This is a genomic window from Actinopolymorpha alba DSM 45243 (assembly GCF_000373925.1).
GTDB classification, from domain to species: Bacteria; Actinomycetota; Actinomycetes; order Propionibacteriales; family Actinopolymorphaceae; genus Actinopolymorpha; species Actinopolymorpha alba.
Window position 1 is genome coordinate 57,672 of record NZ_KB892707.1, and the last position, 57,452, is coordinate 115,123.

Consider the following 57,452-nt stretch of genomic DNA (forward strand, 5'->3'; position numbering starts at 1 on the left):
GCGGATTCTGCACGCTGACGTACCTCTCCTTCGCACCGCACGGCGTGCGGGAGGCGTTCGTCACGGGCGGTCTGCCACCGTTGTCGGGCACCGCTGACGACGTTTACGCGCTGACCTACGTCCGCACGCTGGAAAAGAACGCGGCCTACTTCGCCCGGCATCCGGACGACCAGGAGTTGTGCGCGCGGATCGTGGCGCGGTTGACCCGTGATGACGTGCGGCTGCCGACGGGTGAGCGGCTCAGCCCGCGGCGGTTCCAGACCACCGGTATGCGCCTGGGGATGCGGTCCGACTTCGACGTGCTGCACTACCTGCTCGAGGAGGCGTTCGTGGACGGGCCGGGTGGTCCTGAGTTGTCAGACACCTTCCTGGCTGGCATCTCGAGCGCTGTGAGCTTCGCGACGAATCCGTTGTACGCCGTGCTGCACGAGCCGATCTACTGCCAGGGCAGCGCGTCAGCGTGGTCGGCGGAACGACTGTATGGCGAGCGGCCGGAGTTCGCGCTGGGGGAGGGCCGGCCGTTCCTCTTCACCGGCGAGATGATCTATCCACACTTCTTCGCCGAGGATCCCGCGCTGGCCCCGTTGCGCGACGTCGCGAACCTCCTTGCGGACAAGGACGACTGGCCGGTGCTCTACGACGCCGACCAGCTCGCCCGCAACGACGTTCCCACCTACGCGGCGATCTACTACGACGACATGTACGTCGCGCGGGAGCTCTCACTCGAGACGGCGGCGGCGGTCAACCGGCTGACACCCTGGATCACCAACGAGCACGAGCATGACGGCCTGCGGGTGGGCGACGTACTCAACCATCTATTCGCCCTCGCCAAGGAGACGCCATGACGAACGGGACGCTGGGTGTGGTGACGATCGGCCAGTCACCACGGATCGACATGGTGCCGGAGATGCTGCCGTGGTTGCGGTCAGCGGTGGCAGGGACGGAGGTGGAGATCGTCGAGCGCGGCGCACTCGACGGGCTGTCACCTGACGAGATCGCCGCCCTGGCGCCTTCTGGCACCGCCAACCATGTCTTGACGACCCGCCTCGCGGATGGGTCAGCAGTGGTCCTCGACCACGACCCGATGATGGCTCGCGTCCAGGTGGCGATCCGGTGGCTGGAGGATCCCGCGCAAGCCGGGGTTGACGCGACGCTCGTCGTGTGTACGGGCGAGTTTCCGGCGCTGGACCACCAACGTCCGTTGCTGTTGGCCGAACGCCTCTTCGTCGCCGGTGTGCGGGGCCTGTGTGGTGCCGAGCCGGACGGGGTGCTCGGCGTGATCTGCCCGCTGCCGGAGCAGGAGGGCATGAGCCTTGGGAAATGGTCCGGGGTTGCCGGGCGCGTCGAGGTGGTCGCCGCCTCGCCGTATGTCGAGGGTGCCCGCGATGCGGTCGCGGCGGCGGCTCGGCAGCTTGCGAGCAGGGGCGTGCGCTGGATCCTTCTGGACTGCATGGGCTACACCGAGGAGATGCGCGCGGCGGCGCGAGCGGTCAGCGACGTACCCGTGCTACTGGCCCGGTCCGTCGTCGCCCGGCTTGCGGGGGAGGCCGCCGCATGAGCGAGCGAATAGTCCAATACAGCCTGTGGGGTGCCTCATGAGCGAGCGAATAGTCCGACCGCCGTTCGTGGGGATCATTCGGGTCGTCAGCAGCTCGGACCGGAGGTTCGTCGAAACTCACGGGAAGTGGATCGAGGAACGGTACGCGCTGCGGACGCTGTCCCGCTGCATTCCCGACCAGCCACACGGTGTGTACGACGAGGAGTCCGAGGCGCGTGCCGTCCCCAAGATCGTCGGCGTGGCAAGCGGTCTCGTCGCCGACGGCGCCGGCTGCCTGCTGATCAGCTGCGCGGCTGACCCCGCGCTGGCCGAGGTCAGGGCGGCGGTCAAGGTGCCTGTTGTGGGTGCGGGATCGGCCGGCGCCGCGACGGCGCTCGCGTTGGGCGGGAAGGTCGGCGTTCTGGGAATCACCGCCGACGCGCCGGCAGCGGTGCGCGAGGTCCTCGGCGAGCGGTTCGTCACCGCGGCGCGGCCCGACGGCGTCCGGCGGACGACCGACCTGCTCGAACCCGGCGCCGACGACCGCGCTGTCAAGGCGGCCTGGACACTCGTCGACGCTGGCGCTGACGTCGTCCTCTTCGCCTGCACAGGCTTCACCACGATCGGGCTGGGCGCCCGGATCAGGTCCGAACTCGGTGTACCCGTCGTCGACGCGGTGCTCGCCGCCGGCCTGGTCGCGTCGTACGCCCTCGGACGCGACGCCCACCCCACCACCGTCACGAAAGGAACGACCACGCCATGAGTTGGCGCCACGTCATTGATGCTTATGACCTCCTCGACGACCCTTCGGTCAAGGGCAACGCCGTCGCCGACTTCCTTCGCGCGGCGGGTGCGCGCGACGTCCACGTTGAGACGGTGACGGGCGAGAAGGGGAGTACCGACTTCGTGCGCGTGGTCGTCCCGGGATCGGCCGGTCGGCAGGCAGGCGGTACGGCGCCGACCCTGTCCATCATCGGGCGGCTTGGAGGTCTGGGCGCGCGGCCGGAGCAGATCGGGTTCGTCTCCGACGGGGACGGTGCGCTCGTGGCGGTGGCGACAGCGGCGAAGCTCGCGTCGATGCGCGACCGTGGCGACGTCCTCGCCGGCGACGTGGTCATCGCCACCCACATCTGCCCTGACGCGCCGACCAGGCCGCACGATCCGGTGCCGTTCATGGATTCGCCGGTCGGTATCGCGGAGATGAACGCGCAGGAGGTCGACCCGGCCGCCGACGCGGTGCTCTCGGTCGACACCACCAAGGGCAACCGGATCTGCAACCACCTCGGCTTCGCCATCTCGCCCACCGTGAAGGAAGGCTGGATCCTGCGTACCAGCGAGGATCTGCTGGCCGTACAGCAACGGGTGACCGGACGCCTGCCGGTGGTGTTGCCGCTGGCGATGCAGGACATCACGCCGTACGGCAACGACGTTCACCATGTCAACTCCATCTTGCAGCCGGCCACGGCGACCACGGCTCCGGTGGTCGGTGTCGCGCTGACGACGGAGACGGCGGTGGCGGGTTCGGCGACGGGTGCCACGGACCTGCCCAGCGTCGACGCGGCGGTGCGGTTCTGTATCGAGGTGGCGAAGGACTTCGGGCGCGGGGCCTGCGCGTTCTACAACGAGGAGGAGTTCGCCCGGCTCGTCGCGATGTACGGCCCGATGACCAAACTCCAGACGCTCGGCGACTGAGGGCCTTTCACGTTCGCGCAAAATCAGGTGAGGGCGCGGCGGGAGTGCGGGAGAATCCGGCCCGTGGCAGATGAGCTGGTCCATGCTGTCCTCGCACCTCCCGACCTGCGCCGGTTCCGGGAGCTCACGGGTGTCGGAAACGCCAACCTGGACGTGAGTTTTGCCGGCTGGTCGAAGCTGGCGGTGCTGAGCGATGATCGCGCGTTCCTGTTTCCCCGCCGTGGTCGCGACGCGGCGCTGCTCCGTGGCGCACGGACCTGCGAGATCCTGTCCGCGTTGGGTGTCAGTTGTGTGCCGCGGGTGCTCGGGCAGTGGCCGGACGGCGCGGTCTCGGCCGGTCCGTTCGTCGCCTTCGAACGCCGGCCAGGCGCCAGCTGGCAGCGGGTCGATGAGCGCGCCGGTCTTGACGAGGTCGAGCGGATGCTGGCCAGCCTGGGCGGAGTGATCGCGACCTGGCATCGGATCGACGTCGCGCTGCTGCCTCCTGAGCTACTTCGCGGTGCGCACGGCGCCACGAAGCAGGGATGGCTGAGCTCCTTCCTCGACCCAGACCGGGCGGACGGTGCCGTCGACGCGGTGGTGCGCCTTCTGGACGCGAAGCCTTCCTGGTCGGCGATCTGGCGGGCGACCATACGGTCCTTGTCGACCATGACGCCTGTGCTTGTCCACGGCGACGTGTGCGAGAACCAACTCCTTGTCGACGCCCACGGTCAGGTGAACACTGTGCTCGACTGGGACACGGCGGGAATGGGCCATCCGCTCCACGATTTCGACTTCGGTGAGTGGGGATTCGGCATCTTCTCGTGGGAGCCGGACTTCGCGAGGCTTCGCCGGGCGATGTGGGACGCCTATGTCGCGGGACGTCGCGAGGCAGAGCTGCCTACCGCGGGGGAGGTGCACCTGCTCTTCACGCTGGCGGAGTTGGCGTACTTCGAAGAACAAAACCGTCAGGGAATGAACGACGCATGGGGTGCCGCCAGGCTTGCCCGTTGCCGCGCCGCCATCGGGCCCGCGACTGACGGGGTCGCCGCCGCGGGCAGCACGCCTGGATCCAGGTGACGGAAGGAAAGGTCTCCATTGCCTTCGCACAAAGACGCCGGGCGCGTCACCGCACGCCCCAGCCCCGACAACCAGCCCCTACCCCAGCGGCAGCGGTCAGCCCTCAATCCCAACCCTGCCAGCCGTCACTCACCCGGTAGGTCGTACCGGGGGGTGAGGTCGAGGAGGTACGACACGTCGTCGCCCGGCGGGAGTTCGCGGGGTTCCTCGCCACGAACGAAGAGCCTGGCACCGTTGCGGCCGTCAAGGCGTGCTTGCCTGTCGGCGACGCGGAGCCAACTGCCCTCGCGCAGGCCGAGCACCGTCACGTCGTTGTCCTCGAGGAATTCTTGCAGGCGTTGCTCGCGGCTCTCGCCCATGTGGGTGCTGCCCGGGTCGGGGTCGAGATAGTGCGGGTTGATCTGGAACGGCACGAACCCGAAGCTGTCGAACGTCGAAGGCTGCACGATCGGCATGTCGTTGGTGGTCCGCACGGACGGGCTTGCCATGTTGGTGCCCGCGCTCGAGCCAATGTACCGCAGGTCGCCCGCCCGCACGCGGTCGCCGATCAGCTCCAGCAGACCCGTGGCCTGAAGGGTCTTGAGGAGCCGGAACGAGTTGCCCCCTCCCACGAAGACCGCGCGTACGTCCGCGATGACCGTGCGCGGGTCGGCGGCGGTGTGGACCCCGATGACCTCGATGCCACGCGGAGCAAGCGCGCCGGCCACCGTCGCGGTGTAGCCGTCATGGTCACGAAGTGCGTAGGGGACGAAGGCGATCCGGTCGCACCCGGCGAGGAAGTCGCTGATCTCGTCGAGCGCGTGCTCGAGGAAACCCTGGCCGTGATTGCGGGAGTTTGACAGCAGCAGCAGGTCCATGGTGCCCGAACGTACAAGACCCATCGAGGCCGGCTGGTACGGACGGCCCGGGTTTCAGCCCGCTCGTCCCGGGCACGCGTCAACAAGGACCAGACGTTTCGGAGTCCCCGGATCGACCATGACCCGCGACGACAGCAAGCTGGCGAGCTACCGGAGTCGCCGGTCCTTCGCTCAGACACCGGAGCCTCGTGGTCGCGCGGCCCGCCCGCGACGCGGAGCGAAGCGCAAGCGCCCCCGCTTCGTCGTTCAGGAACACCACGCGCGCCGCCTGCACTGGGATCTCCGGCTCGAACATGAGGGCGTTCTGGTGTCCTGGGCGCTGCCGCGCGGGTTCCCCGACGATCCGCGGGAGAAGCGGCTGGCCGTCCACACCGAGGATCATCCGATTGAGTATCTCGACTTCGAGGGCAGTATTCCGGCGGGGGAGTACGGCGCCGGAACCATGACGATCTGGGACACCGGCGAGTACGACGCGGAGAAGTTCACCGACACAGAGGTCGTCGTACACCTTCACGGCCACCGGGTGAATGGGCGTTTCGCGCTCTTCCAGACCCGTGACAAGGACTGGCTGCTGCGTTTGGTTCCGGTCCCACGCGGGCTTCGCCCGTCTGAGCCCACCCCCGCCTCACACCGGATGGGTCCGCCCGAGCCGGGCCGTGATCAGATGCCCACGGATCTAGAGCCGATGCTGGCGACGCTCTCCAAACTGCCCGCGGATCAGGACGAATGGGGCTATGAGATCAAGTGGGACGGAGTTCGCGCCCTCGCCTATGGGCAGCCCGGACGGCTTCGCCTCGTCAGCCGGAACCTCCTCGACATCTCGGCGCAGTATCCGGAGGTCCGTGGCCTCACCCGCACTCTGGGCGCTCGTCAGGTCATCCTTGACGGCGAGCTCGTCGCCCTGGACGCGCGGGGCCGGCCGAGCTTCCAGGCTCTACAGCGGCGCATGCACCTGACCTCGGAGGCTGAGATCCGCCGGCGCCAGCGCGAGGTACCCGTCACGTACATCATCTTCGACCTGCTGTTCCTCGACGGCCGTCTCCTGTTCGGGATGTCGTACGAGGAACGACGCCGTGAGCTGGAGGCGCTCGGGCTGTCCGGCTCGCACTGGCACACACCCGGCTACCAGCGCGGGGACGGTGTGGCGTTCCTCCAGGCCAGCAGGGAACAGCAGCTGGAGGGGATCGTCGCCAAGCGGCTGAACAGCGGTTATCAGCCCGGCCGGCGTTCCCGTGACTGGTTGAAGATCAAGAACGTCCAGCGGCAGGAGTTCGTCATCGGTGGCTGGATCCCGGGTGCGGGGCGCCGCTCCGGCGAACTCGGTGCCCTGCTCATGGGCTACTACGCCACCGGCAACGGCGGTGAGCTCCGACTCCGCTTCGCGGGCAAGGTCGGCACCGGCTTCGACACCGCGGAACTACGCCGGCTGAAGGAGTTGCTGGAGCCGCTCCGCATCGACGCGAGCCCGTTCTCCGGGCGCCAGCCCGAGCGGGGAGCCACCTTCGTCGAGCCGCGGCTCGTCTGCGAGGTGGCGTTCTCGGAATGGACGAAGGCGGGCACGCTACGCCATCCGTCGTACCAAGGACTACGCGACGACAAGCAGGCCATCCAGGTGGTGAGGGAGGTGCCGGCGCCACCGCCCGATGAGACCGAGGCGCCCTCGGCCGGCTCACCGCCGGGCGTTCGGCGGTCTTAGCACCGCGAACGGGTCCGTGATGCGGATATCCCTGCAGGTGAAGCGAAACAATGCCGCGGGACGCCCGCCAGTCGGCCCTGGGGAGACGGTCTGTCCGGTCGGTGTGAGCTGTCCGCGCCGGGAGAGGACCCGCTGCAGGTTGGTCGCCGACACCCGGTGTCCGAGTGCCGCGGAATAGATCTCGCGCAAGGCCGAGACGGTGAACGCCGGGGGTGCCAGCGCGAACCCCAGGTTGGTGTAGGAGAGCTTGTTACGCAGCCGGTCGCGGGCGCGAAGGATGATCGCCTCGTGGTCGAACGCGGTCTCGGGGAGCGCGTCGATGGAGAACCAGCGGGTGTCCGCGGGCACCACGGGGTCGTTGTCGCTGGGCACCAGGCCGACGAACGCGGTCGCGATGACCCGCGGGCCGGGCACCCGGTCGGGCCCGCTGAAGACGGCGAGCTGCTCGACGTGGGAGAGGTGGCGTACGTCGACCTTCTCGGCCAGCTGGCGGCGTACGGACGTCTCGACGTCCTCGTCGGCGCCGAGCTGGCCGCCGGGCAGTGCCCAGTGTCCGGCCTGCGGCTCGCGGGCCCGTTGCCACAGCAGGACCTGAAGTGACCGAGACCGGACCTGGAGCACCGCCGCCAGCACCTCATGCCCCAGTCGGTTCACGCGGTGATAGTATCTCGGGAGTTTTCGATCCTAAGGCGAAAACCCTCCGGGAGGGTCTTATGACCGCTGTCACTTCAGCGGACCGCACGGCTGGCGCCTACGACGGTGTGGTGCCGGACCGTGCGTGGCAGGAAGAAGTACGCCGGCTCGCCAAGGAGCGCGACGCCGTCCTGCTCGCGCACAACTACCAGATTCCCGAGATCCAGGACATCGCCGACCACACGGGTGACTCCCTGGCGCTGAGCCGCATCGCCGCGGCCAGCGACGCCTCCACGATCGTCTTCTGCGGCGTCCACTTCATGGCCGAGACCGCGAAGATCCTGAGTCCTGACAAGACCGTGCTCATCCCCGACGCACGGGCCGGCTGCTCGCTCGCCGACTCCATCACCGCCGACCAGCTGCGGGCCTGGAAGGCCGAGCACCCGGGCGCGGTGGTTGTGTCGTACGTCAACACCACCGCCGAGGTGAAGGCCGAGACCGACATCTGCTGTACGTCGTCCAACGCGGTCGAGGTGGTGCGTTCCATTCCGGCCGACCGCGAGGTGCTGTTCTGCCCCGACATGTTCCTGGGCGCGCACGTCAAGCGGGAGACCGGGCGTGACAACCTGCACATCTGGGCGGGGGAGTGCCACGTCCACGCCGGCATCAACGGCACCGAGCTCGCCGAGCGTGCCGCGGCCAACCCGGACGCCGAGCTGTTCATCCACCCCGAATGCGGCTGCGCGACCTCCGCGCTCTACCTGGCGGGCGAGGGCGCGGTCCCCGCTGAGCGGGTGAAGATCCTCTCGACCGGCGGCATGCTCGACGCCGCCAAGCGGACGACGTCGCGGTCGGTGCTGGTCGCGACCGAGGTGGGCATGCTGCACCAGCTCCGCAAGGCCTCGCCGGGCGTCGACTTCCGCGCCGTCAACGAGCGGGCGTCCTGCCGGTACATGAAGATGATCACCCCGGCGGCCCTGCTGCGCAGCCTGCGTGAAGGAGCCGACGAGGTGCACGTCGACCCCGCGATCGCGGACCGGGCGCGCGGCGCCGTCCAGCGGATGGTGGAGATCGGCCAACCCGGCGGCGGCGAATGAGTAGCCCTTGGGAGGCTGCCGCGGACCTGGTGGTCGTCGGCACCGGCGTGGCCGGTCTCACCGCCGCGCTGGAAGCGTCGCGTCGTGGGCTACGGGTGCTCGTGGTCACCAAGGCCGGTGCCCGGGACGGCAACACCCGGTGGGCGCAAGGCGGGGTTGCGGTCGTGCTGCCCGGCGAGCACGACGACGGCGACTCAGTACGCCGGCACATCGACGACACCCTGGTCGCGGGTGCTGGTCTGTGCGAGGCCGACGCGGTCGCGACGGTGCTTGCCGACGGGCCCGGCGCGGTGACGGCTCTGCGGCGGGTGGGTGCCCGCTTCGACACGCTCGCCGACGGCCTGCTCGCCCGTACCCGCGAAGGCGGGCACAGCGCGTTCCGGGTCGTCCATGCGGGCGGCGACGCCACTGGAGCCGAGGTCGAACGCACCCTGCTGGCGAGCGCGCGCAACCGCGAGTTGACGGTGCTCGAACGCCAGGCGGCCGTCCGGATCCTGCGTACCCCCGAAGGTGCCGCGGCCGGACTCGTGGTCCTCGACGACGACGGCACCTTCGGAATCCTGCGGGCACCCGCCGTCCTGCTGGCCACGGGTGGACTCGGCCACCTCTACCAGTCGACGACGAACCCCGATGTCGCGACGGGTGACGGGATCGCTCTTGCCCTGCGGGCGGGGGCGACGGTCGCCGACCTGGAGTTCGTGCAGTTCCACCCGACGGTGCTCTACACCGGTCATGATGCGACCGGACGCCGGCCGCTGGTGACCGAGGCGGTTCGCGGTGAGGGCGCGGTCCTGGTCGACGGTGCGGGTGCCCCGGTGATGGCCGGCGTTCACCCGCTGGGTGACCTGGCCCCGCGCGACGTGGTGTCGGCGGCGATCATCCGCCGGTTGGCGGACGCGCCCGGTGGCGTGGACGATCACGTCTTCCTGGACGCGACCCACCTCGGTGGGCAGATGTTCCAGGCGCGCTTCCCGACGGTGTACGCCGCCTGCGCAGCGGCCGGCATCGACCCGGCGACGCAGCCCATCCCGGTCGCCCCGGCGGCCCATTTCGGCTGTGGCGGCGTCGTGACCACGGTCGACGGTCGTACCCGCGTACCCGGCCTTTACGCCGCCGGCGAGGTGGCCCGGACCGGCCTGCACGGCGCCAACCGGCTGGCCTCCAACAGCCTGTTGGAAGGGCTGGTCGTCGGCGCGCGGGCGGCCCGGGCCGCGTTGGCCGACCACGCGGCCGGTGTGCTCGCCGATCCGCGCCGGGCCGAGGTCGAGGACGCGGATGCCTCCTCGTCGCTGAGCGTTGCCGTTGCCGAACGCCCAACCCTGCAACGGATGATGAGCCGGTATGCCGCGATCGGGCGGGACGCCGACGGGCTCGGGGTCCTCGCCGACACCCTGGCTGAGGCCTCGACGGTTCGGCCGGTGCGTACCCGCGAGGATGTCGAGAACGCCGCACTCGACCTGACCGCGCGGGCCCTTGTCACGGCGGCGCAGGAACGCCTGGAGTCGCGCGGTTGCCACGTACGCCACGACTACCCCGTGCCCGACGACCTTCAGTGGCGGCGAAGCCTTGTTGTCGAGCTTGATGAGTCCGGACAGGTCGCGCCAGCGCGGGTGCTGGCTCTGGGAGGTGTGGCATGAGCGAGCGCAGCGAACTGTTGCCCGCGGTGGCGGCTGGCCTGGAGCGGGCGGGGCTCGAGGTCGACGACGTGCTGCGAGTTGTCAAGACCGCGTTGACGGAGGACCTGCGGTACGGCCCGGACGCCACGACAGAAGCGACCGTGCCGGCCGATGCGACCGCCGAGGCCGATCTCACCCCCCGCGCGCAAGGCGTCCTTGCGGGTGGGCTGCTGGTGGGTGTCGTTCTCGACCTGGTGGCTCCGGGTGCGGTGGAGGTGGTGTCCCGTCTGGAGGACGGGACCCGCCTGTCCGCCGGCGAGCCGGCACTCGTCCTGCGTGGACCCGTGCGCGCGCTGCTCACCGCCGAGCGGACCGCGCTCAACCTGGTCTGCCACCTCTCCGGCGTGGCGACCGCCACCGCGGCCTGGGTGGACGCCGTGGCAGGAACGCACTGCGCGATCCGCGACACCCGCAAGACGCTGCCTGGGCTGCGGTTACTGGAGAAGTACGCCGTCCGCTGCGGTGGCGGCGTCAACCACCGGCTCGGTCTCGGCGACGCGGTGCTCATCAAGGACAACCACGTGGTCGCGGCCGGTTCGGTGTCTGCGGCACTCGCGGCGGTCCGGGCCCGGGCGCTGGAACTCCCGTGCGAGGTGGAGGTCACGACACTGGCCGAGTTGGACGCCGTCCTGGAGGCGAAGGCCGAACTCGTGCTGCTCGACAACTTCAGCGTGGAGGAGTGCGCGGAGGCGGTCCGGCGTACCCGCGCGGCTGGGACCGGCACGTTGCTGGAGGCGTCCGGCGGGCTCTCCCTGGACGTGGCGCGGGCGTACGCCTCGACCGGTGTGGACTATCTGGCGGTGGGGGCGTTGACCCATTCGGCGCCCGCACTGGATCTCGGCCTCGACCTCCGCTGAGGTGTTGGCCGCGGTCTGGCTGGACCTGCTGAGGCTCGGCCCGCCTAGCCCCTGATCTCTCAGCATCTGATACGGCCAGGTGTACGACATGTGAGACAGCCGTAACCTCACGCGGCATCTCCCTACGAGGCGTGCCGAATTCACCGTGCATGGTGAGGATTTGGCGCGTGGGGTCCCAGCTGTCTCACATTTCGTACACCTAAGCCATCCGGATCCTGGGACGGCAGGCATGCTTCAAGGGAGGCTTAGTCAGATGCCCGCCCGGTCCGCCGTGTCTCGGCTTCTTCGCCGAACCCCTCCGCCAAGTCATCGCAACGTCGCGAGCGATCCCGCATAGTGAGCAATTCTCAAACCCGATCAAGATCATTTCGGGGAAGTGGCCCACCTTTCGCGCGAAGCGTGGGCCACTTCCCCGAAATGATCACGAACCAGTCTCCAGGCTGTCCGGTCCGTGAGACATGAGGCTGCGCCTTCAAGGATCATGAAGGATTTTGGTCATATAGCGACGAAAAGTCTTCCTCATCCTGGCGCTACTTCGGGCCTCACCAGGGCCTGCGGACGTCTTTGCATAGGGCGTCCTCGAGGCCGAGTGCGCCAGCGGACCGGACCTACGTCGAGGCGGGTTTCAGCAGCGGAAAGATCTGGCACTCGCGGATGCTCTTGTCCATGAAGAACGCGAACACCCGCTCGCTCATCCCGAACCCGCACGCCGGCGGCATGGCGTACTCCAGCGCCTCGACGAACTCGTCGTCGGCCATCTGCGCCTCGCTGTCGCCGGCCTCCCGCAAGGCCTGCTGCTCGGCGAACCGCTCCGCCTGGTCGACCGGATCGTTGAGCTCGGAGTAGCCGTTCCCCAACTCGCTTCCGGCGATGACGACGTGGAAGCGTTCGACGATCCCAGGCCGGTCGGCGTTCCGCTTGGCCAGCGGCGACACCTCCAGCGGCTCGTTGACCAGGAACCCCGGCCCGGTGAGCTGCCGCCGGCAGTGCTTCCACAGCGCGTCCATGGCCCGGGCGTGGTTGAGACCGTCCTTGTCGTACGGCACCTCAAGCTCGTCGAGCTTCGCCACCAGCTCAGCGGTGCTGGCCTCGAGCACGTTGACACCCGTCAGCTCCGCGACGGTCTCGACGTAGTCGTAGCGCTGCCATTCCGCGCCGAGGTCGACGACGTACTCGCGACCGTTGCGGTGGAGGGTGAACTGCAGAGTCCCGAACGTCTCGGAAATAGTGTGGATGAAGAGTTCCTGGACCAGCTGCATGCCCCACTCGTAGTTGGCGTACGCCCAGTAGAACTCCATCTGGTCGTAGTCGTTGAGGTGTTCGCGGCTTTGGTTCTCGTTGCGGAACTGCCGGCCGATCTCGAACACCTTCTCCAACCCGCCAACCAGCAGGCGCTTCTGCCACAGCTCGCCCATCGAGATCCGTAGGCAGACGTCGGTGCCGAGGTAGTTGTGGTGCGTCACGAAAGGACGCGCGTCGGCCCCGCCGGTGGTGTGTTCGAGCGCGGGGGTCTGCACCTCGACGAAGGCGCGGTCTTCGAGGAACCTCCGGATGGAACGCCAGAAGCGCGCCTTCTTGTAGATCATCTCCTGCACCTCCCGGTGCAGGAGGATGTCGAGGTAGCGCTTACGGAGAAGGACGTCCTCGTTGTTGAGGCCGGCGTGCTTGTCGGGAAGGGGCCGCAGCGACTTCGACAGCAGCGTCACGCGCCGCGCGTTGACCGAACGCTCGCCGGTCCGGGTCTCCATGCGTTCACCCTCGATGGCGACGAAGTCGCCGAGGTCGAGGTTGCGGACCCAGAACTTGAAGCCCACCTCGGGCGAGGCTGATTCGGGCGCGGCTGCCTGGTCGAGTTCCTTGCGGGAAAGGACGAACTGGATGTCGCCGCTCTCGTCGTGCAGCCGACCGAAGGCGATGTTGCCCATGACGCGGAACAGCATGATCCGGCCGGCGATCGTGACAGCCGCGCCGTCGGGCAGCTTGAGCGCGTCGGCGGCGGCCGTCTTGTCGACCGGTCCGGAGGGGTACGGCTCGATACCCGCCTCGCGCAGCTTGTGGATCTTGTCGATCCGCTGCGTCCGGATGGTCTCGAGCAAACTGGCGTCCTCTGTCGCCGCCAAGGACTCCTCTTCGGCTGCCACGCTGTGTGCTCCGTACTCCTCGGGTCGCCGCGACCGTCGCGCGGCGGGCAGGACAATCCAACCCCCGGATGGTATCCGCCCGCGGGTGGTCGCCTGGTCGCACGGGGTTCCAGGAGAGGAGCCGTGCGTGAAAGGAGCTGTGCGTCAGAGGAGCCGAGGGCGCCGGTGCCGGCTCAGGAGCGTGCAAGGTCGATCGCCGCGTCCCGGAGTCGCTCAGCCGATCCGGGCGCGAAGGCCGAGGACATGCCGTAGTAGCGGTGGGCGTCCTCCACTTCATACCCACCGAAGGCGTACTCCTCCCGGGTCGGGAAGTAGCCAGGACAGCCGTCGGCGTACCCGATCACCACCGTCGGCCCCGGCAGCGCCGAGCGGATCGCCAGCGCGGTCGCCGCGAACGGCTCGCCGGGCAGGGCCACCAGGCGGACACCGACCCAGTCGAGGACCGAGACCCGGCCGACCCACGGTGTGCCGTCGGCGAGCGCGAGCGCTACCTGGCGTTGACGGACGCCCGTCGGCCCGGTGGTCGGGACGGGCCGGGTTTCGAGCGCCGCCTGGGCGATCGCCGTGCCGATCCGCTCGCAGGCCGGAAAGGTCCGGTTGGTGCTGGCGCCGAGGGTCATCGAGGCGCTCGCGGAATGCCCCGTGTTGGCGTCGCCACAGCAGCCGGTGAGAAAGATCGCGACCGCATCCGGGTGCGTGCGTTCGAGTTCCCGGCGTACGACGCCCGGATAGTCGGCGGTCCACAGCGTGTTGTCGGCGCCGAGCACCACGGGATGGCAGGCGTACGACGTGACGATCGCAATCGTGCGACCGGTTTCATCCCGGAACGTCAGGACCGGCAGCCTCGGGTCGGTGGGTCCGTCGGGGCGGCGCCGATTGCGGGCGACGCCGGGGTCGCGGCCGATCCCGAATGACACCGTCGCCGGCCGGGCGTGGGCGTACGCCTGGCGAGCGGCGTGAACGCAGGCTTGCTCCAGGCTCCGGAGGTACGCCGGATCGACCGGACCGCCCAGCCGGCCGGGCACAACCGCGGGGCCGCCGTGGGTGTGGGTGGCGGCCACGACCACACCGTCCACCTGGGGTTCGCTGGCGAGGACGGCCCGCCGGATCCGTTCGCAGCTGTCCTCGTGGAGCCCGCAGGTGTCAGCCGTGACCACGATCGCGTCGCCGACGCGGAGCGCGCGTGCGCTGAGCCGGTCATGGGTGCCGGTGGCGGGCGAGGTGCGGGCGGCGAAGCCGGACATCGCGAGTCCTGCCGGCGGGGTGATGTCGACGACGGCCGCGCCGACGGGCGCCGAATCGGTCATCCGACCACCCGCGTTCCGGCCACCACCACCTGCTCGATCGTCAAGGTGGGCTTGCCGGGTGACCAGCGGAACCGCACGAGGTCGGCGGTCGCGCCGACCCTGAGCTCACCGCGCCCGCCACAGAACCTCCCGGGCGAGCCGCTCGCCAGCGCCACCGCTTCGGCGAGCGAGAACGGCCCGAGGTTGGCGACGTGCGCGACCCCGTCGCTGATCGGTCGGGCCGCGCCCGCGAGAAACGGCGTGCCCCGGTGGGAGAGTCTGCCGTCCTCGGAGAGTTCGACCTCTCCACCCACCGGCGTTTGGTAGATCCCGGGCGGTGACCCCGCGAGGGCGGTGGCGTCGGAGACGAGGAACGACCGGTTGAGCCCTTTGGCGCGCAGCATCGCTACGAGGGTGTCGGCTGGCAGGTGGTGGCCGTCAGCGATGAAGCCGGCGGACAGCCGGTCCTGCGCTAGCTGCGCCCAGATGTAGTGGGGATGGCGCGGCAGGACGGCGTGAGCACCGTTTCCCAGATGCGTGCTGAGACTGGCGCCCGCTTCGGCGGCGGTTCTGATCTGATCAGGCGTGGCGTGCGTGTGGCCGACGGCAACCCGAACGCCGTGGGAGACCAGCGCCGCGATGTACGGCGTGCTGTCGGGGAAGTGGGGTGACATCGTCACCAGGCCGACCAGCCCGGCACTGGATTCCTGCCAGCGAAGGAACTCCGCGACGTCCGGGGCACGCAGGTGTTCGGGCGGGTGCACACCACGCGGACCGTCCTCGGCTGACAGATGTGGGCCTTCCACATGTACGTAGGGGATCGCGTGGCGGACCAGCGGATCCGCGGCGCGAGCCCGTGCGATCCGGCGCAGGCAGGCCACGATGTGCGCCTCCGGCGCGGTGATCACCGTGGGAACGACGGTCGTGACGCCGACGCTCCACAGCGCCCGGACCAGCTTCGTGATGGTGTCGGTGTCGGCTTCGCTGTCTGAGGCGTTGACGTCGAAGCCGGCGAATCCGTTGACCTGCAGGTCGATCAGGCCGGGGGCAAGCCAGGTGTCAAGATCGCCTTGCGGTGTGGATGGATCCGGGTCGCCGTGCGGTGCGGGTTCAGCCAGGCGTACCTCGGCGATCAGCCCATCGCGTACGCGTACGACGAGCCGCTCGCCGGTCGCTGGGTCCTTTCCGGAGACGTCGAACGCGCCAGATTCAGTCGAGCTCACTGGCCGAATCCTGGTCGAGGTAGATGGTGCGGGCGGGGTGGGTACGCAGTGCCGTTGCCGGGCACGCTTCGGAGATCTCGTCCCGTAGGGCCCGCCGCACAGCCGGCGCCTTCGCGCGGCCCGGCACCATGCAGAACAACCGGCCCGCGTCCAGCAAGCGAGGAACCGTCAGCGTCAGTGCCGTCGGCGGGACGTCGTCGAATGTCGCGAAGCAGCCGTCGTCAACCTGCTGTTGGCGGCAGGTGTCGTCGAGCTCGACGACCTTGACCGCCAGCGGGTCTTCGAAGTCGGCCACCGGCGGATCGTTGAACGCTATGTGACCGTTGACTCCGATGCCCATGCAAACAACGTCGATCGGTGCTTCGGCGAGTAGGGCGGCGTACTCAGCCGCCCGCGCCTCGGCGTCGCCGTCGGTCCGCATCAGGTGGACATCCTTCAGCGGCACCTGGTCGAAGAAGGCGGTGCGGAGCCAGGTCGAGAATCTCTGTGGCGCGCCCTCGGGGAGCCCGAGGTAGTCGTCCATGTGGAACGCCGTGACCCTCGTCCAGTCGATGTCCGGCTCTCCCGCCAACGCCGCAAGGGTTTCCTGCTGACTCGGCGCCGCCGCGAACACCACGCGCGCCGTACCCCCATGGCTCAGGCGCTCCCGGACCTCGGCGGCGATGTCAGCCGCCGCGGCGATGCCGAGGCTCGCGCGGTCGGGGAAGATACGAACGGTCGGATCGGGCACTGTCACAGGGCATTCCTTTCGGCGACGTCGAGTTCGACCAGCAGGAGCAGGGAACGCGCGATGTGGAACGGATCCTTCACCGGAAGGGCGACCGTCTGGTCCAGCGGCGAACCATCCCGCTGGCGGATCTGGATCCACTCCCGCCCCGGCCCGGCCGGGAAGGTCTCGAAGGTGTAGGCGGACAGGCGGTCGTACCACCATGCCAGCTCAGCCGCGGCGGGATTACCGGTGGCGGGTTTGCCGGTGGCGGGGTTGCCGGTGGCGGGACTTTCTGTGCCGGCGTTCCGGCGGGACAGCAGCGCCGTCGTGTACATCGCTTCGGCGTGCGGCCACCACAGCTTGGTGTCCCAGGTGTCGCGGACCAGGCGTTCGTAGGCGTCGTCGAGGAGTCGCCCGGTCGGCTGTCCACCCGCCAGGTCGACGTACCTGAACAACCCGCCGTACTCGTCGTCCCAGCCGATCTCGAGTGCGCGCAGGGCGGCCTGAGGAAGCCAACTGGCCGGCACATCGACCGCGCCGCCGTTCTGAGTCGCCCCGTGGAGCGCGCCGTGGAGCGCCCGGTCGACGCCGGGCACCACGTCGGCGGCATGGACGAGAAACCACAGGCATTCCAGTGCGTGTCCGGGGGTACGGTGGCGGGCCAGGAGCGTGTCGTCCAGGCCGTCAACGCGGGGTTGCAGCTCCACCAGGTCGCTGCCGGTACGGAAAGCGTCGGAGATCGCTCTGGCGGCCCGGACCGCGATGTCGGCGCTACGCGCACTGCCGGTCGCACGGTGCACCTCGGCGGCCGTACCCACCAGGATCATCGGCAGCGCGAAGGCGGCGAAGCTGGCGTGCACGGGATAGGGATCCGTCCGCACCTGACCCGCCTGGATGCGTACGTCGGCCGAGTCGAGCAGCGCGTCAGCAAGGGCGCCGCTGTCGGCATCATTGTCGACCCTGGCCAGCGCGGCTAGCCCGAGTGCGACGAAGCAGTCGGCGAACACGCTGGTGTGCAAGCCGGATCCGGGCGTCGGCGGGAACGGACTGCCGCGCTGGTCGGTGACGTACGCCGTCGTCAGATCGGGAAGCACCGCGTGCTGGCGGACGAACGCGGCGGCGCCGCGCGCCAACTGGAGCAGGCGATCAGCGTCAAGGTCACCTTGCGCTGGGAGGGCGCCGGTGCCGACCGCCTCCGCGAGCCGGGCCGTCAACCAGATCCAGCGTCCCTGCGACCAGGTGTACTTGTCGGTCGAAATGAGGTGGGCGCCGCGGTTGTCCCAACAGGTGAAGACGCCGCCATGCTCGAGGTCGGGACCATGACGCAGCCACCAGGAGAGAACGTCGTCGACCAGATGCGACCGCAGGTCCATATCCTCAGCCATGGCGGGCCGCCTCCGTCCGGGTTCCGGTGTCGTCTGGCCCGACGTCGGTGGCGAGCTCCGCCACCAGAGCGTCGGAGTCCTGGTTGCGCCACGGACGGACGAACCCGGTGAGGACGAAGACCAGCAACGCGCACGCCACCGGCCCCGCGACCGTGAACGTCGGTCCCAGATTGCCACCGAGCCTGGCGATCGCGTCGGCGAACGCGTACTTCACGAGGACGAACACCACCAGACCCGTTGCCCACGAGGCGATCGCGGCGCTCGGCCCGCACCGCCGGAACGCGGGCAACATCCCAAGCAGCATGGGAATCGCGATCGGCCCGACCAGTGCGCCAAACCACAAGATGATGAGGCCGAGCACGCCACCGAAGGAGTCCGCGGCGAGCGCGATGCCCATGGAGAGGGCGATGAAACAGAACACACTGAACCGCCCGGCGGCGAGTTCGGCGCGGCCGGTCATCTGCCGGGCGCCCTTCCAGATCGCCGGGAGGATGTCGCGGAGCACCACGGCCGAGATCGCGTTCGCGTCAGAGGAGGTCATGGCCATTGTGTGCGCGAACATCCCGGCGAGGACCAGACCCACCAGACCTTCGGGCAGAAGCTGCAACGTGACCAGGGCGTACGACTGCGAGGGATCGGCCAGGTCCGGCAGCAGCAACGGCGCCGCCCACATCGGAAAGAACAACACCAGCGGCCAGATGAGATAGAGCCCGGCCGACAGGAGTGCGGCCCGGCGCGCCGACCGCGCGTCGGGTGCGGCGATGAACCGCTGCGCGAGGTTCCAGGTGCCGCCGTTGTACGAAAGTGTCGCGATCAACATGTACGCCAGGACGAACGCGACCGTGTAGTCGCCGTTGAACGCACGGGAATGGTCCGCGGGTAGCTGGTCCCAGATTCCCCAGACGGCGGGTATTCCACCGAGCTTCGCGAGTACGGCAACGAACAGCGTCGCCCCGGCGACCAGCTGGATCAGGAACTGCCCGAAGTCGGTGAGAGCATCCGCCCACAGGCCGCCGATCGTCGAGTAGATCAGCGTGACTCCGCCCGTCAGGAGAATGCCCCAGATCAGCGGCACTCCGGCGAAGATGTCGAGCAGGATTGCGGTCGCGGCCCACTTCGCGCCGACGTCGAAGACCTTGAGTGCGGTGCCGCTCCACGCAAGGAGCTGTTGCGTCGGCACGTTGTAGCGAGTCGAGAGGTACTCTAGTGGCGAGATGATCCCGAACCGTTGACGTAGCCGGGGCCAGCGGGGTGCGAACACCGCGGCACCCACGAGCATCGCGACGGTGATGGCCACCGCCCACCACACGTAGAGCGTGAAGCCGAACTCGTAGGCGACCGCGGCGTACCCCACGAAGACGGCCGCGCTGTAGCCCGACATGTGGTGCGAGATTCCAGACAGCCACCAGGGCAGCCGTCCACCGGCGACGAAGAAGTCGCGCGCGTCGCGGATCCGTGCCTTGGCCCAGACTCCGATGCCGACCATGACAACGAAGTAGGCCGCGAGTACGAGCCAGCCGAATGTGCCCATCTGCCCTCCCAGAGGCCCGAGTCTTGTGTGCAACCGCTTGCAGGTCAACCGTTGGGTGGTCGCGGTTCCCGATCTGGTCATGACCTTGGCGCCGAGTGGCGGGTGGGCGGGTTTCGGGGCCTTGTCGTTCTGGTTAAACCTGGCGATGGGGCGTTCGGGGAGGGGTGGAGTCGCCAGCCTCGGGACGTCGCGAGCCGCGTCCGTTGCCGGGTCAGCAGTGGAGAGCTCCTGGTCCGTGCACGCAACCGGTTGCAGGCCCTGGCCTGAGAATCGTCCAGCTCACCGTGAGGCACCGCTGTGTGAGGCCCCAAATGATCACGTATACGTGGTCAATGCATGCCTTGCATGGCACCGACACCATGGGAAGCAGGCAATGACCACGTATACGTGATCATTTGGGGGCTCAACCACGAGACCGGACGGGTCGGCGCGTGAGCGCGATCTAAGCTGCGTGTATGCCAGAGACCGAGGCGCCGCGCGGCACACCCACCATTCGCGAGGTCGCCGACGCCGCTGGCGTGTCCCGGGCCACGGTGTCGAGGGCGTTCAGCCGACCCGAACTCCTGAAGCCGTCGACGGTCGAGCACGTGCAGGCGATTGCCGGACGCCTCGGCTACACCCCGAACGTCGCCGCGAGGGCCCTGTCCACCGGACGTTACGCGACCCTTGCCCTCGTCGTACCCGACATCGCCAACCCGTTCTTTCCGCCCCTGGTCCGCGGTGCGCAGCAGGCCGCCGACCAGGCTGGGTACTGCGTTTTCCTCGGTGACTCCGACGAAAGTCCCGCACGCGAGGACGTCCTGCTGGGAAGGTTCGCCGGCCAGGTCGAGGGCATCGTCTCGGCGTCCTCCCGGCTGGCGGCCCAGGTCGTACGCCGGCACGCCGACCGCCGCCCCGTGGTGCTCGTGAACCGCGACATCAAAGGGATTCCGAGGGTGCTCATCGACACCGCGAGCGGGATCACGGCCGCCGTCGCTCATCTCGCCGAGCTGGGCCACCGCCGGATCGCCTACGTGAGCGGCCCGCAGACCTCCTGGTCCAACCAACAACGCCGCCGCGCGATTCAGCGGGCCAGTTCGGCCAGCGGGCTCGAGTTGGTCACCGTCGCGGCCCGCCGGCCGACATACGACAGCGGCGTCGCCCGCGTGCTCGACCTGCTGGCGAGCGGTGTCACGGGCGTGGTGGCGTTCGACGACGTGGTGGCGCAGGGCATCCTGGCCGGTCTCGCGACCGCCGGTGTCAGCGTCCCCGATCAGCTCAGTGTCATCGGATGTGACGACGTGGTCGCCGCGACCACCTCGCCGCCGCTCACCACCGTCTCAGCGCGTACGGACGAGGCCGGAAGGTTCGCCGTCGAACTTCTCCTGCGGGTGCTCGGGAGTTCGGACGTACGCGACGCCCGCTACGTCCTCGACACCCGGCTCATCGTCCGCGCGACCACCGGGCCGGCAGCCAAGATTGCTTCACGATCAGCGAACAGAACCACCTCAGGGGGAGGCCGGGCGATGCAGGCCGGCCGGAAGATCTTTGGCAGCTGACCGGTCGAGCAGCCACAGCGTCCGCTGTTGCCCGTGCGCACCGGTCGCCGGGATCTGGACGGGCCCCGCGCCGGACAGCGCCAACCGGACCGCCCGGGCCTTCTCCTCGCCGGCAACCAGGAACCACACCTCGCGCGCGGCGTTGATCGCGGGGAACGTCAGACTGGTCCGAATCGGCGGCGGCTTCGGCGATCCGTGTACGCCGACCACCGTGCGCTCTTCTTCGTACACGGCCGGATGCTCGGGGAAGAGCGATGCGACGTGGCCGTCCGGACCGACACCGAGCATGAGGATGTCGAACGCCGGAACCGGCCCGTGGTCCTCGGGACGAACGGCCTTGGCGAGTTCCGCTGCGTAGCGTTCGGCGGCTGCCTCGACGTTGTCGCCGTCCGGACCATCGCTGGCGGCCATCGGGTGCATGCGCGCGGGGTCGGTGGGTACGTGGTCGAGAAGTGCTGCCCGCGCACCGGTTTCGTTGCGTTCCGGGTCACCGGCTGGGAGGAACCGCTCGTCACCCCACCAGACGTCAAGGTGCCGCCAGTCGATCGCGTCCCGGGCGGGGGACTCCGCGAGCGCGGCGAGTACTCCGGTCCCCACCCCGCCTCCAGTGAGGACGACCGAGGCGCTGCCTCGGCTCGCCTGGACGTCGACCAGACGGGTCACCAGGCGGGCCGCGACGGCCTGGGCCAGCAGGTCCTTGTTGGCGTGAACAACGATTTCGGGCGCGCTCATGCCCGTCCTCGCTTCGCTGCGGTCGCGCATGAGGCACTAATGGCGCTGTGTTGACTGATTCGCTCGCTGCGCTCGCTCATGCCCGTCCTCGCTTCGCTGCGGGCTTGCGGGCGCTGGATCGGCCAGCCGACCCGGCCGCGGCCTTGGTGGCTTTGCCTGAGCTCTTGACGCTCGATCTCCCGCCCGGCTCCGCGGTCGACTTCGTGGTGGAACCGCCGGTCGAGCTCGCGGCCGCCTTGGCGGTCGTGGTCTCGGCGGAAGTACTACGCGTGGGCGTCCGGGCCCGGCGTTGCCCGGACTCCCGCTCCAGCTTGCGAAGGAGTTCCTCCACCGTCTGCGCGTAGACGTCGTCCGGGTCGAGCCGGCGTAGCTCCTCAGCCAGGAGTTCGGAGGTGTCGCGGCGTTTCAGCGCGACGTTCCGCTCGGGTTGGCCGGGGATGGAGTACCTCGCGAGCAGGCCGTCGGGGCGGGTGATCGCGATGTCGCCCGATTCGGTGTGCAGCCTGGTCGCGGTGATGCCGGGGCCCTTGCTGGCCTTGACCGTGGCGGGGATGCGCAGCTTTCGGGACAGCCAGGCGGCGATCAGGTCGGCGCTGGCGTTCGCGCGTTCGGCTTCGACTGTCGCACTCTGCACGGGTACGGGGTACTGATCGAGCGCGGCGGCCAGCAGGGCCCGCCACGGAGTGGTCCGGGTCCAGGACAGGTCGGTGTCACCTGGGGCGTACCGGTGGCAGTGCGACTGCAGGGCAGTGAGGGGGCGCCGGTCGGACGCCGCGTCGGTGACCCGGCGCTGCGAGAGCTGTCCGAGCGGGTCCGCGGAGGGTTCGTCGGGTGCCTTGCCGGGCCACCAGGCCACGACCGGCGACTCGGGCAGCAGCAACGGCATCACGACCGACTCGGCGTGCTTGGAGAGTTCGCCGTACAACCGCAGGAGGACGCTCTCACCGCCACCGCCCTCGCCGCCGACACGGACTTCCGCGTCGAGTCTCGGGGCGCCCCGACCCGCTCGGGGAATCACGCCGAGGATGCGGGACGGATGCTCCTTCGCCGCCTGCATGGCGGCCTTGAGCGCGTCGTAGTGGGTGCTTTCGTCGGCGACGACGATGAGGGTGAGCACCATGCCCATGGCCGGGCTGCCCGCGCTGCGGCGCGCCCTGACCAGTGCGGCCGCGATCTCACTCGCGGTCGTGTCAGACAGGTCGATGATCACGGACGCCTCCAGGTCCGGCCGTCCCGGGCGAGCATCTCGTTGGCCGAGGCTGGCCCCCAGGTGCCGGCGGGGTACTGATCGGGCTTGTCATGCTCGGCCCAGTAGTTGACGATCGGGTCGAGGATCTGCCAGGACAGCTCGACCTCCTCATGCCGCGGAAACAGCGGCGGCTCGCCGAGCAGCACGTCGAGGATCAGGCGTTCGTACGCCTCCGGCGACGATTCGGTGAAGGCCCCGCCGTAGGCGAAGTCCATCGTCACGTCGCGGATCTCCATCTGGCTGCCCGGCACCTTCGAACCAAACCGCAGGGTGATGCCCTCGTCGGGCTGGATGCGCATCACCAGGGTGTTGTGGCCGAGTTCCTCGGTGGCCGTCTCGGCGAACGGCAGGTGCGGCGCCCGCTTGAAAACCACGCCCACCTCGGTGACCCGCCGGGCCAGCCGCTTGCCGGTACGCAGGTAGAACGGCACGCCGGCCCAGCGCCGGGTGTCGATCTCGAGCTTGATCGCGGCGTACGTCTCGGTGCGCGAGTCGGCGGGGATGCCTTCCTCCCCGAGGTAGCCGGGGACCTTCACGCCGCCGGCCCAGCCCTCGGCGTACTGTCCCCGCGCCGTGTGCAGGTCGAGCCGGCGGGGGAGTTGCACCGCGGCGAGGACCTTCTGCTTCTCGATCCGCAGGCTCTTGGCGTCGAAGCTCACCGGCTCCTCCATGGCGTTGAGCGCGAGGAGCTGGAGCAGGTGGTTCTGGATCACGTCGCGGGCCGCGCCGATGCCGTCGTAGTAGCCCGCGCGCCCTTCGATGCCGATGTCCTCGGCCATCGTGATCTGCACGTGGTCGACGTAGTTGGCGTTCCACACGGGTTCGTACAACTGGTTGGCGAACCGCAGCGCCAGGATGTTCTGGACGGTCTCCTTGCCGAGGTAGTGGTCGATGCGGAAGACCGCCTCGGGCGGGAAGACCTCCGACACGATGCGGTTGAGCTCGCGCGCGCTCTGGAGGTCGTGGCCGAACGGCTTCTCGACCACGACCCGGCGCCAGTGTCGCGGACTCTGGTCGGCCAGCCCGTGCTCCTTGAGCTGGCGGATCGTCACGGGGAACATCCGCGGCGGCACCGAGAGGTAGAACGCGTGGTTGCCGTTCGTGCCGCGTTCGCGGTCGAGGTCCTCGATCGTGGCGCGGAGACGTTCGAACGACGCATCGTCGCCGAGCTCCCCGGGCACGAACCGGCAGCCTTCCTTGAGCTGCTTCCAGACCTCCTCCCGGAACGGCGTCCGCGCGTGCTCCTTCACCGCGTCGTGGACGATCTGCTCGAAGTCTTGGTTCGCCCAGTCCCGCCGGGCGAAACCCACCAGCGCGAAGCCGGGTGGGAGCAGGCCGCGGTTGGCGAGGTCGTAGACCGCTGGGAGAAGCTTCTTGCGGGCCAGGTCGCCGGTGACGCCGAAGATGATGAGGCCGCACGGACCGGCGATGCGGGGCAGCCGGCGGTCCTGAGGATCGCGGAGGGAGTTGCTGTCAGGAGCGGGTACGCCGGCTACCGCGACCGAGCCGTAGGGGCGCCCGTGTGTCGGCGCGAGGCCCGCGTCATCCGCGTCTCTCTGACGCGTGTCGGGACTTGCTGTGTCGGTCATGAGTTCGCCTTTCCGGCTGACTCGAGAAGCTGGCGTATCCCGGCTGGCCGGTCGGTGAGGTGCAGCCGGACTACTGGCCTGCCGGTTTTGACGAGGACCCGCGCGTCGCCCGCGGCCTGGGCGCGCTGGAGTTGGCCGAAGGTGTACGGCCGGTCGGGGACCGCGAGGTCCTCACGTACGTCCCCGGTGATCTGGACGAACGCACCGTCCCGGTGCCCGCCCTTGTGGTACTGCCCCGTCGAGTGGAGGAACCGCGGTCCCCAGCCGAAGGTCGTCTGGACGCCGCTGCCGGCGGCCACCAGGTCGCGGAGCTTCGCCACGTCGGCGTCGGCATCGCGGTCGAGGTACGCCTGCACCGCGAGGTAGCCGGTCGGCCGGACCAGCTGCCGCAGCGACCCGAAGAGGTGGTCGAGCGAGCGCGCACCGCCCAGCGTGTCGGGCTCGGCGTACACCTCCACGGCGCCCTCAGCCCACGCACGCGGCAGGCCGTCACCGGTGCCGGGGGAGTCCAGCAGCGACCGCGCCTGGCGCTTGGCCTCCTCGACGTCGGGCTGGTCGAAGGGGTTGATCCCGATCACCCGGCCGGCGACCGCGACCGCCGTCTCCCACAGGAAGAACATCGCGCCGAGTGGGCCGTCGGTGATGATCTGGCCCTCGACCGGGTGCTCGGGGGTTCCGATCGCGACCGGGGTGGCATCAGGACCAGCGGTCGCCCAGCCCGGCGTCTGCGCGGTGGATCTCCCGACGTCGACCGGCAGCAGGCCGAGCCCGCGCTTCCCGGTGGACTCGGCGATCAATTGCTCCGCCCACGCCGCGAAGCCCCTGATCGACGTCGCGCCCTCGGCGAGGACGACCTTCTCGCGACCGAGCTGATGCGCGGCACCGAGCGCGGCGCCCAACGCCAGAGCGGGGTTGCTGGGAGACGACGCGGCCAGGTCGGCGGCGACCGCCTCGGCCTCGTCAAGAAGGTCGGCGGTGTCGACGCCAGCGAGTCCCGCCGGCACCAGCCCGAACGCCGTCAACGCGCTGTAGCGACCGCCGACGTCCGGGTCGGCGTGGAACACCTTGCGGTATCCCTCGCTCTCCGCGATCTTGGCGAGGGGTGAGCCCGGATCGGTGACGACGACCATCCGGCTCGGTCCGTCGATGCCCGCCTCGGCGAACGCCTGGAGGTAGGCGCGCCGCTGGCTGTCGGTCTCGACGGTCGTGCCGGACTTGCTGGAGACGACCAGGACGGTGCGTTCGAGCCGGTCGGCGAGCGCCCGCCGGACCACGCCCGGGTCAGTCGAGTCGAGCACGGTCAGCTCCACACGCGCCGTGGCCGCGATGACCTCAGGAGCAAGCGACGACCCGCCCATGCCGGCGAGGACCACGTGGTCGAGACCCTCCTGGCGGAAGTCTGCGCGTAGCGCGTCGATCTCCGCCAGGAGCGGCCGCGAGGTCTGGGGCAGGTCGACCCAGCCGAGCCGGACCGCCGCCTCAGACTCCGCGTCCGGGCCCCAGAGCGACGTGTCCTTGCGGGCCAGGGCCGGCGCCACGTCGTCCTTGACCAACTGGTCGAGGACCGCTCCGCCGTCCGGCTGGTCGACCTCGACGCGGAGGTCTCCCGTCACTGGCGTGCTCCCTCCAGAGCGTTGCCCACGGTGTCCAGGACTTCCTTCCAGCTGGCCGCGAACTTCTCCACGCCCTCGTCCTCGAGCACCCGCACCACGTCGTCGTAGCTGATGCCGAGCGCGTCCAGGTCGTTGATCACCTCACGCGCCTCGGCGTACCGTCCCCGGACGGTGTCCCCGTGGACCTCGCCGTGGTCGTCGAACGCGTTGATCGTCGCCTCGGGCATGGTGTTGACGACGCCGGCCGTCACCAGCTCGGTGACGTAGATGGTGTCGGGAAGGCTCGGGTCCTTGGTCGAGGTGGATGCCCACAGCGGCCGCTGCGGCTTGGCCCCGGCGGCCTCGAGGGCCTGCCAGCGGTCTCCAGCACCGCCGCCTTCCTGGGGACGACCCCAGACCCCGAAAACTTCTTCGTACGCCTCGAACGCCAACCGCGCGTTGGCGATCGCCGCCTTGCCGCGCAGTCCCTTCCCCTGGTCGGAGCCGAGCTTGTCGAGGCGCTTGTCGACCTCGGTGTCGACCCGGCTGACGAAGAACGACGCCACACTCCCGATCGTCGCGAGGTCGTGGCCGTTGGCCTTCGCCTGCTCCAGGCCGGTGAGGAAGGCGTCCATGACCTCGCGGTAACGCTGGATCGCGAAGATCAGGGTGACGTTGACGCTGATGCCCTCGGCGAGGGCGGCCGTGATCGCGGGCAGGCCCTCGCGGGTCGCCGGGATCTTGATGAAGAGGTTCGGCCGGTCGACGAGCCACCACAGAGCGCGGGCCTCGGCGATCGTCCGCTCGGTGTCGCGGGCCAGCCGGGGGTCGACCTCGATCGAGACCCGACCGTCCACGCCGCCGCTCGCGTCGTACGCCGGCCGGAGCACGTCGCATGCCCAGCGGATGTCGTACGTCGTGAGCGCCCGGACAGCCTCCTCGACGTCGACGCCTCGGATCGCGAGGTCCCGTGTCTGCTCGGCGTACTCATCGGCGTCGGCGAGCGCCTTGGAGAAGATCGTGGGATTGCTGGTCACGCCGACGACGTGCTTGTCGTGGACGAGTTCGGCGAGGTTGCCCGAGCTCAGCCGCTGGCGGGAAACGTCGTCGATCCAGATGGCGACGCCCGCCTCGGCGAGAGCCTGGAGTCGGTCGGTCATGTCGTCTCCTTCAACGTCGAGGTAGGAGTGGCGACGCAGCACCTAGCCGCGGGCGGCCGCGATGCTCTCCCTCGCGGCCTCCGCCACCGCGTCCTCCGTTATTCCGAACTCCCGGAAGATGGTCTTGTAATCCGCCGACGCGCCGAAATGTTCGAGCGAGATGGTGCGACCTGCGTCACCCACGAAGCGGTGCCACGGCTGCGCGACGCCCGCCTCGACACTGACCCGGGCCCGGACCGTCGGCGGCAGCACCGTGTCGCGGTAGGCCTGGTCCTCCGCGTCGAACCACTCCACGCAGGGCATCGAGACCACGCGGGCGCCGATGCCTTCCTCCGCGAGCTTCGCGCGGGCGGCGACGGCGAGCTGCACCTCCGAACCGGTTGCGATGAGGATCACGTCCGGCAGCTGGCCGCCGGGTGCGTCGACCAGGGTGTAGCCACCCCGACCCACCTCGTCGGCCGAGGCGAACCCACTGCCTTCGGAACGATCGAACGTCGGGAGGTTCTGGCGGGTGAGGGCCAACGCCTTCGGGCCGTTCGCGCGTTCGAGGGTGTACCGCCAGGCGGCGGCCGCCTCGTTGGCGTCGGCCGGGCGGACGACGTCCAGGCCAGGGATCGCCCGGAGTGCCGCGAGGTGCTCGACCGGCTGGTGGGTCGGGCCGTCCTCGCCGAGACCGATGGAGTCGTGGGTCCAGACGTAGGTCACCGGCAGCTTCATGAGGGCGGCGAGCCGGACGGCCGGGCGCATGTAGTCGCTGAACACGAGGAACGTGCCGCCGTAGGGGCGGGTGCCGTCGTGCAGGGCGATGCCATTGAGGATCGCGCCCATGCCGTGCTCACGGATGCCGAAGTGCAGGACCCGGCCGTACAAGTCGCCGCTGAACTCCTTGGTGGCGTACTCCGGCGGGATGAAGGACGGCTGGCCATCAGGCGTGGTGTTGTTGGACTCAGCGAGGTCGGCTGAGCCTCCCCACAGCTCCGGCAGCACTGGCGCCAGCGCACTGATCACCGCGCCGGAGGCCTTGCGGGTGGCGACGTCCTTGCCCGCGGAGAAGGAGGGGATCGCGGTCTCCCAGCCGTCGGGCAGCCGCCGGACCCGCATCCGGTCGAACAACTCGGCCCGCTCGGGGCTGGCGGCGCGCCAGTCCTGGTAGGCCGCCTCCCACTCCTCGTGCACCTTCGCCCCGCGTTCGCGCAGCTCCCGCACGTGGGAGAGGACGTCGTCGGCGACGTCGAACGCCTTGTCAGGATCGAAGCCGAGGACCCGCTTGGTGGCAGCCACCTCCTCTGCGCCGAGCGCCGAGCCGTGTGCCTTGCCGGTGTTCTGAGCGTTGGGGGCTGGCCAGGCGATGATCGTCTTGAGGACGATGAGCGACGGGCGGTCAGTCTCGGCGATCGCGCGCTGGTAGGCCTGCCACAGGGCCTCGACGTCCTCGACGTACTTGTCAGAACGCCGCCACTCCACCGTCTGCACGTGCCAGCCGTACGCCTCGTAGCGGGCGCCGACGTTCTCGGAGAGGGAGATGTTGGTGTCGTCCTCGATCGAGATCTGGTTGGCGTCGTACAACATGATCAGGTTGCCGAGCTTCTGGTGCCCGGCAAGCGCGCTGGCCTCGTGGCTGATGCCCTCTTCGATGTCGCCGTCGCTGGCGACGACGTAGATGTGGTGGTCAAACGGGCTGGTGCCGGGCGCGGCGTCGGGGTCGAACAACCCGCGTTCGCGGCGGGCGGCCATCGCCATGCCGACCGCGTTGCCGATGCCCTGGCCGAGCGGGCCGGTGGTGGTCTCGACGCCCGGGGTGTGGCCGTGCTCGGGGTGGCCCGGCGTGCGGCTGCCCCACTGGCGGAAGTGCTGGAGGTCCTCGAGATCGAGCAGGCCGGCGTAGAACAGCTGGATGTAGAGCGTCAGGCTCGAGTGCCCACAGGACAGGACGAACCGGTCGCGGCCGGCCCAGTCCGGGTCAGCCGGGTCATAGCGCATGAGGCGTTGGTAGAGCAGGTACGCCGCCGGCGCCAGACTCATCGCGGTGCCGGGATGGCCGTTCCCGGTGTTCTCCACCGCGTCCATGGCAAGCACTCGGATGGTGTCCACTGCCCGCTTGTCGAGGTCGTTCCACTGGAGGGGGAGAGACACGTCGTTCATGCTCTCGCTACTCTCGCTCATGCGTTCGATCGGCTCCTGTCGCAAGAGATGAGGTCGGCACCGCTTTGGAGCCTACTCAGCTTCCGTGGTGGCCGGTCAGTGACGCCCCTCCTCGGCGAGTCCGGCGCGAGTCCAGCCGGCGACTCCTTCGGCCCCGCCGCCCGTCTCGGTGGTCGTGACCACCTAGACTGGCGGCCGTTCCTCTTGGCCGGACCGTCCGGCTGACGCTCTGGCTTTCGAGGTTTTCGTGGCGGCTGTCGACTCCGGGCCCTCCGTGGGCGAGACGGGTGTCGGTGCTCCTTCCAGTCAGTCGAGTTGGCGTGACGTGGTGGCGGCCTATGTCGCACTCACCAAACCCCGGATCATCGAACTCCTGCTGGTCACGACTGTTCCAGTGATGTTCCTCGCCAAGGGGGGCGTGCCTTCCCTCGGCCTGGTGCTCGCGACGGTGGTCGGTGGGATCCTCGCTGCCGGCAGCGCCAACACCCTCAACTGCGTTCTCGACCGCGACATCGACGAGGTGATGCGGCGCACCCGCCGCCGGCCGTTGCCACGGCACTCGGTGGGCCCAGGTAGCGCGCTCGTCTTCGGACTCGTCCTCGGCCTGGTCGCCACGCTGTGGCTCGGGTTGCTCGTCAACTGGCTGTCGGCGCTCCTCGCGCTCGCCGCCAACGCGTTCTACATCTTCGTCTACACGCTGGTCCTCAAGCGGCGTACGTCCCAGAACATCGTGTGGGGCGGTATCGCCGGATGCTTCCCGGTCGTGATCGGGTGGACCGCGGTGCGGGACTCCCTCGACTGGGCGCCGTTCGCGCTGGTGCTGGTGGTCTTCTTCTGGACGCCGCCGCACACCTGGACGCTGGCGATGCGCTACCGCGACGACTACGCCGCGGCCGGGGTTCCGATGCTTCCGGTGGTCGCGACCGAGCGTGCGGTGGCCTGGCAGGTGGTCGCCTACTCCGCCGCCACCGTCGTCGCGTCGCTGGCGCTGTGGCCGATGGCCGGCACCGGGTGGCTCTACCCAGTGGCCGCCGCCGCGCTGGGCGCCGTCGTGATGGTGGAGGCGTTCGCTCTCGTCCGCCGGGTCGCCCGGGGCAAGATCGGGCTCGACCTACGGCCGATGCGCTTCTTCCACTGGTCCAACCTCTACCTCGCGCTCCTCTTCGTCGCGGTCGCGCTCGACCCGCTGCTGCTCCGCTGACCGTGTCGTCGTGGGTGGGCCGTTGTCGGTCTGGTCAGTGGACAGGTGGTTCAGACTGCGGTGCCAGATCAGTACGCTGGCGCGTGTGTAGCTCGTCGCGCAGAGCGTGCGACGACGTCTGGCCTTCTCGGAGGTTTCGCCGCAGATGACGGGTTCTGAGCAGCTCGACTGGCTTCCGATCCACCTCGACTGGCCGAACTGCCTCAACGCCCGTGACGTCGGCGGCATGCCGACGGCGGACGGCGGCACGATCCGAACGGGCGCGCTGGTCAGAACCGACCACCACGGCAAACTCAACGCTGACGGGATCGCGGCACTCGAGGCGTACGGCGTGAGCCGGATCATCGACCTGCGCCGGGAGCGGGAGTGCGAGCGGAAGCCGAGCCCGTTCGCCTCCACGGACCACTACCAGAACATCCCGGTCCAGAACCCCGCCGATTCCGACAACGAGACGCTCACGCTCGCCGAGATCTACATGACGATGCTGGACACGCGGCCGAAGCTGTTCGCCTCCGCCGTGGCCGCGATCGCCGACGCCCCCGCTGGTGCCGTTGTGGTGCACTGCGCCGGTGGCAAGGACCGCACCGGCATGGTCGTCGCGATGGCGCTCTACCTCGCGGGCGTCTCGCCGGCGATGATCGCGTACGACTACTCCCTCACGGAGCAGCGGCTGGTGGACGAGAGCGCCGAGTACCTGCTCGGCGTCACCGACCCCGAGCAGCGCGAGATCGTCCGTCGCCTGCAGCCCACACCCGCGACCAACATGCTGGCCACCCTCGATCACCTGCAGAACCGCCACGGCGGCGTGAGTGCCTACCTTCAGGCGGGCGGACTCGCGCAGGAGCAGGTTGACGCGCTGCGGGAGCGGCTCCGCGACTCCTGAAGTGTGTGCGCCGGGTCCACCCAATCAGGGAACCCACCAGATCAGCTCACTCAGGCTGCGGCGCGGTCGTCGAGTGGGCGGCGGCGCAGTGCGGTGTCGGTCAGCGAGCGCGGGGGAAAGAGCGCGTTGGGGTTGTATCGGTTGGTCCCGGGCGGCACGATTTCGTCGATCCGGTCGAGGGTCGCATTGTCCAGGGTGAGCGCGGCGCCCTTGAGTAGATCCTCCAGTTGTTGCATGGTCCGCGGTCCGATGATCGCCGAGGTGACGGCGGGGTGGGCCACGGTGAAGGCTACGGCCAGCTGTGGGAGGGTGCAGCCGATGCTTGTCGCGAGTTCGACAAGCTGTTCGACGATGTCGAGCTTGGCGGCATTTTCAGCGACCGTGGGATCGAATTGCGCCGGCCGAAGTGCGGCACGGCCGGTTGACAGGTCGATGGGCTGGTCCTTGCGGTACCTGCCGGTGAGGAACCCGAAGGCGAGTGGGCTCCAGACCAGTACCCCCATTCCGTAGCGCTGGCAGACGGGCAGGAGCGAGGACTCGATCCCGCGGGCCAGAATCGAGTAGGGCGGCTGCTCGGTGCGGAAGCGTCCGAGGCCGCGACGCTCGGAGACGTTGTGTGCCTCGACGATCTCCTCAGCCGGGAACGTTGAGCAACCGAAGGCGCGGATCTTTCCCTGGTGCACGAGGTCGCTGAGCACCGAGAGCGTCTCCTCGATGTCGGTAGAGTGGTCGGGGCGGTGGACCTGGTAGAGGTCGATCCAGTCGGTGTTCAGGCGCTTGAGGCTGCCCTCGACCGCCTTGAGGATCCAACGCCGTGAGTTGCCACTGCGGTTGCGGCCCTCGCCCATTTGGAAGTGCGCTTTGGTGGCGAGGACGACGTCGTTACGGCGCCCCCGCAGCGCCTTTCCCACGATTTCCTCGGACTCACCCTGTCCATACATGTCGGCGGTGTCGACGAAGTTGATCCCCTGGTCGAGCGCGGCGTGGATGATGCGGGCACAGTCGTCGTGGTCGGAGTTGCAGCCAGCCTGGAACATCATGGTCCCGAGGCAATGGACACTGACCTCGATACCGGTTCCGCCGAGGGTGCGATAGCGCATGGTGATACTCCCTTATTGATTCAACCGATCACACAAAGCGACAGAAGCGTCGATCGCACGGGGACTCTAGGATCTAGAGTCGGCTCTAGGTCAACCCGCTACCCTGCACGCCATGGCTGAGGTCACAACAAGTCTGAGCATCGGACAGGTCGCCGAACGCACCGGCTTGAGCGTTCACGCCCTGCGCTTCTACGAGCACGAGGGCCTCTTCGTCAACCCCGTGCAACGCGGATCTGGCGGGCGGCGCATCTACAGCCAGGATGACGTGGACTGGCTCACCGTCTGCATCATTCTCCGAGCCTCAGGCATGCCCCTGCCCGCGCTCCGCCGATACGCCGACCTCGTCAGAAAGGGAGCCGGAAACGAGGAAGAACGGCTCACGGTCCTGCGCGAGCACCAAGCGCACGTCACCACCCAGATCGGCAGGCTCACCGAATGCCTGGATCTGATCACGTTCAAGGTCGGCGTGTATGAGGACCTCCTCGATCAGGGCGGCGCCGCTGACCACCAATGTCACGCTTCATCCCCTTCGACAGACGAAGAACAACCACCAATATCATCTGCCAGTTCATAGAGATGATTCGTGATCATGAAGGTCTTCGGGACGTAGAGCCCTTTCTGGCTTCATGTTTCACCGAACCCGGCTAGGCGGTGATCCTGAGCCGTCGCCTACGCACGCCTCGCCTTCTTACGCCGAGAGTGCGGCCTCGATCTCCGCGAGCTGCTCGCTGGTCAGCGTGACGCGACCGGCCGCGGCGTTCGACTCCAGTTGCGCGACGGTGGAGCTGCTTGGGATCTGCGGTCCCATGCCGGGCAGCGTGAGGAGGTACGCCAGTGCGAGTTGGCTCACCTCGATCTCCCACGCCTCGGCCAGCTTCACCAACCGGCGTACCACCGCGAGCTTCTCGGGCGTCGCTGCCGCGGCCAGCCGGCCCTCGTCGTGGAGGCGGTCACCCGCGCCCGCCTTCGCCGGGTCGAGGTACCTCGTGGTCAGCAGTCCACCAGCGAGCGGGCTGTAGGGGACGTAGGCGACCCCCTGCGCCGCGCAGAGCTCCAGGGCGCCCACGAACCGTTCCGGCTCGCGGTTCACCGGGTCGAACTGGTTTTGTACGGCGACCGGACGGCAGCGCCGCGACAATGTCTCCTGGACCTTCAGGTAATCCGCGAGCTGGTCCCGCGTGAAGTTGGAGACGGCGAAGTAGCGGACGACGCCCTGGCGTACCAGATCTTCGATCGTCTCCAGGCTCTCCTCGATCGGCACGCCCGGGTCGAAGCGGTGGAAGTACAGCACGTCCACGTAGTCGAGCTGCAGACGGGCGAGCGAGGCACGCAACGCGTCCACGATGTTGGTCCGCGACAGCCCGGAGTGGTTGGGCGTCGCGCCGTCCATGCCACCGTGCAGCTTCGTCGCCAACACGATGTTGCGGCGCTGCTCCGGGTTGGCCCGCAGCCACCGCCCGATCAGGCGTTCGGAGTTACCGGAGCCGGCGTTGTAGCGGTTGGCGGTGTCCCAGAACGTCACGCCGAGCTCGATCGCCCGGTCGAAGATCGCGAACGCCGTCCGCTCGTCGACTCGGGCGCCGTCGCCGGTGTGCGGGTATCCGAACTTCCAGGTGCCCAGGCCGATCGCCGAAGCCTGCAGCCCCGACGCGCCGACGCGGCGGTACGGCATGCCGTTGAACTCCTCGGCCATGAACGGAACGTCGTACAGGTCCGGGCGTGGGGTCAGGTAGTCCATGCCGTCCTCTCGTCTCGGGTTGGGCGCACGGGGCAGGTGGGCCAGCGCCGGGATGGGTTCCTCGATGCTCGATCCTTCCCGAGTCACGCGATCAGGGGAAGGCGCTTTCCGGTCTTGGTTCTCAGCTCCGCGTGCGCGCTTCCTCCGCGGGGCGGCGGGTGCACGGATGCTGGCAGGCCTGCCGGACTCCTGGCAACGGATTCGTCGTGACCGCCACGCCTCGGCGTACCGTCAGCAGCGCGATCACCCCACCAAGTCCGCACAGGCCCGCCGCGATCAGCATCGCCCGGCTGAATCCCGGCCCCAACGGCCCGCCGTGGGTGCTGATGCCGGCCAGCGGCGGGAGCACGGCGACGGCGAGCAGCGACGCCGTACGCGCGACCGCGTTGTTGACGCCCGAAGCCGTGCCGACCTGGTGCTCGGGTACGGACGCGAGCACGGTCGACGTGAGGGGTGCCACGGTGATCGTCAGTCCCAGACCGAAGATCGCGACCGCCGGCAGGATCACGGTCCAGTACGACGCACCCGGCACGATCCGCGACATCAGCGCGAGCCCGACCCCCGCCACCAGCGGCCCCAGCGTCATCGGCGCGCGCGGGCCGACCCGTTGGGCGAACGCGCCCATCCGTGACGACAGCAGCAACATCAGCACGGTGATCGGCAGCGTCGCGACACCCGCCACCAGGGCGGAGTAGCCAAGCGACTGTTGCAGTTGCAGGGCGACGAGGAAGAGCGCGCCGCCGAGCGACGCGTACACCGTGAACGTCGTGAGGTTCGCGCCGGTGAACTGGCGCGAACGGAAGACGTCGAGCGGCAGTAGCGGGGCCCGGCTGCGCGCCTCGATCACGGGGAACGCCACCAGCCCGAGGACACCGACAGCGATCGCGACGATGGTACGGGTGGTCCATCCGGTCGAGGGGAACTCGATCATCGTGTACGTCAGCCCGGTGAGGCCGAGGGTGATCGCGGCGGCTCCAGCCAGGTCGAGCCGCGCCGGCGCGCTCGGGTCCCGGCTCTCGGGCACGTGTCGCAGGGTGACCCACAGGGCGGCCGCCGTGAGCGGCAGGTTGAGGAAGAACACCCACCGCCAGGACGCCGCGACCACCAGCCAGCCACCCACGAACGGCCCGATCGCCGAGGCGACGCCGGTGAGTCCCGCCCACAGCCCCACGGCCCGGCCCCGGTCGTCGGAACGCAGCGACGCGTCGATCAACGCCAGGCTGCCGGGTACCAACAGCGCACCACCGACGCCTTGGACCAGGCGGGCGACGATGAGCGCCGGACCGGTGGGGGCGAGCCCGCAGGCCAACGAGGCCAGCGTGAACGCGACGAGCCCGATCGAGAAGACCAGCCGCCGGCCGTACCGATCGCCGAGGACGCCGCCCAACAACAGCAGCGCACTCAACGACAGCAGGTAGCCGTCGAGGACCCACTGCTGCACGACCAGTCCGCCGCCGAGGTCGCGGCCGATCGCTGGCAAGGCGATGTTGACAACCGAGCCGTCCAGGAGCGCCACCCCGGAGCCGAGAACGGCGGCGAGGACGATGCGGCGGCCGCGGGCGGAGGCCAGTTCGATGGACTGCCTCGCCTCTGGTGGCCTCGCAGGCGACGGCACGCTCATGACCAGGACCCTTCCGTTTGTCGCCGCAGTCCCTCCATGGTGTACCCACAGGTGCGGGTGGTCCCTCCCGGGCGATGCCCGGGTGGGGCCGGAACCACACAGCCCGGTACACTCTCCACGCGACGGCGTCCGCCGTCTCTCGTGCGGGCGAGCCGCCCGCGTGGTCGCCTCCGAGTGTTCCGTTCCCGTCCGCGGGCATGCGCGGAGTGGTTCCCTGTGTGAAGGGCCAGTCCAGCGCGAGCGTCTAGCCCGTTGTCGTCGTGCGTGCCACCGACCGGAAGTTGCGGCCGCTGTTCACGACGGAGCACTAGTTCTTTATGCCCCAATCGTCCTCATCGGATTCCTACCGCGCCGCCAACACCAGCTCGTTCCAGGGGCGCGACGGCAGTTCCCACCGCACCAACTCCCGGCGCTCTGACTTCCGCCGCACCGAAACCCGCCGCACCAACCCGCGTCGCGGCGACGGTGGGTACACCGGTTCACGCAACGGCGAGTCCCGCGTCACCGAGTTCCGCGGCCGCGAGTCCCGGAACGGCGAGTCCCGCAACGGCCAGTACCGGGACCGTGAATTCCGGAACGGCGAGTCGCGGGACCGTGAGTTCCGCAGTACGGACTCCCGGCGTACCGAGTCGCGGCGCGGCCAGTCGCGCCGTTCTGATCAGTTCCGCGGCCGTCCGCGGGAGCGTGGCGGCGCTCAGCAGCGGGAGCGGGCCATCGACCCCGCCAGCGTCCTCGAACGCGAACTCGAGGCTGCCCTCGACGCCGCCGCCGCGGTCGAGCCGGCCGACCTCCCGACCCAGTTCGCCGAAACCGGATTGCCCGCTCGCCTGGTGGAAGCCCTCGCCCGGCGCGGGATCGAGCAGCCCTTCCCGATCCAGGCGCGGACCCTGCCGGACGCGCTGGCCGGCCGGGATGTCCTCGGACGCGCGCAGACCGGCTCGGGCAAGACGCTGGGGTTCGGCCTGCCGATGCTCGCCCGCCTCGGTGGGGATTCCCGCGAGCCCGGCAAACCTCGTGGCCTTGTGCTGGTGCCCACCCGCGAACTCGCGCAACAGGTCGCGGACGCGCTGACACCGCTCGGGCGGCGGCTCGGCCTCGAACTCACCACGGTGTACGGCGGTGCGTCGATGCGGCGCCAGGTGATGGCGCTGCGTGCGGGGGTCGACATCGTGGTCGCGACGCCGGGGCGCCTGATCGACCTCACCGAGCAGGGGGAGTGCGACCTGTCCGAGGTGAGCATCAGCGTCCTGGACGAAGCCGACTACATGGCCGACCTCGGGTTCCTGCCGGCGGTGACCCGGCTCCTCGACATGACGCCGACCGGTGGGCAGCGGCTGCTGTTCTCGGCCACCCTGGACCGGGGTGTGAGCCGGTTGGTGGATCGCTACCTGACGGATCCGGCGTTCCACGCCGTCGCCCCGGCGGCCGCGCCGGTCGAGTCGGTCGAACACCGCGTCTTCACCCTGAGCCCCGATGACAAGGTGGCGGTCGCAGCGGAGATCGCCTCGCGGCCCGGCCGCACCCTCTTCTTCGTACGCACCAAGCACGGCGCCGACCGGCTGGTCAAGCAACTCCACCAGGAAGGTATCGAGTCGGCCGCCATCCACGGCAACCTCAAGCAGGGCGCCCGCCGTAAGGCGCTGGCTGGGTTCGCCTCCGGTGCGCCCAGGGTGCTCATCGCCACCGATGTCGCGGCACGCGGTATCCACGTCGATGACGTCGACCTCGTGGTGCACTACGACCCGTCGGCTGATCACAAGGACTACCTCCACCGGTCGGGCCGGACGGCGCGGGCCGGCGCCAGCGGCACCGTGATCTCGTTGATCTTCCCCGACCAGTCCCGCGACGTGGCCAAGCTGCACAAGCTGGCGAAGGTCAGCGCGACCGTCGTCGAGGTGGCGCCGGGGCACGAGGCCGTCCGCGACGTGGCGGCCTCCGGCACGCCGATCGTCGTACGCCGTCCAGAGCCTCTGGAGGCCCGGCGCCAGAACGCGCGGCCCCGGCAGCGCGGCCAGCGCGCCGATCGCTTCGAGGGTGCCAAGCGTTCGTGGCGGCCCAAGCGCCCGAAGGGTGACCGCAGGCCGCGGCAGGAGGACGGCGCGCGTCGCCGGGCGTCCTAACGATTCTGGTCGGTTCCCGCTCCGTTCAAGCTGCCGCGATCTGCCGGCGCGAGGGCCGTTCCAAATGATCACGTATACGTGGCGCGTACCTGCTTCACCTGGCATCGACACCATGTGAAGCAGGCAATGACCACGTATACGTGATCATTCAGGCCGCTGAGAGGCCCGCGTGACCGCCTACACGTCAGTCCGCGCCCAAAGCGCGGTAATCAGGCGTGGATGGTGATTCGCCGGGCGGGGTCAGCCCTTGGATCCGGCGCCGACCGGTGCGAACTCGGTAGGCCCTGCCGGCGCGGGAGCGTCCACGTTGACACGTTCTCGCGTACCCAACATCGTCCAAATCGCCGCGGCCACAGTGAGGGCCGCGCCGAGCAGGTGGGCGCCGACGATGACCGCCGGCAGTCCGGTGAAGTACTGCGTGAAGCCGACCACTCCCTGAGCGAGCTCGGCGATCAGGAGCCAGGTGGCGGCCCGCTGGGCGCGCGCCGGAGCGCCCGTCGCGCGGAGGGCGACCAGGGTCCCGATCGTCAGACCGACGAGGAGGAACACCAGGTCCGCGTGCAGCTGGCTCATCATCTCGGGATCGAGGCCGTTACGGGGCGCTCGCGCGTCGCCGGCGTGCGGGCCGCTTCCCGTCACGATGGTCCCGACGTACATCACAACGAAGGTGACCACGAACGTCGCGATGGCCAACCGGCGTACCGGCACCGGCACCGTCGGGCGCACCGGCCCTTCCGGCTCGCCCACCCGCCGCACGAGAACGACCGCGACCGTGATGAGGGCCGGCGACACCAGGAAGTGCGCCGAGACCACCCAGGGGTTGAGGTCGGTCAGGACGGTCATACCGCCCATCACGGCCTGGAACGGAATGCCCAGCAGCAGCACCGTCGACAGGCGGATCAGGTCACGCCGGCGCGGTCGCATCCGCAGCGCGGCGAGCCAGGCCAGGCCGACAACGATGGCGACCACGAAGGTCAGCAGGCGGTTGCCGAACTCGATCAACCCGTGGATCCCGAGCTCGGGGTGCGAGACGAACGACTCGCTGCTGCACTGCGGCCAACTCGGGCAGCCGAGCCCTGATCCGGTGAGCCGGACCGCGCCGCCGGTGACGACGATGAGGATGTTGGCGACCAGGGACGCGAGCGCGAGCCCCCGCATCTGCGGGACGGTCGGGCGGGGAAGAGGCACGGGCCAAGCCTAAGAGCGCCCGAGGGCGAACCACCCGGCGGGCACCCGCCAGGCCCTTACTCCCAGCGGAACGTACGGGCGGTCGCGACCGCGGCGAGGACCGCCCACGCCGCCAGGATGCCGAGCGCGATCCCGATGCCGCCCCAGGCGAGTCCTGCCTCCACGCCCAATGCGTGCCGCAGTCCTTCCGCGAGCGCGCCCGACGGCAACAGCGCGACCACCGGCTGGATGGGGGCGGGGTAGGCCTCGACGGGTACCAACGTCGCGCCGCCCGCGACCAGCAGGAGGTAGACGAGGTTGGCGGCGGCGAGGGTGGCCTCGGCGCGCAGCGTGCCGGCCATCAGGAGGCCGAGGGCGCCGAACGCCGAGGTGCCCGCGACGATCATGAGGACCGCGGCGGCGATGCCGGTCGCGTCGACGGCGGGCCGCCAACCCAGCAGCCAGGCAACGGGCACGATGAGCAGCAGCTGGAGCGCCTGGACCAGCAGCACCGCCAGCACCTTCCCCGCCAGCAGACCCGTCCGGGGAAGTGGCGACGCACCGAGGCGTTTGAGGACGCCGTACCGCCGTTCGAACGCGGTCGCGATGGCCAGGCTGGTGAACGCGGTCGACATGACCGCCAGCGCGATGACACCAGGTGCGAGTACGTCAATCCGGGGTTGCGCGCCGAGCGACAGGCCCGGCGCGAGAGCGCCCGCCACGAGCAGCAGGATCGGTACGACCAGGGCCAGGACCAGCTGCTCGCCGTTCCGGAGCAGCAGCCTGGCCTCCATCAGCCCCTGGGCGAGCACCATCCGGGGAAGCGGTGCGGCGCCTGGTCGCGGCGCGAAGGTTCCAGTGGTCACGGCTGCAACTTCCGTCCGGTGAGCTCGAGGAAGACGTCCTCCAGGTTGTGGCGCTCGACCGCGAGATCGTCGGGGAGTACGCCGTTGGACGCACACCAGGCGGTCACCGTGGCGAGCAGGTGCGGGTCGATCGTGCCGAGGACCAGATAGCTGCCTGGCGCGGGTTCCCGGACCCGGCTGCCCTCGGGCAGGGCGGCGACCAGTGACCGCACGTCGAGCCCGGCGGGTCCGCGGAACCTCAGGCTGTTCGCCGCGCCGCGGGAGGTGAGCTCGGCGGGGGAGCCGGACGCGATCACCCGACCACCGTCGATGACGTGCACCTGGTCGGCGAGGCGTTCGGCCTCCTCCATGTAGTGCGTCGTCAGTACGACGGAGACGCCGTCGCGGCGAAGGTCCTCGATCAGCTCCCAGGTCGCGCGCCGGGCCAGCGGGTCGAGACCGGCCGTCGGCTCGTCGAGGAAGGCCAGCTCGGGCCGTCCGACGATGGCCATCGCGAGGGAGAGGCGCTGCTTCTGGCCGCCGGAGAGCCGGCGGTACGGCGTACGCCCGCACGAGCCGAGGTCGAGCCGCTGGACGAGCATGTCCACGTCGAGGGGGTTCGCGTGGAGTCGGGCGACATGGTGGAGCATCTCGGTCGCGCGGACACCCGACCAGGCGCCGCCTTCCTGGAGCATGACGCCGAGCCGGGGCAGCAGCGCGCGCCGGTCGGCGACCGGATCGAGTCCGAGCACGCGTACCCGCCCACCCTGCGGCCGGCGGTAGCCCTCGCAGGTCTCGATCGTGGTGGTCTTGCCCGCGCCGTTGGGTCCGAGGATCGCGGTGACGGTGGCGCGTACGACGGTCAGGCTGAGGCCGTCCACCGCGGTCACCGCGGCGCGACCCCGGCCGTATCGCACGACGAGGCTCTCGACCTCGACGACCAGCTCGCCCACGTCTGGAGTCTAAGGAGGCTTCCTGTGCGCGCCTGGGTGGGCCATGGACTCAGGTCCGCCGGCGGCGCAGAAAGGTGCTGGCGCCCAGGGCCCCGAGGACCCCGAGCAGCAGCAGGGCGAAGGACAGCAACACGGCGCGGGACGACGTCCCGGATCCGCCTGGTGCCGCGGTGTCCTGGTCTGGCGCGGTGGGGGCCTGGACCTTGACGACGAACGCCGCGGACGCACCCGATCCGCTCGGCATGGACACGCGTTGCCGGGTCACGGAGTCACCGACCCGCACACTGACGTCGTACGCGCCGAGAAACCCACGGGCGGCGTACTCGCCGTGGCTGTCCGTCCGTCCGGCGACGTCGGTCCACCACTGCCGGTAGATGAGGTCGCGCCACACCTCCGCGTTCGGCTTCGGCGACCAGTCGGCGCGGTACATCGCGGCGGTCGGGCTCCAGTGGAGGGGCTCCCAGAAGCCCCAGGTGGTGATGCTCGCGACCGACTGGTGGCTGAACGACAGCGTGAGGAAGTCCCGGGTGTAGTCGGCCTGGAGCCGCTCGTCGGTCGTGGTGACGTCGAACTCCGTGATCTCGATGGGGACGCCGAGGCTCGCGTACCTGTCCAGGATGGGCAGCAGGTCGGCCGGCGGTGTCAGCTGCGGCGCGGCGAAGTGTGCCTGGAACCCCACGCCGTGGACGGGGACGCGCCGCTCGCGCAGTGACCTGACCAGGTTGTAGAGGTGATCCTGGTGGCGGCGGTTCCAGCCCTGGTCGTCGAGGATGTCGTAGTCGTTGACGATGAGGCGTGCCCGCGGATCGGCCCGGTGCGCGAGTTCGAACCACCGCGCGAGTTCCCCCGGGCCGAGCGCGTCCTGGAGTACGTGCATCGCGTACGGCTCGTTGACCACGTCCCAGACGTCGAGTTGGCCGCGCAGGGCGCTGACCTCCTCGGTGATGTGCTGGTCGACCCGCACCCGCAGCGCGGCGGGCCGGTCCCGCAGGCGCTGGAGGTCCGATGGCAGCCGGGACCAGCCCTGCCAGATGAGCGTGTGACCCGCCGTGCGCATGCCGTTGTCGCGCATCCAGCGCAGGGCGGGCAGCGTGACGAGCTCGCGATGCTGGGGGTTCTCCCAGGCCGCCCACTTCAGGTCGTTGCCGAGGATGCCCTGGTTGAAGTTGGCCTTCAGGGTGTTCTGGTACGTGGGGTTCGTCCCGAGCTGGGTCGCGTCGACCGCTGTGCCGAACGGGAACGCGTGCTCGCGCATCCGGACCCTGACGCTGGCGTTGGGTACCGGCCGGCCCTTCGTGTCGAGCACGCTCACGTGGAGGTCGCCCTTGCGGTAGGCGTCGATGCGGGCGTTCGCCGCGGCCCGCCACGGGGCGTCCGCTTGGCGGCCGGCGTACGTCACCGGGGGAATGCCTGGCGGGGTGCCGGGTCCGTGATCCCGCAGCGAGAAACCAGCGACCTGCAGGACCTGCGGACCGAACCCCAGCCAGAACTCCGCCTGCGCCTGCCCCGCCGGAGAGTCGGCATCGACCCGGAACGGAAACTCGTACTTCCGCCACTCCCGGCCGAACTCCAACGCCACCGACAGCGACTGCCGGTTGTCTCCGCCGGCTCGTCCCACGTTGAGCCGGGCGTGCGCCGTGGCCGGCCGGATCGCGCGGCCCCAGAAGGTCAGGACCATCGCGTGGCCCGCCCGGAGTGGGGTGACGGTTGGTGCGGTCAGGCGGTACTCGCGTTCACCGTCCGCGTAGGGACTCCTCGAACGCTGGTCGACCTCGATGTGGAGCGTCTCTCTGATGCCCGGCTGGTCCAGACCCGCGTGCCGGTTGAGCGGGACGATCCGCGCGCGGGGTCGGTCGGAACGCGCGGACGCGGCGAAGGCGCGGAGCGGATCCTTGCCGAGGACGTCGACAGGCGGGCGCGGGGCTGCCTGGGACGCGGGGGCTGCTTGGGCTCGGGTGGGTCCGCTGGCGGCCTCCGACCGCGGGGCCCCGACGAGCGTGAGGATTCCGAGGAGCAGGACGGCCGTGGCGGTGAGGACTCCGTGCCGCGGGTGCCGGCTACCCCGTCTCCGCGTACTCGTCGGCACTCACGCCCCCTCGACCTCGATGTCCAACCCAGGCTGGCAGTGTGGTTACGGCCCCACCGGCTTCGCCCGTTGGGCCCCATCCCCGAGGCCCCGTTCGGGTGAACGATTGTGGCCCCCGCGGCTGCCGGAGGTGCAGGGGCCCGTCGGGAGACTGGCGGGAGATCAGAGCGTGATCGGGGAGTGCAGGTCGCCGTTCAGGACATCGGTGAACAACTCGGGCAGCCCGGGCGGCCGGAACGTCTCCCTGTGGGCAGCCGTCATCTCGGCGAGCGACCACCAGCGGTGCTCGCGGAAGACCAGCCGCTCGGCGGGCTCGACATGATCGAAGTTCGCGGACGCGTTCGACACCCGGCCGAGGAAGCCGTGCTCGATGACCCGGACCTGCTCCCCTGACCAGAGGACCTCCCGCTCCAGCTTCCACAGACAGGGGCCGAACTCCAGGTCGCCGATGCCGGTCTCCTCGAAGACCTCACGCCGTACCGCTTCTTCGTACGACTCGCCCCACTCGACGCCACCGCCGACGGTGACCCAGAACTCCGGCGGAACAGGCGAACCGGGTACGACGATCGCGTCGTCGCGAACCTTGATCATCAGGGCTCGGTCCTGCTCGTCGAGGAGGAGGACCCGGGCGCTCCCTCTGGTACGCATCGCCGGGAGTCTCCCATTCCCACCCGATCCATTTGCCCTCGACCCGCGACCACGTTGGCGAGTTTCGTCGCGGAGGCACGGAGCTCGTCGACGATTCAAGATCATTGGTCGAGGCGCGCCTCGAGAAGGCCTCCCGGCGCCGGATCGCATAGTGAGTGAGCGGTTCCCGTGATCATGATCGTGATCATGAAGGAATTTGGTACGGATAGCCCCTTTCGGCTTCATGATCACCGACGTTTGATCGGATCTGGGCTCTTGCTGAAGATCATGAAGCAAAAACGGTCAGACAGCCCCGTTCGTCTTCATGATCACGATCATGATCACCGACCCCGGTATCCCGACCGGGTGTGGGGGGAGATGCGCGGGTTAGGGTGGCCTGACTGGCCAGTTCGCGGGATTAACGGCACACTGAGGTTGTGAAAAACGCGGGACACCTTCCCCCGGCGCCCATTGCGCCTGCGGCGGCGGAGGTGACGCGTATCCACGAGTCGACCCGCGACCGGGTCGCCAAGCTCATCCTCGAGTGCGGTCCCCAGACCGCTGCCGCGCTGGCCGAGCGGCTCGACGTGACTCCCGCGGCGATTCGCCGGCACCTCGACGCGATGGTCGCCGAGGGCGTGGTCGAGGGTCGTGAGCAGCGGCTGCGCGGCCCGCGGGGGCGGGGTCGGCCGGCGAAGGTGTTCGCGCTGACCGACGCGGGTCGGAGCGCGTTCTACCAGGCGTACGACGATCTCGCGGTGAGTGCCCTGCGTTATATCCGGGAGACCGGTGGGGAGGACGCGGTCGGAGCGTTCGCGCGCCGGCTCGTCAGCCGGCTCGAGGAGCGTTACCGCGCGGTGGCGGCGTCGTTCCCCGCGGGCGCGGGAACAAGCGCACTCGCCGAGGCGCTGACCGAGGATGGCTACGCTGCGTCCGTTGAGCCGTCCAGGCTCGGCGAGCAGTTGTGCCAGCACCATTGCCCGGTGGCACATGTCGCCGAGCAGTTCCCACAGTTGTGTGAGGCGGAAACGGAAGTGTTCTCCCGACTCCTCGGGCGACACGTCCAACGGCTCGCCACGATCGCGCACGGCGACGGGGTCTGCACGACCCATGTCCCCGGCCCCGAGGCGGCGGCCACCCGGCCCGACCCCTCAGAGGCCTCGACCGTCACGACATCGACATCAACCGATACCACGACCCGGGCAGACCGGACTGCGAGGACTTCTTCATGACCACGACTGCGCACCCTGAGCTCGAGGGACTCGGCCGCTATAAGTACGGCTGGGCTGACTCCGACGTCGCCGGAGCCACGGCGAAGCGTGGCCTCTCCGAGGCTGTCGTCCGCGAGATCTCCGCGCTGAAGGGCGAGCCCGAGTGGATGCTCGACATGCGCCTGCGGGGTCTGAAGTTCTTCTACCGCAAGCCGATGCCGACGTGGGGCGCCGACCTGTCGACGATCGACTTCGACAACATCAAGTACTTCGTCCGCTCCACCGAGAAGCAGGCGACCAGCTGGGACGACCTGCCCGAGGACATCAAGAACACCTACGACAAGCTCGGCATCCCCGAGGCGGAGAAGCAGCGGCTGATCGCCGGTGTCGCCGCGCAGTACGAATCCGAGGTCGTCTACCACAAGATTCGTGAGGACCTCGAGCAGCAGGGCGTGATCTTCCTCGACACCGACACGGGTCTGAAGGAACACCCCGAGCTGTTCAAGGAGTACTTCGGCACGGTGATCCCGGCCGGCGACAACAAGTTCGCCTCGCTCAACACGGCGGTCTGGAGCGGCGGCTCCTTCATCTACGTGCCGAAGGGCGTGCAGGTCGAGATCCCGCTCCAGGCGTACTTCCGGATCAACACCGAGAACATGGGGCAGTTCGAGCGGACGCTGATCATCGTCGACGAGGGTGCGTACGTGCACTACGTCGAGGGCTGCACCGCGCCGATCTACTCCACCGACTCGCTGCACTCGGCGGTCGTGGAGATCATCGTGAAGAAGAACGCCCGCTGCCGCTACACCACGATCCAGAACTGGTCCAACAACGTCTACAACCTCGTCACCAAGCGGGCCACCGCGGCCGAGGGCGCGACGATGGAATGGGTCGACGGCAACATCGGGTCCAAGATCACGATGAAGTACCCCGCGATCTACCTCATGGGCGAGCACGCCAAGGGCGAGACGCTCTCGATCGCGTTCGCGGGTGAGGGCCAGCACCAGGACGCGGGCGCCAAGATGGTGCACTGCGCGCCGCGCACGTCGTCCTCGATCATCTCCAAGTCGGTCGCGCGTGGCGGCGGTCGCACGTCCTACCGCGGTCTCGTCGAGGTCCAGGACGGTGCCGACCACTCCAAGAGCACGGTGAAGTGCGACGCGCTGCTCATCGACACGGTGAGCCGGTCTGACACCTACCCCTACGTCGACGTTCGCGAGGACGACGTGGAGATGGCGCACGAGGCCACGGTGTCGAAGGTCACCGACGACCAGCTGTTCTACCTCATGAGCCGCGGGCTCAACGAGGACGAGGCGATGGCGATGATCGTCCGCGGGTTCGTGGAGCCGATCGCCCGCGAGCTCCCGATGGAGTACGCGCTCGAGATGAACCGCCTGATCGAGCTGCAGATGGAGGGGGCCGTCGGCTGAGCCCGCTACCGCGTCCCGCGAGCTCGCGGTGATGCGGTGCCGACGATCCATTCGTACGACGAGAAGGTGAGAGCGACACCCGATATGCCCGAACACCAGTCCAGCCCTGCCAGCGTCGCCGCCAGGTCGCACTCCCACGGTGCGGGAGCGGAGTCGAAGCCGGCTTCGCACCTGCACCCGCAGGGTTCGTTCGACCTTGCCGACCACCCGGTGCCGACCGGCCATGAGGAGGTGTGGCGGTTCACGCCTCTGAAGCGGCTGCGTGGGCTCACCGACGGCTCGGCGACCAACGGCGGCAAGGTCGTCCTCGACGTCAACGCGGCCCCCGAGGTGCGCGTCGAGACCGTCAGTCGTGACGACGCGCGGCTGGGTGACGTCTACCTTCCGGGCGACCGGGTGAGTGCCCAGGCGTGGAACTCCTTCACCGAGGCGACCGTGGTCACCGTTCCGGCCGAGGTGCGACCCAGCAAGCCGACGGTCGTCACGGTCCGGGGCGAGGCCGCCGACGGCGTGAGCTACGGGCACACGTTCGTCGACGTTGAGCCGTACGCCGAGGCGGTCGTGGTGCTCGACCACGTGGGCTCGGCGACGTTCGCCGACAACATCGAGTTCCGGGTCGGTGAGGGCGCGAAGCTCACCATCGTGTCCATGCAGGACTGGGCCGACGATGCCGTCCACGCGGGCCACCAGGCCCTGCGGGTCGGCCGGGACGCGCACGTGAAGCACGTCAACGTCACGTTCGGCGGTGACCTGGTGCGGATCTACACCCACCTGGAGTACGCCGGACCCGGCGGTGAGGTCGAGCTGCTCGGGCTGTATTTCGCCGACGCGGACCAGCACCTGGAGCACCGGCTCTTCGTCGACCACAACCACCCACACACCAAGAGCAACGTCGAGTACAAGGGCGCGCTCCAGGGCAAGGGTGCCAACACGGTCTGGATCGGCGACGTCCTGATCCGCAAGGCCGCCGAGGGCATCCAGACCTACGAGCACAACCGCAACCTCATGTTGACGGACGGCTGCCGGGCCCACTCGGTGCCGAACCTCGAGATCGAGACCGGCGAGATCGAGGGCGCGGGCCACGCGAGCGCGACCGGCCGGTTCGACGACGAGCAGCTGTTCTACCTGCAGTCGCGGGGCGTCCCGGTCGAGGAGGCGCGGCGCCTGGTCGTGCATGGATTCTTCGCCGACCTCGTCCGCCACATCGGCGTTCCGGAGCTGCAGGACCGGCTCATGCGGCACGTCGAGGAGGAGCTCGAGCGCAACGTCGGGCTGCCGCCGGCTTCGTCCGGCGTGGGCGCGGCGACTGGCGTCGGAGCCTCGGAGGAGGTGGGGGCTTGACCGATTTCAAGCTGGCCTGCCAGCTCGCCGACGTGCCCGAGGTCGGTGCTGTGGGCGTGGTCGTCGACGGAGTGCCCGTCGCCGTCGTCCGCAGCGACGACGAGGTGCACGCGATCCACGACGTCTGCTCGCACGCCGAGGTCGCCCTGTCCGAAGGCGAGGTCGACGACGGCGAGATCGAGTGCTGGCTGCACGGCTCGCGGTTCGACCTGGCGAGCGGGCGCCCGACCGGCCTGCCGGCGACCGAGCCGGTGCCCGTCTATCCCGTGAAGATCGACGGTGACGCCGTCCTTGTCGACGTACACCACCCACTCAACAACGTACGCAGCTACGACTGAACACCAAGTGGTCCGGGGCCGAACCCGGATCCGAGAAGGAGAGCCTGAACCCGTGAGCACCCTCGAAGTTCGCGACCTGCACGTCTCCGTCGAGACCGAGGCCGGTCCGAAGGAGATCCTGCGTGGGGTCAACCTGACCGTGAAGTCGGGGGAGACCCACGCCATCATGGGCCCGAACGGCTCCGGTAAGTCGACGCTGGCGTACTCCATCGCGGGCCACCCGAAGTACGTCATCACCAGTGGCTCGGTCACCCTCGACGGTGAGGACGTCCTCGCCAAGAGCGTCGACGAGCGGGCCCGGGCCGGGCTGTTCCTGGCCATGCAGTACCCCGTGGAGGTCGCGGGCGTGTCCGTCGCCAACTTCCTGCGTACGGCCAAGACCGCGGTCGACGGCAAGGCGCCGGCTCTGCGCACCTGGGTCAAGGACGTCAACGGCGCGCTCGACCGGATGGGCATGGACACCGCGTTCGGCCAGCGCAACGTCAACGAGGGCTTCTCCGGCGGTGAGAAGAAGCGGCACGAGATCGTCCAGCTGGACCTGCTCGACCCGACGTTCGCGATCCTCGACGAGACCGACTCCGGTCTCGACATCGACGCGTTGAAGGTCGTGTCGGAGGGCGTCAACCTCTTCAAGAGCAAGGGTGACAAGGGCGTCCTGCTCATCACCCACTACACCCGCATCCTGCGCTACATCACCCCCGACTTCGTGCACGTGTTCGTCGACGGTCGGGTCGCCGAGGAGGGCGGTCCCGAACTCGCCGAAAGGCTCGAGGCCGAGGGGTACGCGAGCTACGTGAAGGCAGGCGCATCGTCGTGACCTCCCCGCAGCCGTTGGACGTCGAGCGGATCAGGAAGGACTTCCCGATCCTCGAGCGCGTGCTGCCCAATGGCCGCCCGCTGGTCTATCTCGACAGCGGTGCGACCTCGCACAAGCCGCGGCAGGTTCTCGACGCCGAGCGGGACTTCTACGAGCAGCACAACGCCGCCGTTCACCGCGGCGCGCACCGGCTGGCCGAGGAGGCCACGGACCTCTACGAGTCGGCGCGGGCCAGGATCGCGGCCTTCGTCGGAGCCGACGTCGGCGAGGTGGTCTTCACCAAGAACGCCACCGAGGGCATCAACCTCGTCGCCTACGCGATGAGCAACGCCTCGACAGCGGGCCCTGGGGCCGAGAGGTTCCGGGTGGGGTCGGACGACGAGGTCGTCGTCACCGAAATGGAGCATCACGCCAACCTGGTGCCCTGGCAGATGCTGTGCCAGCGGACGGGCGCGACGCTGAAGTGGTTCGGGCTCACCGACGACGGGCGGCTGGACCTGTCTGACATCGAGCAGCTGATCACGCCACGCACCAAGGTGGTCGCGCTCACCCAGCAGTCCAACGTGCTCGGCACCGTCAACCCGCTCGACGCCATCGTCGCCCGCGCCCGCGAGGTGGGTGCGCTGGTGCTCGTCGACGCGGCCCAGTCAGTGCCCCACCAGCCGGTCGACTTCCACGCGCTCGATGTCGACTTCCTGGTGTTCTCGGGGCACAAGATGCTGGGGCCCACCGGTATCGGCGTCCTCCTCGGGCGGCGCGAGCTGCTCGAGACGATGCCGCCGTTCCTCACCGGCGGGTCGATGATCGAGGTCGTACACCTCGACCGCACGACGTTCGCGCCTCCGCCGCAGAAATTCGAGGCCGGCGTTCCCAACATCGCCCAGGCGGTGGGCCTCGGTGCCGCGGTCGACTACCTCAACGCCGTCGGCATGGCGGCGATCGCGGCCCACGAGCACGACCTCACGGCGTACGCCCTCGAACGCCTGCCCGCGATCCCCGGCGTCCGGATCATCGGCCCGCCGACAGCGGAGGCGCGCGGGGGAGCGGTGTCGTTCGTTGTCGACGAGATCCACCCGCACGACGTCGGGCAGGTGCTCGACGACCTCGGCATCGCGGTGCGGGTCGGGCACCACTGCGCCTGGCCGATCGTTCGCCGCTACGGCGTGCCCGCGACCACGCGGGCGACGTTCTACCTCTACAACACCCGCGCCGAGGTCGACGCGCTGGCCGAGGGTGTCACCAAGGTCAAGAAGTTCTTCAAGGTCGGTTAGAGCGGGCGGAGTTGGGATGCAGGTCGAGGCGTTGTACCAGGACATCATCCTGGACCACTACAAGAACCCGCACGGCAAAGGCCTGCGGGAGCCTTTCGACGCTGAGGTCTACCACGTCAACCCGACCTGCGGTGACGAGGTGACGCTGCGGGTACGCATCGCCGGCGACGGCGACGACGCGCGGGTCGAGGACGTGTCGTACGACAGCATGGGGTGTTCGATCAGCCAGGCGGCTGCCTCGGTGATGCATGACCTCGTGCTGGGCAAGGGCGTCAAGGACGCGATGCACCTGCACGACGAGTTCCTCGCGCTCATGCAGTCGAAGGGGCAGATGGAGCCGGACGAGGACGTCCTCGAGGACGGCATCGCGTTCGCTGGAGTGTCGAAGTATCCCGCGCGGATCAAGTGCGCGCTGCTCGCGTGGATGGCCTGGAAGGACGCGACCCTGCAGGCATTGGAAACCGAGCAGGCGACCGAGGAGGAAAGCCGCTGATGACCGAGACCGTCAAGACGTCTGAGGACGACGTACTCGAGGCGATGAAAGACGTGGTTGATCCTGAACTAGGGATCAACGTCGTCGACCTCGGCCTCGTCTATGGTGTCGCGCTCGACGAGGGCAACGTCGCCACGATCGACATGACGCTCACCTCCGCGGCGTGCCCGCTCACCGACGTGATCGAGGACCAGACCCAGGTCGCGCTCGACGGCATCGTCGAGGCCTTCCGGATCAACTGGGTCTGGATGCCGCCATGGGGACCCGACAAGATCACGGATGACGGTCGCGAGCAGCTGCGTGCCCTCGGCTTCAACGTCTGACGCCTCGCCCGCGTCCAAGCAGCTCACCCTCGCACCGGAACGCCTGGAACGCTGGCTGAACACCTTTCTCCAGCGGCACGGCGGCCCGGCCGCGGCGGATGATGCCGGCGGGTACGTCGCTGGGGCGGACGTTGTCACCGTCACGGCCGGCGACGGATCCCGTGCGGACTTCGAGGTGCCGTTTCCGCCGTTGACTGTCAATCCGGCCTTGCCGTACGGCGGGCTGCTCGCCCATGCGACCCGGGATCGGTGCGTCGGCGTGGTGCTGGTCCGGCTCGGTGGCTATGCCGCGGGGGTCTTCGAGGGGCGCCGGTTGGTCGCGTCGAAGGTCGGGTCGCGGTTGGTGCAGGGGCGATCTGCCGCCGGTGGTTGGTCGCAGCAACGCTTCGCCCGGCGGCGCGAGAAGCAGGCGCGGGAGGCATTCGGGGCCGCCGCGGAGGTGGTGGCGAGGATCCTGCTGCCGCGGGCACCGTCGCTGGACGCGGTGGTGTTGGGCGGTGACCGGCGGGGGGTGACGCGGGTGATGGAGGACGCGCGGTTCGCGGCCCTACGTTCGCTCGTCTCCGGCCCGCACCTCACGGTGCCCGATCCGCGGCTCGCGGTGTTGGAACGCACGCCGGAGCAGTTCCGGGCGGTGCGGGTGCGCCTCGCCGAGACCTGAGTCACGCCTCGTATTGGGATGCGGTCCGCGGCGGGTTCGTCGTACGTTATGCGGCGTGGCGGATCAGTCGGAGTTCCAGGGCGGCATTGCGGGCATCACGCTGGACTGCCGGCGGGCGGCACCACTCGCGAGATTCTGGGCGGCCGCGCTGGGGTGGAAGGTCCGGCCGTGCGACCAGGCGCCTTTCGAAGAGCTGCTTTCGCTGGGTGCCAGCGTGGTTTCCCGACAGGATCGCTGGGTTGTTCTCGCCGATCCCGAAGGTAACGAATTCTGCGTCATGAACCCGCCGGTTGAATTGGCCGACGGCTAGCCGAAGATCGGCTCGCAAATAGCTCACTCTGCGCTTCCGTTCGTACGCGATTTCGCGGATCGGAACACGCATCCGGCCGTGAATCGTTGACTTCTCATGATTCTGGACACGCGCCTTGCCCCCCGAGGGTTCGTGGATCTTCGACATCATCAGGTGAGCGGCCTGAACTATCCGTCGACCGCGCTCGTGCTCGTCGCGGGGATCCCAGGCGCGGGCAAGACCACTCTCCTCCGGCGGATGTTTGACGGTCGAGCCGGTGCGGCTCTGCCCACGCGTCACGGTGACGTCCGGATCGTCGACTCAGAGCAGACCCGCGAGCAGTGGCGGCCAGCGCTCGGCTGGTTGCCGTACTCCTGGTGGCGGCCAGCCATGCACGCCGCTCACCATCAGCGGGTCCGCGCCGCGATCCGGGCGGGCGGGCCGCTCGTCGTCCACGACTGCGGGACGCGCCCGTTCGTGCGCCGGACGATCGGTGCCCTGGCGGCGGCGCACAACCTCGATCTCCATCTGCTGCTGGTCGACGCGTCGCCCGCCGAGGCACTCATCGGGCAGGGCACGCGCGGCAGGCAGGTGCGGCTGGAACAGTTCGAGACGCACTGCCGCCGCTGGGAGGAACTCCTCGCGGCGGTCAAGGACAGCCCAGAACGCATGGTGCCGGGCGCGGTCTCGGCGGTGGTCATCAACCGGCAGGCGGCGAACCACCTGCGGACACTGCGGTTCGGGTAGCGCCTTCCGAAGCTGACCTCCGCCGAGTGACGGCGAGCTCGGTGAGAGGTCTCGCATAGTGAGCAACTCTCGAACCCGCTCAAGATCATGTGGTCCGACTCGTTCTGGCTCACTATGCGAGACGGCGTCGCCTCGCATCGCGTACAGCCGGCTCGGGCGTCACCGGCGGGCGACGGGCTCGGCTGAATCGTGGTCGGTGCTGACCCGCCGGCGGCGGAGCGCGGATAGCAACAACGGCAGCAGGACCAGTGCCGCCATCAGTGCGAGCAGGACGACCGACGCGCCACGTTCGAAGAAGATCGCCGGGCTGCCGTGCGAAATGATCAGGGTCTGCCGCAGCGTCTGCTCGGCAACCGGGCCGAGCACGACCGCGATGACGAGGGCCGCCGGCGACATGCCGTACCTTCGCATGAAGAACCCAAGAATCCCGCAACCCAACATCACCGCCACCTCGACCATCGAGCCGTTCACGGTGTAGGTGCCGAAGGCGCACAACACGATGATGATCGGGGCGAGGATATGAAAGGGTACCCGCGCGATGCTGGCGAACAACGGAATGCAGAAGACGTTGACCAGCAGCAGCATCGCGTTCCCGAGATACATACTGGCGATGAGGCCCCAGGCGAATTCTGGGTTCTGTTCCATGAGCAAGGGTCCCGGCTGCAGGCCCCACATCAGAAAGCCACCGAGGAGAATGGCGGTCGACGCCGATCCTGGAATTCCGAGGGTCAGCAGCGGCACCATGGCACCGGCGGAGGCGCCGTTGTTGGCGGCCTCGGGGCCGACCAGCCCGGCCATCGCGCCTTTACCGAACTTCTGGGGAGTTTTCGAAACCGCCTTCTCCACGCTGTACGACATCAGCGACGCCACGGTGGCTCCGGCGCCGGGTGCGGTGCCGACCAGGAACCCCAGCAGTGAGCCGCGCAGCATCGGCCCACGGGATTCGCGCAGGTCTTTCCGAGTGGGCCAGAAACCCCGCTCGCGCGCCTTCACCGCGAAGTAGCCGAGCTTTTCGAGGTGTCCGCCGCGATAAACCGAATACAGCACCTCGCCGACACCGAACAATCCGATCGCGACCGGAATGAAGTCGATCCCGTTGATGAGTTCAGGTGACCCGAAGGTGTACCGCTGCGCCCCACCTCCCACGTCAACGCCGACGGTGGCGATGGCAAAGCCGATCAGGGCGGACAGAGCGCCGAGCAGGCGGTTGCGCCCGATCACGACGATGAGGGTGAGGAGCCCCGCGACCACCAGGAGAAAGAGTTCCGGTGGCCCGAAGCTCGTGGCGACCGCCGCCATCGCCGGTGCGGCGAGGGTGATCAGGATCGTGCCGATCGTGCCCGCCACGAACGACGCCACCGCCGCCATCACCAGTGCGGGACCGGCGCGGCCCTGCCGGGCAAGGGGAAACCCGTCAAAGGTGCTCGCCACCGTCGCGGACTCGCCGGGGGTGTTGATGAGGACCGACGTGATCGTCCCGCCGTACATCGCGCCGTAGTAGATCGCGGCCAGCATCACGATCGCGCCGGTGGGGTCAAGGTCGAAGGTGAGGGGGAGGAGGATGGCGATCCCGGCGGAGGGCCCGAGCCCCGGCATGACACCGATCACCATGCCGACAAGAACGCCGAGCGCGAGCAGGAGCAGGTTTTCGGGGCTCAACACCGTCGCGATACCGGTGCCGAGATGGTTGAGGATGTCCACGTACACCCTTCCGTTCTCGGTCGGGATCTGGCCTCACAACAACCCGGTTGGAAGCTTGGCATTCAGGAGAAGGTCGAACAACGCGTAGAGCGCGAGGGGTATGCCGATTCCGAGCGCGATATTCGGCACCACGGAACGCCGGTTGAATAACGTCAACGTGCCAACCAGAAAGGCGCTCGCCGCCACCAGTGCACCGAGAGTCGTAAGGAGAACGAAGAAGCCCACGAGGCCCACCGCCACGAGGGCGAACGCCTTCGGGTGGCGTACCGAATCGGCTCCTTCCGTGGACCCGGACCCACCCCGCACCAGGGCGACCAGGCAGACCACGAAGGCCACAACGCCGATGATTCGCGGAAAGAAACCCGGCCCGATTCCACCTGACGGCGTACGCCAGGCCATCCCGAAAGCGAGTCCGGTGTAGAGCGCCAACACGAGGGCGACGACCCCGAAGAAGAGCGGGCGGCTGCGTCGCCGTACCTCGCTCATATCGCGCCCCGCTCTTTGAGGATGCGCTCGAACTCCTCGCTGGTCTCGTCGAGGAACGTCGTGAAGTCGTCCCCCCACCGCAGATCCTCAACCAGGTCGTTGGCCACGAGATAGTCCTGCCACCGCTTGGTCTGGACGACCTTGCGCATGGTCTTGATCCACCAGTCCCGCACCTCGCGGGACACACCGGGCGGCAGGATGAGGCCGCGCGGCATCGTGGGGAGATCGGTGTAACCCAGGGACTCACCTGTCGGAACGTCGGGCAGCTTCGACAGCGACTCCCGACCCGTGAACAGCAACGGCACCATGTCGCCGGACTCGACCTGCCCCATCACCTCGCCAGGGTTGGAGACCAGCGCCTCCAGGGCGCCCGAGGTCAGGGCGGTCAGGAGTTGACCCTCCTCGTCGAAGGGCACGTAGTCAGTCTTGTAGCCGGCTTTGGTGGACAACAGGTCGTGGAGGATGAAGTCGACGTTGACGGTGCCGATACCGCCGACCGCCACGGTGCCCTTCTTCTTCGCGTGGGCGACCCATTCCTGCCAGCTGGCGATGCCGGACTTCTTGGTGACGACGAACAACGCGGCGTCAGCGGCGAACAACCCGACCGTCGTGAAGTCCTTGTACGTCCATCCCGTGTCGGATTCCAACGGCGTGGTGATGAACGACCCCGACGTGGTGGAGATGACGTACGGATCGCCCTTCTTCTTGAAGAGGTAACCCCAGCCGGTCGCACCGCTGCCGCCCTCGCGGTTTTGCACCGCGATGTTCTTGGGGTAAAGCTTTTCCTTCTCGAGGATGTCGACGATGGTGCGCGCCATGATGTCGTTGCCACCACCTGGACCGAACGCCACGGTCCAGTCCAGGTTTTCCGAGGGATACTCGGATGCGTCCTGACCGGAGTCGCCGCCGTCGTTTTGTCCACACGCGGTGACGGACGCGAGAACCGCTGCTGTCAGTGCGATGAACCGTCTCCTCGGATGCACCTGCATCTTCGCCTCCTTCTTCCGGCCCCGTCACCGGAATCTGGCTGACAGTGTCTCCGATCCCTCGAAGCCATTGGCAAGCTGTCGGCCAAGCCGCTGGCTCCGCGCCCAGGGCGGTGCCGGCTACCCGAAGCGAGGTGGGCGTTTCTCGAGGAACGCGCGGACTCCTTCGGCGTAGTCGGAGGTGTCGAAGGAGGAGTTTCGCAGGCCCGTCGTGACCGCGTCCTCGGCGGACTGCCCGGCCATGATCCGGTTGACGATGGTCTTGGCGGCCCGAACGCTGAACTGCGCCCGGGTCGTGAGGAGGTGCGCGAAGTCGTAGGTGAGCTTCTCGAGTTCGTCGACGGTGGTGGTTTCGTCAACCAGGCCGAGGCGGAGCGCGTCGTCGGCGGCCAGCTGCTGCCCCGACATGAGGATCCATTTCGCGCGCGAGGGCCCCACGAGATCGACCAGCCGCTTGGTGGACTCCAGGCTGTAGACGAGCCCGAGCTTGGCGGGTGTGATCGCCATCCGGGTGCGTTCGTCGCCGAACCGCAGGTCCGCCGCGAGAGCCAGCCCGCACCCGCCGCCGATGCAGTAGCCGTGAATCATCGCGATCGTGGGTTTGCTGAGTCCTTCGAGGGCGCGTTCGGCCGCGGCGACCCGGTCGTTGTAGGCACGCGCGCTGGTGGCGTTGCCGCGTACCTCCTCGAACTCACGGATGTCGGCACCAGACGCGAACGCCTTGTCACCGGCGCCCCTGAGTACGACCGCCTTCACCGCGTCGTCGGCCTCGAGGTCCGCGAGCAGTGCGGGCAGCGCGGTGTACATGCCGAGCGTGATGGCGTTGTGGGTCGCCGGACGGTTGAGAACGACGGTCGCGACGGAGCCGTCGCGGTCAACAAGGAGATCGTCGGTCACGCTTCCACACCTGCCTTGTCGGGCTGGACCTGCCGGCTGGGTTGGAGTTCGGGGTGGGCGTCGAAGGCGATGCTGTCGGCGAACATCGCCTCGATCTCGTCGTTGGACAGGCCGGCTTCGGAGAGCACCTGCGCGGTGTGCTGACCGAGCCAGGGCGCCGGTCCGCGGACCTGGACGTCGAACTGGCTGAACTTCGTGGGCGGGGCGATGGTGTGCATGGGACCGATGATGGGGTGTTCGACGTCCACCACCATGCCGCGGGCGCGCACGTGGGGATCCTGCAGGGCCTGGTCGTAGGTGAGGACCGGCCCGCCGGGCACACCGGCGCGGTCGAGCGCGGCGATCCACTCCTGCGTGGGACGCGTCATGGTGAGGGCCTCGATCTCGCGCTCGAGTTCGTCGATGTGGTCCATCCGGTCAGGCAGCGTACGGAAGCGTGGATCGGTCAGCCATTCCGGGCGGTCCAGCACTCCCGTGACAAGGCGTTCCCACAGCCGGTCGTTGTTGGCGCCGATCGTGACGTAGCCGTCTGAGGTGCGGTACGCCTGGTACGGCGTCGAACGCCGGTGCCGGGTGCCGGTCGGCTCCGGGATCTCCCCGCTGCCGAAATAGGCGCCGGACTCCCAGACGGTCCAGGCCAGACCGGCGTCCACCAGCGAGATGTCGATGTACTGTCCTTCGCCCGTACGGCGGCGAACGAGTTCGGCGGCCAGGATGGAATACGCGGCGGTGGTCCCGG

Annotated in this window: 52 protein-coding genes and 1 pseudogene (2 of these 53 cut by a window edge); 25 read left to right on the top strand and 28 right to left on the bottom strand. The window is 69.0% G+C overall.

Translation table 11 applies throughout. The features are described from left to right. The 5 genes from B141_RS0100255 to B141_RS0100275 all read left to right on the top strand — a co-directional run. Positions 1 to 845, top strand: the 3' portion of a protein-coding gene (locus tag B141_RS0100255) for an alpha/beta fold hydrolase (RefSeq protein WP_020573154.1). The gene continues 439 nt to the left of window position 1, outside the view; the window shows 845 of its 1,284 coding nt (coding positions 440-1,284); its start codon lies beyond the left edge, outside the window; it ends in the stop codon at positions 843 to 845. Beyond that, complete coding sequence (locus tag B141_RS0100260; RefSeq protein ID WP_020573155.1) at positions 842 to 1,558, top strand: AroM family protein; 717 nt, start codon at positions 842 to 844, stop codon at positions 1,556 to 1,558. The genes B141_RS0100255 and B141_RS0100260 overlap by 4 nt, the downstream gene beginning before the upstream one ends. Before the next feature lie 37 nt (positions 1,559 to 1,595). Continuing rightward, on the top strand, positions 1,596 to 2,300 hold the full coding sequence (locus B141_RS38215; RefSeq protein WP_040420272.1) for an aspartate/glutamate racemase family protein: 705 nt from the start codon (positions 1,596 to 1,598) through the stop codon (positions 2,298 to 2,300). Continuing rightward, the gene (locus B141_RS0100270; RefSeq protein WP_020573157.1) at positions 2,297 to 3,229 is read left to right on the top strand and encodes a DUF1177 domain-containing protein; all 933 of its coding nucleotides are present in this window, start codon (positions 2,297 to 2,299) and stop codon (positions 3,227 to 3,229) included. Before B141_RS38215 ends, B141_RS0100270 begins: the two co-directional genes overlap by 4 nt. 63 nt (positions 3,230 to 3,292) lie before the next feature. Then, positions 3,293 to 4,288 carry an aminoglycoside phosphotransferase family protein gene (locus tag B141_RS0100275; RefSeq protein WP_020573158.1) on the top strand — a complete coding sequence of 332 codons (996 nt, stop codon included), beginning with the start codon at positions 3,293 to 3,295 and terminating at the stop codon, positions 4,286 to 4,288. A gap of 125 nt (positions 4,289 to 4,413) precedes the next feature. On the opposite strand, the gene pepE is transcribed toward B141_RS0100275, so the two are convergent. Next, positions 4,414 to 5,169, bottom strand: coding sequence for a dipeptidase PepE (gene pepE / locus B141_RS0100280; protein WP_237742582.1), 756 nt, complete (start codon positions 5,167 to 5,169; stop codon positions 4,414 to 4,416). A 94-nt stretch (positions 5,170 to 5,263) separates the two neighbouring features. Between pepE and ligD the strand changes: the two genes are divergently transcribed. After that, a complete protein-coding gene (ligD, locus tag B141_RS38220; RefSeq protein ID WP_020573160.1) occupies positions 5,264 to 6,841 on the top strand; it encodes a non-homologous end-joining DNA ligase in 1,578 nt (525 codons plus the stop codon). Here the strand turns inward: ligD and B141_RS0100290 are convergent. Beyond that, positions 6,815 to 7,495 carry an NUDIX hydrolase gene (locus tag B141_RS0100290; RefSeq protein WP_020573161.1) on the bottom strand — a complete coding sequence of 227 codons (681 nt, stop codon included), beginning with the start codon at positions 7,493 to 7,495 and terminating at the stop codon, positions 6,815 to 6,817. The two genes, ligD and B141_RS0100290, sit on opposite strands and share 27 nt — an antisense overlap. A 59-nt stretch (positions 7,496 to 7,554) precedes the next feature. Between B141_RS0100290 and nadA the strand changes: the two genes are divergently transcribed. Genes nadA through nadC form a run of 3 tightly spaced genes read left to right on the top strand, consistent with a single transcriptional unit; the run spans position 7,555 to position 11,104 of the window. Further along, positions 7,555 to 8,571 (top strand): quinolinate synthase NadA, encoded by a 1,017-nt coding sequence (gene nadA / locus B141_RS0100295; RefSeq protein WP_020573162.1) that lies wholly within the window; start codon positions 7,555 to 7,557, stop codon positions 8,569 to 8,571. After that, a complete protein-coding gene (locus B141_RS0100300; RefSeq protein WP_026256761.1) occupies positions 8,568 to 10,208 on the top strand; it encodes an L-aspartate oxidase in 1,641 nt (546 codons plus the stop codon). Before nadA ends, B141_RS0100300 begins: the two co-directional genes overlap by 4 nt. Continuing rightward, complete coding sequence (gene nadC, locus B141_RS0100305) at positions 10,205 to 11,104, top strand: carboxylating nicotinate-nucleotide diphosphorylase (RefSeq protein ID WP_020573164.1); 900 nt, start codon at positions 10,205 to 10,207, stop codon at positions 11,102 to 11,104. Before B141_RS0100300 ends, nadC begins: the two co-directional genes overlap by 4 nt. Positions 11,105 to 11,712: 608 nt before the next feature. Here nadC and B141_RS0100310 read toward each other — a convergent pair. The 6 genes from B141_RS0100310 to B141_RS0100335 all read right to left on the bottom strand — a co-directional run bounded on the left by B141_RS0100310 (position 11,713) and on the right by B141_RS0100335 (position 19,379). Further along, positions 11,713 to 13,245, bottom strand: a complete 1,533-nt coding sequence (locus B141_RS0100310) for a lysine--tRNA ligase (RefSeq protein WP_020573165.1) — start codon at positions 13,243 to 13,245, stop codon at positions 11,713 to 11,715. A 173-nt stretch (positions 13,246 to 13,418) separates the two neighbouring features. After that, positions 13,419 to 14,552, bottom strand: a complete 1,134-nt coding sequence (locus tag B141_RS0100315) for a neutral/alkaline non-lysosomal ceramidase N-terminal domain-containing protein (RefSeq protein ID WP_020573166.1) — start codon at positions 14,550 to 14,552, stop codon at positions 13,419 to 13,421. Beyond that, positions 14,549 to 15,754, bottom strand: a complete 1,206-nt coding sequence (locus B141_RS0100320; RefSeq protein WP_020573167.1) for an N-acetylglucosamine-6-phosphate deacetylase — start codon at positions 15,752 to 15,754, stop codon at positions 14,549 to 14,551. The genes B141_RS0100315 and B141_RS0100320 overlap by 4 nt, the downstream gene beginning before the upstream one ends. Beyond that, complete coding sequence (locus B141_RS0100325) at positions 15,741 to 16,490, bottom strand: 6-phosphogluconolactonase (protein ID WP_020573168.1); 750 nt, start codon at positions 16,488 to 16,490, stop codon at positions 15,741 to 15,743. Before B141_RS0100325 ends, B141_RS0100320 begins: the two co-directional genes overlap by 14 nt. Continuing rightward, positions 16,487 to 17,848, bottom strand: coding sequence for an AGE family epimerase/isomerase (locus tag B141_RS51140; RefSeq protein ID WP_157180712.1), 1,362 nt, complete (start codon positions 17,846 to 17,848; stop codon positions 16,487 to 16,489). The genes B141_RS0100325 and B141_RS51140 overlap by 4 nt, the downstream gene beginning before the upstream one ends. Next, positions 17,841 to 19,379 (bottom strand): sodium:solute symporter family protein, encoded by a 1,539-nt coding sequence (locus B141_RS0100335; RefSeq protein WP_020573170.1) that lies wholly within the window; start codon positions 19,377 to 19,379, stop codon positions 17,841 to 17,843. Before B141_RS0100335 ends, B141_RS51140 begins: the two co-directional genes overlap by 8 nt. Positions 19,380 to 19,834: 455 nt before the next feature. Here B141_RS0100335 and B141_RS0100340 point away from each other — a divergent pair, with 455 nt between their 5' ends. Continuing rightward, positions 19,835 to 20,917, top strand: coding sequence for a LacI family DNA-binding transcriptional regulator (locus tag B141_RS0100340; protein ID WP_020573171.1), 1,083 nt, complete (start codon positions 19,835 to 19,837; stop codon positions 20,915 to 20,917). Here the strand turns inward: B141_RS0100340 and pgl are convergent. From pgl to tkt, 6 genes are all read right to left on the bottom strand, one after another. Beyond that, positions 20,867 to 21,649, bottom strand: coding sequence for a 6-phosphogluconolactonase (pgl, locus tag B141_RS0100345; RefSeq protein ID WP_020573172.1), 783 nt, complete (start codon positions 21,647 to 21,649; stop codon positions 20,867 to 20,869). The two genes, B141_RS0100340 and pgl, sit on opposite strands and share 51 nt — an antisense overlap. A gap of 76 nt (positions 21,650 to 21,725) precedes the next feature. After that, a complete protein-coding gene (locus tag B141_RS38225) occupies positions 21,726 to 22,859 on the bottom strand; it encodes a glucose-6-phosphate dehydrogenase assembly protein OpcA (protein ID WP_020573173.1) in 1,134 nt (377 codons plus the stop codon). Beyond that, complete coding sequence (gene zwf, locus B141_RS0100355) at positions 22,856 to 24,487, bottom strand: glucose-6-phosphate dehydrogenase (protein WP_020573174.1); 1,632 nt, start codon at positions 24,485 to 24,487, stop codon at positions 22,856 to 22,858. Before zwf ends, B141_RS38225 begins: the two co-directional genes overlap by 4 nt. Beyond that, positions 24,484 to 26,100 carry a hypothetical protein gene (locus tag B141_RS0100360; protein ID WP_020573175.1) on the bottom strand — a complete coding sequence of 539 codons (1,617 nt, stop codon included), beginning with the start codon at positions 26,098 to 26,100 and terminating at the stop codon, positions 24,484 to 24,486. Before B141_RS0100360 ends, zwf begins: the two co-directional genes overlap by 4 nt. Then, positions 26,097 to 27,239, bottom strand: a complete 1,143-nt coding sequence (tal, locus tag B141_RS0100365; RefSeq protein ID WP_026256763.1) for a transaldolase — start codon at positions 27,237 to 27,239, stop codon at positions 26,097 to 26,099. The genes B141_RS0100360 and tal overlap by 4 nt, the downstream gene beginning before the upstream one ends. Before the next feature lie 42 nt (positions 27,240 to 27,281). Continuing rightward, a complete protein-coding gene (gene tkt / locus B141_RS0100370) occupies positions 27,282 to 29,381 on the bottom strand; it encodes a transketolase (RefSeq protein ID WP_020573177.1) in 2,100 nt (699 codons plus the stop codon). A 247-nt stretch (positions 29,382 to 29,628) separates the two neighbouring features. Between tkt and B141_RS0100375 the strand changes: the two genes are divergently transcribed. Continuing rightward, on the top strand, positions 29,629 to 30,582 hold the full coding sequence (locus B141_RS0100375) for a heme o synthase (RefSeq protein WP_420313565.1): 954 nt from the start codon (positions 29,629 to 29,631) through the stop codon (positions 30,580 to 30,582). Between the two features lie 145 nt (positions 30,583 to 30,727). Next, entirely contained in the window at positions 30,728 to 31,465 is a 738-nt protein-coding gene (locus B141_RS0100380) for a tyrosine-protein phosphatase (RefSeq protein WP_020573179.1), read from the top strand. Between the two features lie 50 nt (positions 31,466 to 31,515). On the opposite strand, the gene B141_RS0100385 is transcribed toward B141_RS0100380, so the two are convergent. Further along, positions 31,516 to 32,565, bottom strand: a complete 1,050-nt coding sequence (locus tag B141_RS0100385) for an aldo/keto reductase (protein ID WP_020573180.1) — start codon at positions 32,563 to 32,565, stop codon at positions 31,516 to 31,518. 112 nt (positions 32,566 to 32,677) lie between these two features. On the opposite strand from B141_RS0100385, the pseudogene B141_RS51145 reads away from it, so the two are divergent. Then, positions 32,678 to 32,842, top strand: a pseudogene (locus B141_RS51145) (MerR family transcriptional regulator); the annotation flags it as partial. Between the two features lie 24 nt (positions 32,843 to 32,866). Here B141_RS51145 and B141_RS51150 read toward each other — a convergent pair. The 3 genes from B141_RS51150 to B141_RS0100400 all read right to left on the bottom strand — a co-directional run bounded on the left by B141_RS51150 (position 32,867) and on the right by B141_RS0100400 (position 35,924). Further along, positions 32,867 to 33,082, bottom strand: a complete 216-nt coding sequence (locus B141_RS51150) for a hypothetical protein (protein ID WP_237742602.1) — start codon at positions 33,080 to 33,082, stop codon at positions 32,867 to 32,869. A gap of 171 nt (positions 33,083 to 33,253) precedes the next feature. Next, the gene (locus B141_RS0100395) at positions 33,254 to 34,390 is read right to left on the bottom strand and encodes an aldo/keto reductase (protein ID WP_202805602.1); all 1,137 of its coding nucleotides are present in this window, start codon (positions 34,388 to 34,390) and stop codon (positions 33,254 to 33,256) included. 34 nt (positions 34,391 to 34,424) lie between these two features. Beyond that, entirely contained in the window at positions 34,425 to 35,924 is a 1,500-nt protein-coding gene (locus B141_RS0100400; RefSeq protein ID WP_020573183.1) for a DHA2 family efflux MFS transporter permease subunit, read from the bottom strand. A gap of 317 nt (positions 35,925 to 36,241) precedes the next feature. On the opposite strand from B141_RS0100400, the gene B141_RS38230 reads away from it, so the two are divergent. Continuing rightward, on the top strand, positions 36,242 to 38,044 hold the full coding sequence (locus tag B141_RS38230; protein ID WP_020573184.1) for a DEAD/DEAH box helicase: 1,803 nt from the start codon (positions 36,242 to 36,244) through the stop codon (positions 38,042 to 38,044). Between the two features lie 240 nt (positions 38,045 to 38,284). Here the strand turns inward: B141_RS38230 and B141_RS0100410 are convergent, their stop codons facing one another. From B141_RS0100410 to B141_RS0100430, 5 genes are all read right to left on the bottom strand, one after another. Next, positions 38,285 to 39,232, bottom strand: coding sequence for a COX15/CtaA family protein (locus B141_RS0100410; RefSeq protein WP_026256766.1), 948 nt, complete (start codon positions 39,230 to 39,232; stop codon positions 38,285 to 38,287). 56 nt (positions 39,233 to 39,288) lie between these two features. Next, the gene (locus tag B141_RS0100415) at positions 39,289 to 40,077 is read right to left on the bottom strand and encodes an ABC transporter permease (protein ID WP_020573186.1); all 789 of its coding nucleotides are present in this window, start codon (positions 40,075 to 40,077) and stop codon (positions 39,289 to 39,291) included. Continuing rightward, positions 40,074 to 41,009: an ABC transporter ATP-binding protein gene (locus B141_RS0100420; RefSeq protein ID WP_020573187.1), complete on the bottom strand. Its 936-nt coding sequence runs from the start codon at positions 41,007 to 41,009 to the stop codon at positions 40,074 to 40,076. Before B141_RS0100420 ends, B141_RS0100415 begins: the two co-directional genes overlap by 4 nt. A 49-nt stretch (positions 41,010 to 41,058) precedes the next feature. Beyond that, complete coding sequence (locus B141_RS45165) at positions 41,059 to 43,095, bottom strand: endo-1,4-beta-xylanase (protein ID WP_020573188.1); 2,037 nt, start codon at positions 43,093 to 43,095, stop codon at positions 41,059 to 41,061. Positions 43,096 to 43,257: 162 nt separating this feature from the next. Then, the gene (locus B141_RS0100430; protein WP_020573189.1) at positions 43,258 to 43,743 is read right to left on the bottom strand and encodes an NUDIX hydrolase; all 486 of its coding nucleotides are present in this window, start codon (positions 43,741 to 43,743) and stop codon (positions 43,258 to 43,260) included. 470 nt (positions 43,744 to 44,213) lie between these two features. Between B141_RS0100430 and B141_RS38240 the strand changes: the two genes are divergently transcribed. The 11 genes from B141_RS38240 to B141_RS38245 all read left to right on the top strand — a co-directional run bounded on the left by B141_RS38240 (position 44,214) and on the right by B141_RS38245 (position 52,643). Next, positions 44,214 to 44,954 (top strand): helix-turn-helix transcriptional regulator, encoded by a 741-nt coding sequence (locus B141_RS38240; protein ID WP_020573190.1) that lies wholly within the window; start codon positions 44,214 to 44,216, stop codon positions 44,952 to 44,954. Beyond that, positions 44,951 to 46,363: a Fe-S cluster assembly protein SufB gene (gene sufB, locus B141_RS0100440; protein WP_020573191.1), complete on the top strand. Its 1,413-nt coding sequence runs from the start codon at positions 44,951 to 44,953 to the stop codon at positions 46,361 to 46,363. The genes B141_RS38240 and sufB overlap by 4 nt, the downstream gene beginning before the upstream one ends. 84 nt (positions 46,364 to 46,447) lie before the next feature. Beyond that, positions 46,448 to 47,704, top strand: coding sequence for a Fe-S cluster assembly protein SufD (sufD, locus tag B141_RS0100445; RefSeq protein WP_020573192.1), 1,257 nt, complete (start codon positions 46,448 to 46,450; stop codon positions 47,702 to 47,704). Positions 47,705 to 47,715: 11 nt separating this feature from the next. Next, on the top strand, positions 47,716 to 48,042 hold the full coding sequence (locus tag B141_RS0100450) for a non-heme iron oxygenase ferredoxin subunit (protein WP_272944053.1): 327 nt from the start codon (positions 47,716 to 47,718) through the stop codon (positions 48,040 to 48,042). A gap of 52 nt (positions 48,043 to 48,094) precedes the next feature. Next, on the top strand, positions 48,095 to 48,859 hold the full coding sequence (gene sufC, locus B141_RS0100455; protein WP_020573194.1) for a Fe-S cluster assembly ATPase SufC: 765 nt from the start codon (positions 48,095 to 48,097) through the stop codon (positions 48,857 to 48,859). Then, positions 48,856 to 50,130, top strand: coding sequence for a cysteine desulfurase (locus tag B141_RS0100460; RefSeq protein ID WP_020573195.1), 1,275 nt, complete (start codon positions 48,856 to 48,858; stop codon positions 50,128 to 50,130). Before sufC ends, B141_RS0100460 begins: the two co-directional genes overlap by 4 nt. 16 nt (positions 50,131 to 50,146) lie before the next feature. Beyond that, entirely contained in the window at positions 50,147 to 50,623 is a 477-nt protein-coding gene (gene sufU / locus B141_RS0100465) for a Fe-S cluster assembly sulfur transfer protein SufU (RefSeq protein ID WP_020573196.1), read from the top strand. After that, the gene (locus tag B141_RS0100470; RefSeq protein WP_020573197.1) at positions 50,623 to 50,946 is read left to right on the top strand and encodes a metal-sulfur cluster assembly factor; all 324 of its coding nucleotides are present in this window, start codon (positions 50,623 to 50,625) and stop codon (positions 50,944 to 50,946) included. The genes sufU and B141_RS0100470 overlap by 1 nt, the downstream gene beginning before the upstream one ends. Continuing rightward, positions 50,924 to 51,607, top strand: coding sequence for an acVLRF1 family peptidyl-tRNA hydrolase (locus tag B141_RS0100475; protein WP_020573198.1), 684 nt, complete (start codon positions 50,924 to 50,926; stop codon positions 51,605 to 51,607). Before B141_RS0100470 ends, B141_RS0100475 begins: the two co-directional genes overlap by 23 nt. A gap of 55 nt (positions 51,608 to 51,662) precedes the next feature. Beyond that, complete coding sequence (locus B141_RS0100480) at positions 51,663 to 51,917, top strand: VOC family protein (RefSeq protein ID WP_020573199.1); 255 nt, start codon at positions 51,663 to 51,665, stop codon at positions 51,915 to 51,917. 153 nt (positions 51,918 to 52,070) lie between these two features. Further along, positions 52,071 to 52,643, top strand: coding sequence for an AAA family ATPase (locus tag B141_RS38245; protein ID WP_020573200.1), 573 nt, complete (start codon positions 52,071 to 52,073; stop codon positions 52,641 to 52,643). Between the two features lie 159 nt (positions 52,644 to 52,802). Here B141_RS38245 and B141_RS0100490 read toward each other — a convergent pair whose 3' ends face one another. From B141_RS0100490 to B141_RS0100510, 5 genes are all read right to left on the bottom strand, one after another. Then, positions 52,803 to 54,350: a tripartite tricarboxylate transporter permease gene (locus tag B141_RS0100490; RefSeq protein ID WP_020573201.1), complete on the bottom strand. Its 1,548-nt coding sequence runs from the start codon at positions 54,348 to 54,350 to the stop codon at positions 52,803 to 52,805. A 27-nt stretch (positions 54,351 to 54,377) separates the two neighbouring features. Beyond that, the gene (locus B141_RS0100495) at positions 54,378 to 54,830 is read right to left on the bottom strand and encodes a tripartite tricarboxylate transporter TctB family protein (protein ID WP_020573202.1); all 453 of its coding nucleotides are present in this window, start codon (positions 54,828 to 54,830) and stop codon (positions 54,378 to 54,380) included. After that, positions 54,827 to 55,819, bottom strand: coding sequence for a Bug family tripartite tricarboxylate transporter substrate binding protein (locus B141_RS0100500; RefSeq protein WP_020573203.1), 993 nt, complete (start codon positions 55,817 to 55,819; stop codon positions 54,827 to 54,829). The genes B141_RS0100495 and B141_RS0100500 overlap by 4 nt, the downstream gene beginning before the upstream one ends. Positions 55,820 to 55,936: 117 nt before the next feature. Further along, complete coding sequence (locus B141_RS0100505; protein WP_020573204.1) at positions 55,937 to 56,713, bottom strand: enoyl-CoA hydratase-related protein; 777 nt, start codon at positions 56,711 to 56,713, stop codon at positions 55,937 to 55,939. Further along, on the bottom strand, positions 56,710 to 57,452 hold the 3' portion of the coding sequence (locus tag B141_RS0100510; protein WP_020573205.1) for a CaiB/BaiF CoA transferase family protein. 508 nt of this gene lie beyond the right edge of the window; the window shows 743 of its 1,251 coding nt (coding positions 509-1,251); its start codon lies beyond the right edge, outside the window; its stop codon occupies positions 56,710 to 56,712. The genes B141_RS0100505 and B141_RS0100510 overlap by 4 nt, the downstream gene beginning before the upstream one ends.

Coding starts and splice junctions, on each gene's coding strand:
- B141_RS0100260 (WP_020573155.1), top strand. CDS start 842: ATGACGAACGGGACGCTGGGTGTGGTGACGATCGGCCAGTCACCACGG.
- B141_RS38215 (WP_040420272.1), top strand. CDS start 1,596: ATGAGCGAGCGAATAGTCCGACCGCCGTTCGTGGGGATCATTCGGGTC.
- B141_RS0100270 (WP_020573157.1), top strand. CDS start 2,297: ATGAGTTGGCGCCACGTCATTGATGCTTATGACCTCCTCGACGACCCT.
- pepE (WP_237742582.1), bottom strand. CDS start 5,169: ATGGGTCTTGTACGTTCGGGCACCATGGACCTGCTGCTGCTGTCAAAC.
- ligD (WP_020573160.1), top strand. CDS start 5,264: ATGACCCGCGACGACAGCAAGCTGGCGAGCTACCGGAGTCGCCGGTCC.
- nadA (WP_020573162.1), top strand. CDS start 7,555: ATGACCGCTGTCACTTCAGCGGACCGCACGGCTGGCGCCTACGACGGT.
- B141_RS0100300 (WP_026256761.1), top strand. CDS start 8,568: ATGAGTAGCCCTTGGGAGGCTGCCGCGGACCTGGTGGTCGTCGGCACC.
- nadC (WP_020573164.1), top strand. CDS start 10,205: ATGAGCGAGCGCAGCGAACTGTTGCCCGCGGTGGCGGCTGGCCTGGAG.
- B141_RS0100315 (WP_020573166.1), bottom strand. CDS start 14,552: ATGACCGATTCGGCGCCCGTCGGCGCGGCCGTCGTCGACATCACCCCG.
- B141_RS51140 (WP_157180712.1), bottom strand. CDS start 17,848: ATGGCTGAGGATATGGACCTGCGGTCGCATCTGGTCGACGACGTTCTC.
- B141_RS0100335 (WP_020573170.1), bottom strand. CDS start 19,379: ATGGGCACATTCGGCTGGCTCGTACTCGCGGCCTACTTCGTTGTCATG.
- B141_RS0100340 (WP_020573171.1), top strand. CDS start 19,835: ATGCCAGAGACCGAGGCGCCGCGCGGCACACCCACCATTCGCGAGGTC.
- pgl (WP_020573172.1), bottom strand. CDS start 21,649: ATGAGCGCGCCCGAAATCGTTGTTCACGCCAACAAGGACCTGCTGGCC.
- zwf (WP_020573174.1), bottom strand. CDS start 24,487: ATGACCGACACAGCAAGTCCCGACACGCGTCAGAGAGACGCGGATGAC.
- tal (WP_026256763.1), bottom strand. CDS start 27,239: ATGACCGACCGACTCCAGGCTCTCGCCGAGGCGGGCGTCGCCATCTGG.
- tkt (WP_020573177.1), bottom strand. CDS start 29,381: ATGAACGACGTGTCTCTCCCCCTCCAGTGGAACGACCTCGACAAGCGG.
- B141_RS0100380 (WP_020573179.1), top strand. CDS start 30,728: ATGACGGGTTCTGAGCAGCTCGACTGGCTTCCGATCCACCTCGACTGG.
- B141_RS0100385 (WP_020573180.1), bottom strand. CDS start 32,565: ATGCGCTATCGCACCCTCGGCGGAACCGGTATCGAGGTCAGTGTCCAT.
- B141_RS0100400 (WP_020573183.1), bottom strand. CDS start 35,924: ATGAGCGTGCCGTCGCCTGCGAGGCCACCAGAGGCGAGGCAGTCCATC.
- B141_RS38230 (WP_020573184.1), top strand. CDS start 36,242: ATGCCCCAATCGTCCTCATCGGATTCCTACCGCGCCGCCAACACCAGC.
- B141_RS0100430 (WP_020573189.1), bottom strand. CDS start 43,743: ATGCGTACCAGAGGGAGCGCCCGGGTCCTCCTCCTCGACGAGCAGGAC.
- sufB (WP_020573191.1), top strand. CDS start 44,951: ATGACCACGACTGCGCACCCTGAGCTCGAGGGACTCGGCCGCTATAAG.
- sufD (WP_020573192.1), top strand. CDS start 46,448: ATGCCCGAACACCAGTCCAGCCCTGCCAGCGTCGCCGCCAGGTCGCAC.
- sufU (WP_020573196.1), top strand. CDS start 50,147: ATGCAGGTCGAGGCGTTGTACCAGGACATCATCCTGGACCACTACAAG.
- B141_RS0100470 (WP_020573197.1), top strand. CDS start 50,623: ATGACCGAGACCGTCAAGACGTCTGAGGACGACGTACTCGAGGCGATG.
- B141_RS0100495 (WP_020573202.1), bottom strand. CDS start 54,830: ATGAGCGAGGTACGGCGACGCAGCCGCCCGCTCTTCTTCGGGGTCGTC.
- B141_RS0100500 (WP_020573203.1), bottom strand. CDS start 55,819: ATGCAGGTGCATCCGAGGAGACGGTTCATCGCACTGACAGCAGCGGTT.